51 protein-coding genes and 1 tRNA gene (1 of these 52 running past the window's edge) are annotated in these 57,671 nt (G+C 40.6%); 30 read left to right on the top strand and 22 right to left on the bottom strand.

The window, feature by feature from the left end; all coding sequences use genetic code 11:
• The 3 genes from SAE01_RS21355 to SAE01_RS21345 form a co-directional block, all read right to left on the bottom strand.
• On the bottom strand, nt 1-699 hold the beginning of the coding sequence (locus SAE01_RS21355; protein WP_147205845.1) for a radical SAM protein. 729 nt of this gene lie to the left of the window's left edge; only the first 699 of its 1,428 coding nucleotides appear in the window; its start codon is at nt 697-699; its stop codon lies off the left edge, out of view.
• Nucleotides 700-742: 43 nt separating this feature from the next.
• A complete protein-coding gene (locus SAE01_RS21350; protein ID WP_147205844.1) occupies nt 743-1,549 on the bottom strand; it encodes a prolipoprotein diacylglyceryl transferase in 807 nt (268 codons plus the stop codon).
• A gap of 69 nt (nt 1,550-1,618) precedes the next feature.
• The gene (locus SAE01_RS21345) at nt 1,619-2,266 is read right to left on the bottom strand and encodes an NADPH-dependent F420 reductase (RefSeq protein WP_147205843.1); all 648 of its coding nucleotides are present in this window, start codon (nt 2,264-2,266) and stop codon (nt 1,619-1,621) included.
• A 58-nt stretch (nt 2,267-2,324) separates the two neighbouring features.
• Between SAE01_RS21345 and ruvB the strand changes: the two genes are divergently transcribed.
• The 3 genes from ruvB to SAE01_RS21330 are packed head-to-tail and all read left to right on the top strand — an operon-like array spanning nt 2,325 to nt 3,900.
• Entirely contained in the window at nt 2,325-3,353 is a 1,029-nt protein-coding gene (gene ruvB / locus SAE01_RS21340; RefSeq protein ID WP_147205842.1) for a Holliday junction branch migration DNA helicase RuvB, read from the top strand.
• 39 nt (nt 3,354-3,392) lie between these two features.
• On the top strand, nt 3,393-3,629 hold the full coding sequence (locus tag SAE01_RS21335; RefSeq protein WP_147205841.1) for a hypothetical protein: 237 nt from the start codon (nt 3,393-3,395) through the stop codon (nt 3,627-3,629).
• Nucleotides 3,619-3,900 (top strand): type II toxin-antitoxin system RelE/ParE family toxin, encoded by a 282-nt coding sequence (locus SAE01_RS21330; RefSeq protein ID WP_147205840.1) that lies wholly within the window; start codon nt 3,619-3,621, stop codon nt 3,898-3,900. The genes SAE01_RS21335 and SAE01_RS21330 overlap by 11 nt, the downstream gene beginning before the upstream one ends.
• A gap of 59 nt (nt 3,901-3,959) precedes the next feature.
• Here the strand turns inward: SAE01_RS21330 and SAE01_RS21325 are convergent, their stop codons facing one another.
• Entirely contained in the window at nt 3,960-4,655 is a 696-nt protein-coding gene (locus SAE01_RS21325) for a response regulator transcription factor (RefSeq protein WP_147205839.1), read from the bottom strand.
• Between the two features lie 299 nt (nt 4,656-4,954).
• Here SAE01_RS21325 and SAE01_RS21320 point away from each other — a divergent pair, with 299 nt between their 5' ends.
• On the top strand, nt 4,955-5,326 hold the full coding sequence (locus SAE01_RS21320; RefSeq protein ID WP_147205838.1) for a co-chaperone GroES: 372 nt from the start codon (nt 4,955-4,957) through the stop codon (nt 5,324-5,326).
• Nucleotides 5,327-5,561: 235 nt separating this feature from the next.
• Complete coding sequence (locus SAE01_RS21315; RefSeq protein WP_147205837.1) at nt 5,562-7,115, top strand: helicase HerA-like domain-containing protein; 1,554 nt, start codon at nt 5,562-5,564, stop codon at nt 7,113-7,115.
• Nucleotides 7,116-7,178: 63 nt separating this feature from the next.
• On the opposite strand, the gene SAE01_RS21310 is transcribed toward SAE01_RS21315, so the two are convergent.
• Complete coding sequence (locus SAE01_RS21310) at nt 7,179-9,092, bottom strand: RecQ family ATP-dependent DNA helicase (RefSeq protein WP_246113298.1); 1,914 nt, start codon at nt 9,090-9,092, stop codon at nt 7,179-7,181.
• Nucleotides 9,093-9,254: 162 nt separating this feature from the next.
• Nucleotides 9,255-11,372 (bottom strand): heavy metal translocating P-type ATPase, encoded by a 2,118-nt coding sequence (locus SAE01_RS21305; protein ID WP_147205836.1) that lies wholly within the window; start codon nt 11,370-11,372, stop codon nt 9,255-9,257.
• A gap of 134 nt (nt 11,373-11,506) precedes the next feature.
• Here SAE01_RS21305 and tsaE point away from each other — a divergent pair, with 134 nt between their 5' ends.
• Together tsaE and SAE01_RS21295 are read left to right on the top strand one after the other, a co-directional pair.
• Nucleotides 11,507-11,917, top strand: coding sequence for a tRNA (adenosine(37)-N6)-threonylcarbamoyltransferase complex ATPase subunit type 1 TsaE (tsaE, locus tag SAE01_RS21300; RefSeq protein WP_147205835.1), 411 nt, complete (start codon nt 11,507-11,509; stop codon nt 11,915-11,917).
• 140 nt (nt 11,918-12,057) lie between these two features.
• On the top strand, nt 12,058-13,272 hold the full coding sequence (locus SAE01_RS21295) for an alanine dehydrogenase (RefSeq protein WP_147205834.1): 1,215 nt from the start codon (nt 12,058-12,060) through the stop codon (nt 13,270-13,272).
• Between the two features lie 25 nt (nt 13,273-13,297).
• Here SAE01_RS21295 and gldD read toward each other — a convergent pair whose 3' ends face one another.
• The 4 genes from gldD to SAE01_RS21275 all read right to left on the bottom strand — a co-directional run bounded on the left by gldD (nt 13,298) and on the right by SAE01_RS21275 (nt 17,121).
• Nucleotides 13,298-13,942: a gliding motility lipoprotein GldD gene (gene gldD, locus SAE01_RS21290; protein ID WP_246113297.1), complete on the bottom strand. Its 645-nt coding sequence runs from the start codon at nt 13,940-13,942 to the stop codon at nt 13,298-13,300.
• Nucleotides 13,943-13,974: 32 nt separating this feature from the next.
• Nucleotides 13,975-15,315 (bottom strand): gliding motility-associated protein GldE, encoded by a 1,341-nt coding sequence (gene gldE, locus SAE01_RS21285; protein WP_147205833.1) that lies wholly within the window; start codon nt 15,313-15,315, stop codon nt 13,975-13,977.
• An 80-nt stretch (nt 15,316-15,395) separates the two neighbouring features.
• Nucleotides 15,396-15,833 carry a single-stranded DNA-binding protein gene (locus SAE01_RS21280; RefSeq protein WP_147205832.1) on the bottom strand — a complete coding sequence of 146 codons (438 nt, stop codon included), beginning with the start codon at nt 15,831-15,833 and terminating at the stop codon, nt 15,396-15,398.
• A 199-nt stretch (nt 15,834-16,032) separates the two neighbouring features.
• Nucleotides 16,033-17,121 (bottom strand): A/G-specific adenine glycosylase, encoded by a 1,089-nt coding sequence (locus SAE01_RS21275; protein WP_147205831.1) that lies wholly within the window; start codon nt 17,119-17,121, stop codon nt 16,033-16,035.
• Nucleotides 17,122-17,315: 194 nt separating this feature from the next.
• Here SAE01_RS21275 and SAE01_RS21270 point away from each other — a divergent pair, with 194 nt between their 5' ends.
• The 4 genes from SAE01_RS21270 to SAE01_RS21255 all read left to right on the top strand — a co-directional run bounded on the left by SAE01_RS21270 (nt 17,316) and on the right by SAE01_RS21255 (nt 21,355).
• Nucleotides 17,316-17,618, top strand: coding sequence for an HU family DNA-binding protein (locus SAE01_RS21270; RefSeq protein ID WP_147205830.1), 303 nt, complete (start codon nt 17,316-17,318; stop codon nt 17,616-17,618).
• Between the two features lie 96 nt (nt 17,619-17,714).
• Nucleotides 17,715-18,560, top strand: coding sequence for a tetratricopeptide repeat protein (locus tag SAE01_RS21265; RefSeq protein ID WP_246113296.1), 846 nt, complete (start codon nt 17,715-17,717; stop codon nt 18,558-18,560).
• 343 nt (nt 18,561-18,903) lie between these two features.
• Complete coding sequence (locus tag SAE01_RS21260; protein WP_147205829.1) at nt 18,904-20,457, top strand: Rne/Rng family ribonuclease; 1,554 nt, start codon at nt 18,904-18,906, stop codon at nt 20,455-20,457.
• A gap of 103 nt (nt 20,458-20,560) precedes the next feature.
• Complete coding sequence (locus tag SAE01_RS21255) at nt 20,561-21,355, top strand: sterol desaturase family protein (RefSeq protein WP_246113295.1); 795 nt, start codon at nt 20,561-20,563, stop codon at nt 21,353-21,355.
• A gap of 143 nt (nt 21,356-21,498) precedes the next feature.
• Here the strand turns inward: SAE01_RS21255 and SAE01_RS21250 are convergent, their stop codons facing one another.
• Both SAE01_RS21250 and SAE01_RS21245 read right to left on the bottom strand, forming a co-directional pair.
• Nucleotides 21,499-22,692: a carbamoyl phosphate synthase preATP-grasp domain-containing protein gene (locus SAE01_RS21250; RefSeq protein ID WP_147205828.1), complete on the bottom strand. Its 1,194-nt coding sequence runs from the start codon at nt 22,690-22,692 to the stop codon at nt 21,499-21,501.
• An 82-nt stretch (nt 22,693-22,774) separates the two neighbouring features.
• On the bottom strand, nt 22,775-23,365 hold the full coding sequence (locus SAE01_RS21245) for a TetR/AcrR family transcriptional regulator (RefSeq protein ID WP_147205827.1): 591 nt from the start codon (nt 23,363-23,365) through the stop codon (nt 22,775-22,777).
• Nucleotides 23,366-23,763: 398 nt separating this feature from the next.
• Here SAE01_RS21245 and SAE01_RS21240 point away from each other — a divergent pair, with 398 nt between their 5' ends.
• Nucleotides 23,764-24,687, top strand: a complete 924-nt coding sequence (locus tag SAE01_RS21240; protein WP_147205826.1) for a PfkB family carbohydrate kinase — start codon at nt 23,764-23,766, stop codon at nt 24,685-24,687.
• Nucleotides 24,688-24,704: 17 nt separating this feature from the next.
• On the opposite strand, the gene SAE01_RS21235 is transcribed toward SAE01_RS21240, so the two are convergent.
• Entirely contained in the window at nt 24,705-25,061 is a 357-nt protein-coding gene (locus SAE01_RS21235) for a cupin domain-containing protein (RefSeq protein WP_147205825.1), read from the bottom strand.
• Nucleotides 25,062-25,302: 241 nt separating this feature from the next.
• On the opposite strand from SAE01_RS21235, the gene SAE01_RS21230 reads away from it, so the two are divergent.
• Nucleotides 25,303-26,286: an SMP-30/gluconolactonase/LRE family protein gene (locus tag SAE01_RS21230; RefSeq protein ID WP_147205824.1), complete on the top strand. Its 984-nt coding sequence runs from the start codon at nt 25,303-25,305 to the stop codon at nt 26,284-26,286.
• 125 nt (nt 26,287-26,411) lie between these two features.
• Here SAE01_RS21230 and SAE01_RS21225 read toward each other — a convergent pair whose 3' ends face one another.
• Complete coding sequence (locus SAE01_RS21225) at nt 26,412-27,554, bottom strand: glycosyltransferase family 2 protein (RefSeq protein WP_147205823.1); 1,143 nt, start codon at nt 27,552-27,554, stop codon at nt 26,412-26,414.
• Between the two features lie 289 nt (nt 27,555-27,843).
• Between SAE01_RS21225 and SAE01_RS21220 the strand changes: the two genes are divergently transcribed.
• The 7 genes from SAE01_RS21220 (at nt 27,844) to SAE01_RS21190 (ending at nt 35,538) form a co-directional block, all read left to right on the top strand.
• Nucleotides 27,844-29,061 (top strand): PQQ-dependent sugar dehydrogenase, encoded by a 1,218-nt coding sequence (locus SAE01_RS21220; RefSeq protein ID WP_147205822.1) that lies wholly within the window; start codon nt 27,844-27,846, stop codon nt 29,059-29,061.
• A gap of 47 nt (nt 29,062-29,108) precedes the next feature.
• Nucleotides 29,109-29,336 carry a hypothetical protein gene (locus SAE01_RS21215; protein ID WP_147205821.1) on the top strand — a complete coding sequence of 76 codons (228 nt, stop codon included), beginning with the start codon at nt 29,109-29,111 and terminating at the stop codon, nt 29,334-29,336.
• Between the two features lie 179 nt (nt 29,337-29,515).
• The gene (locus tag SAE01_RS21210; RefSeq protein ID WP_147205820.1) at nt 29,516-30,487 is read left to right on the top strand and encodes a hypothetical protein; all 972 of its coding nucleotides are present in this window, start codon (nt 29,516-29,518) and stop codon (nt 30,485-30,487) included.
• Between the two features lie 93 nt (nt 30,488-30,580).
• Nucleotides 30,581-31,075 carry a biotin/lipoyl-containing protein gene (locus SAE01_RS21205; RefSeq protein ID WP_147205819.1) on the top strand — a complete coding sequence of 165 codons (495 nt, stop codon included), beginning with the start codon at nt 30,581-30,583 and terminating at the stop codon, nt 31,073-31,075.
• Between the two features lie 65 nt (nt 31,076-31,140).
• Nucleotides 31,141-32,613, top strand: coding sequence for an acetyl-CoA carboxylase biotin carboxylase subunit (gene accC, locus SAE01_RS21200; protein ID WP_147205818.1), 1,473 nt, complete (start codon nt 31,141-31,143; stop codon nt 32,611-32,613).
• A 199-nt stretch (nt 32,614-32,812) separates the two neighbouring features.
• Nucleotides 32,813-34,354 carry an acyl-CoA carboxylase subunit beta gene (locus SAE01_RS21195; protein ID WP_147205817.1) on the top strand — a complete coding sequence of 514 codons (1,542 nt, stop codon included), beginning with the start codon at nt 32,813-32,815 and terminating at the stop codon, nt 34,352-34,354.
• A gap of 617 nt (nt 34,355-34,971) precedes the next feature.
• Nucleotides 34,972-35,538: a hypothetical protein gene (locus SAE01_RS21190; protein WP_147205816.1), complete on the top strand. Its 567-nt coding sequence runs from the start codon at nt 34,972-34,974 to the stop codon at nt 35,536-35,538.
• A gap of 65 nt (nt 35,539-35,603) precedes the next feature.
• Here SAE01_RS21190 and SAE01_RS21185 read toward each other — a convergent pair.
• Nucleotides 35,604-35,677: transfer RNA gene (locus SAE01_RS21185), tRNA-Val, on the bottom strand.
• 61 nt (nt 35,678-35,738) lie between these two features.
• Nucleotides 35,739-36,494, bottom strand: a complete 756-nt coding sequence (locus tag SAE01_RS21180; RefSeq protein ID WP_147205815.1) for a PI-PLC domain-containing protein — start codon at nt 36,492-36,494, stop codon at nt 35,739-35,741.
• A gap of 623 nt (nt 36,495-37,117) precedes the next feature.
• Here SAE01_RS21180 and SAE01_RS21175 point away from each other — a divergent pair.
• From SAE01_RS21175 to kdsB, 3 genes are all read left to right on the top strand, one after another.
• On the top strand, nt 37,118-37,477 hold the full coding sequence (locus SAE01_RS21175; RefSeq protein ID WP_147205814.1) for a PadR family transcriptional regulator: 360 nt from the start codon (nt 37,118-37,120) through the stop codon (nt 37,475-37,477).
• Nucleotides 37,478-37,529: 52 nt separating this feature from the next.
• On the top strand, nt 37,530-39,734 hold the full coding sequence (locus tag SAE01_RS21170; RefSeq protein ID WP_147205813.1) for a PspC domain-containing protein: 2,205 nt from the start codon (nt 37,530-37,532) through the stop codon (nt 39,732-39,734).
• Between the two features lie 466 nt (nt 39,735-40,200).
• Nucleotides 40,201-40,965, top strand: coding sequence for a 3-deoxy-manno-octulosonate cytidylyltransferase (gene kdsB, locus SAE01_RS21165; protein ID WP_147205812.1), 765 nt, complete (start codon nt 40,201-40,203; stop codon nt 40,963-40,965).
• Here kdsB and SAE01_RS21160 read toward each other — a convergent pair.
• Nucleotides 40,962-42,410 carry a rhomboid family intramembrane serine protease gene (locus SAE01_RS21160; protein ID WP_147205811.1) on the bottom strand — a complete coding sequence of 483 codons (1,449 nt, stop codon included), beginning with the start codon at nt 42,408-42,410 and terminating at the stop codon, nt 40,962-40,964. The genes kdsB and SAE01_RS21160 overlap by 4 nt on opposite strands.
• 129 nt (nt 42,411-42,539) lie before the next feature.
• Here SAE01_RS21160 and SAE01_RS21155 point away from each other — a divergent pair, with 129 nt between their 5' ends.
• The gene (locus SAE01_RS21155; protein WP_147205810.1) at nt 42,540-43,616 is read left to right on the top strand and encodes an iron-containing alcohol dehydrogenase family protein; all 1,077 of its coding nucleotides are present in this window, start codon (nt 42,540-42,542) and stop codon (nt 43,614-43,616) included.
• A 68-nt stretch (nt 43,617-43,684) separates the two neighbouring features.
• On the opposite strand, the gene SAE01_RS21150 is transcribed toward SAE01_RS21155, so the two are convergent.
• Nucleotides 43,685-45,538, bottom strand: coding sequence for a 2-oxoacid:acceptor oxidoreductase subunit alpha (locus SAE01_RS21150; RefSeq protein WP_147205809.1), 1,854 nt, complete (start codon nt 45,536-45,538; stop codon nt 43,685-43,687).
• A 202-nt stretch (nt 45,539-45,740) separates the two neighbouring features.
• On the opposite strand from SAE01_RS21150, the gene SAE01_RS21145 reads away from it, so the two are divergent.
• The gene (locus SAE01_RS21145) at nt 45,741-46,508 is read left to right on the top strand and encodes a Bax inhibitor-1/YccA family protein (protein ID WP_147205808.1); all 768 of its coding nucleotides are present in this window, start codon (nt 45,741-45,743) and stop codon (nt 46,506-46,508) included.
• Between the two features lie 186 nt (nt 46,509-46,694).
• Here the strand turns inward: SAE01_RS21145 and SAE01_RS21140 are convergent, their stop codons facing one another.
• Nucleotides 46,695-46,973 carry an acylphosphatase gene (locus tag SAE01_RS21140; RefSeq protein ID WP_147205807.1) on the bottom strand — a complete coding sequence of 93 codons (279 nt, stop codon included), beginning with the start codon at nt 46,971-46,973 and terminating at the stop codon, nt 46,695-46,697.
• A gap of 219 nt (nt 46,974-47,192) precedes the next feature.
• Between SAE01_RS21140 and SAE01_RS21135 the strand changes: the two genes are divergently transcribed.
• Nucleotides 47,193-47,780, top strand: coding sequence for a DUF3575 domain-containing protein (locus tag SAE01_RS21135; protein ID WP_170234230.1), 588 nt, complete (start codon nt 47,193-47,195; stop codon nt 47,778-47,780).
• On the opposite strand, the gene SAE01_RS21130 is transcribed toward SAE01_RS21135, so the two are convergent.
• Nucleotides 47,777-48,658 (bottom strand): DUF6089 family protein, encoded by an 882-nt coding sequence (locus SAE01_RS21130; protein ID WP_147205805.1) that lies wholly within the window; start codon nt 48,656-48,658, stop codon nt 47,777-47,779. The two genes, SAE01_RS21135 and SAE01_RS21130, sit on opposite strands and share 4 nt — an antisense overlap.
• Before the next feature lie 378 nt (nt 48,659-49,036).
• Between SAE01_RS21130 and SAE01_RS21125 the strand changes: the two genes are divergently transcribed.
• Both SAE01_RS21125 and SAE01_RS21120 read left to right on the top strand, forming a co-directional pair.
• Complete coding sequence (locus SAE01_RS21125) at nt 49,037-50,722, top strand: S8 family peptidase (RefSeq protein ID WP_147205804.1); 1,686 nt, start codon at nt 49,037-49,039, stop codon at nt 50,720-50,722.
• Nucleotide 50,723: 1 nt separating this feature from the next.
• Entirely contained in the window at nt 50,724-51,233 is a 510-nt protein-coding gene (locus SAE01_RS21120) for a DinB family protein (RefSeq protein ID WP_147205803.1), read from the top strand.
• A gap of 77 nt (nt 51,234-51,310) precedes the next feature.
• Here SAE01_RS21120 and SAE01_RS21115 read toward each other — a convergent pair whose 3' ends face one another.
• Nucleotides 51,311-51,790, bottom strand: a complete 480-nt coding sequence (locus tag SAE01_RS21115; protein WP_170234229.1) for a DUF4920 domain-containing protein — start codon at nt 51,788-51,790, stop codon at nt 51,311-51,313.
• Between the two features lie 184 nt (nt 51,791-51,974).
• Here SAE01_RS21115 and treS point away from each other — a divergent pair, with 184 nt between their 5' ends.
• Together treS and SAE01_RS21105 are read left to right on the top strand one after the other, a co-directional pair.
• A complete protein-coding gene (treS, locus tag SAE01_RS21110; RefSeq protein WP_147205801.1) occupies nt 51,975-55,277 on the top strand; it encodes a maltose alpha-D-glucosyltransferase in 3,303 nt (1,100 codons plus the stop codon).
• 193 nt (nt 55,278-55,470) lie between these two features.
• Complete coding sequence (locus SAE01_RS21105) at nt 55,471-56,952, top strand: hypothetical protein (protein ID WP_147205800.1); 1,482 nt, start codon at nt 55,471-55,473, stop codon at nt 56,950-56,952.
• Between the two features lie 66 nt (nt 56,953-57,018).
• Here the strand turns inward: SAE01_RS21105 and SAE01_RS21100 are convergent.
• Nucleotides 57,019-57,671: YsnF/AvaK domain-containing protein (locus SAE01_RS21100; protein WP_147205799.1), on the bottom strand; the 653-nt coding region annotated here is incomplete at its 5' end.

The raw sequence follows: 57,671 nt of genomic DNA, 5'->3' as shown, positions 1-57,671 counted from the left end.
ATGTTCAAGGGCCTTCATTCTTACGTCCGTCAAATCTTTGCCTCGCAGCGCCATCAATGCTTCGGGTTTAAAAGAATCAAATTGAAGATAGATTTCAAAGTCAGGCATATAAGAGGCAAGCCTTTTAGTAAACTCGAAATCTTTAGCAATGCGGATACCATTCGTGTTTACCATCAAATGTTTGATAGGCTTCTTCTTCGCTATCTTGAGGATTTCAAAAAAGTCAGGATGTATCGTTGGTTCGCCACCGCTGATCTGTACAACGTCCGGCTCACCTTCGTTTGCCACAATTATATCCAACATGCGCTCAACTTCTTCCAACGTGCGATGCCTTCCATAATGCGGTGAGCTCATGGCGTAACAGGTGGGGCAGCTAAGATTACAACGGTCAGTAATTTCAACCACAGTCAGGCAGCTGTGTTGCTCATGATCCTGGCACAATCCACAATCGTAGGGGCAACCGTAATGCGTCTTTGTATTAAACTTCAAAGGCATCTCCGAGGGCTTATTATAGTTGCGGATCTTCTTATAATATTCTATGTCCGTTGCAATTAAAACTTTTGAAAAACCATGTTCACTGCAGTTTTTGAGCATATACACATTGCCATTTTCAAACACAATCTTAGCGTCAATGCGCTTGAGGCAAACAGGGCAAAGACTCAAGGTAAAATCGTAGTAGGTATAAGAACGTTCAGGCATGGTGAATTTTATTTTTGGGTACCAGCATTGTATTCATTGTTGATCATCGTTGCGTTGCAATCCGTTCATCCGAAGTGCTACTATGTATTGTTTCCCACCTGGTTCTTTCCAGTAACTGTCGCGGATGAATAATGTCATAAGCATAGTAAAACAAGCCGAACAAGGAAGCTATTTGAATAGTAGATAGACCGATATTGAAAGTGTAATGCGGTTTAATAAAATCAAGCAACAGCCTGAAAGAGAGATAGGCTATCATAAATATTTTAAACCTTGCCCCATCTGCTAAAATGTATTTCTTCTCCAGTTGAACCAGGCTCATCCAAAGAAAGCCGAGAAAGGCGATTTCATATAAACATACGGGATGACGGCTAAGGCCATCCCCGAGATCCATTCCCCATGGAAATGAAGTTGGTTCTCCGTACGTTTCTTCATATATGCCCATACTAAAGCATCCTATTCTGCCGATAATCAATGCAAGAATAAACGGGTAAGTAATCAGGTCGCCGGAAGAATGTTTTTCTTTTATAATTTTCTTTACCAGCTCCACCACAACCAGCCCGCCCAGCAAACCACCCAACACCGTTTTATTCTGATAGAAGTATTGAGGTTTATTAATGGCAGCCTGAAGACCTGAAATATCTTCCAGTCCACCTAAAAGTCTGCTCCCGGCAAGTGAACCGAATATGCAAGCAATCAATATCCAAATTCTATTGGATGTATTAATAGTGTCACCCTGCTTTTTTCGCAAATACAAAAAATAACGAAAGCCGATAAAATAGCTTGCAGATTCGAGTATTGTGTGTAGCAATATTTCGTAAGACCCTACTTCAAAAGCAATAGGAAAATTCATGCTATTGTTTTACTCATCATTTATTTTGACAATATGGAAGTGTAAGGGCCGATTTTTCCAGTTCTCGATTTAAGCCTTCAAAAGCTTAAAAGCATGCATCCATTCATTTCGTAATAAACCGGGAATGCACCATAAAATGCACAAAGGCTCGATGGCTCTTGCAGCCTCAACAGTTCCCATATCTTCCGCTTCCCAGCCAAAGTCTTTTAAAATGTTTGATACCTGTTGTTTTGCAGCAGCATTATTTCCGCAAATGAACATCGTTGGAATTTGCCCCTTAAGATTGGGTTTATACATCAGTGCGTTTCCTACGCTACTAAATGCCTTAACAACATTTGCTTGAGGTATAAGGGTTTGAATTTTTTCCATCAAGGACTCGTTGATGTCGGTAAAGTATTTCAACACCCCGTTGACAGGAGGTTCCGGTGCTATTGGGTTTGTGGCATCTATAACGGTTTTACCAGCGAAATTTTCTACGCCGGCCAGTGTAATTGCATCTTCTGTTATTGCTCCTCCGGTAGCAAGTACAATCAGTTCTCCGAATGCGGCCGTTTCATCAAAAGTGCCGACCTCTGCTGACGGATTTTGTTCTTTCCATTTTACGACTTCTTCTTTTGATGTGTTGCGTGTTCCGAGCATTACATCGTTTCCTTCTGCCAGGAATGCTTTTGCCAGAACCTGACCTACAATGCCAGATCCAATTATCCCAATTTTCATTAGTTTCTGTTTTTTGCTTACTAGAATAAGTAGTTTTACAACCAAGATAATCATAACAATGGCTAATCCAAACTTAAGCAGTGGGAAAGAAAATGTGTCGGCAGCCGAGGTAGAGTTTGAAAATAATATACGGCCGAAGGAGATCGAAGACTTCGCTGGACAACCGCAGTTAATAGAAAATTTGAGCATATTTATTAAAGCGGCAAAATTGCGCGGAGAGGCTTTAGACCATATTTTATTTCATGGTCCCCCGGGGTTAGGAAAAACGACTCTTAGCCGAATTGTTGCAAACGAGCTGGGCGTAAACATCAAAGAGACTAGCGGACCAGTTATCGAAAAGCCGGGAGATCTCGCCGGGTTACTTACAAACCTTGAAGTAAACGACGTACTGTTTATAGATGAAATTCATCGCTTAAGTAATGTAGTAGAAGAATATCTCTACGCTGCTATGGAGGACTTTCGCCTTGATATCATGATCGACTCTGGTCCCAATGCCAGAAGTATCCAGATAAATTTAAATCCTTTTACTCTGGTAGGTGCAACTACCCGCAGTGGTTTGCTGACTGCTCCACTTTTATCACGATTTGGAATAAAATGCCGACTCGAATATTACAATGCAGATGTACTTAAAAAAATTGTCGAGCGAAGTGCAGGCATTTTAAATACAGACATAACAAGCGAAGCCTCTTATGAAATCGCCCGCCGTAGCCGCGGTACTCCGCGTATTGCAAACGGCTTACTAAGAAGGGTGCGTGACTTTGCCCAGGTGTTAAGCGACGGTAAGATTGAGATAGCTATTGCACAACATGCACTAAAGGCGCTGAACGTAGACCAACACGGATTGGATGAAATGGACAACAGAATTCTGTTGGCTATTATTGAAAAGTTCAAAGGCGGTCCCGTTGGTCTTACCACTATAGCAACCGCTGTTGGAGAAGAGCCGGGAACGCTTGAAGAGGTCTACGAGCCATTCTTAATACAGGAAGGTTTTATGCAACGCACACCACGAGGCCGCGAAGTAACTGTAAAAGCTTACGAGCATTTAGGAAAACGTGTACAGGGCCAAACAGGGGGCATGTTGTTTTAAACAGCGGATTATATCTTACATTTAGATCAAAGATTTTTTATGGAAAGCATAAAAGAAAAGCTGCAGGAATACATCAACACGGGCGACGATAAGCTTCTGAAATTATTGTATGCAGTTGCCAAAGAATACACTCACAACGAAGACGAACTTAGAGACGATCAAATAGCGGAGTTGGACATGAGAAGGGAAAGGTCGTTTAGCGGGGCGAGTAAAGGCTACAACTGGACGGAAGCTAAGAAACTTATAATAGGAGATAAAAAGATTAATGAGTTATAACATCATCGTCCAAACTGAGGCGATACTTGATATTCAAGCAGCTTTTGAGTGGTACGAAGAAGCAAAAGATGGATTAGGTTTTGATTTGATAAATGAAATAGAAACTTGCTATCATAAAATTAGCATTCACCCGCAGCACTACGGTTTTACGACTAGAAACTATCGAAGTATTAGAACGAGACGTTTTCCCTATCAAATTATATTTGAGATAATTGACGATAAAATTTTTGTCTATGGTTTTTTTCACTGTAAGCGAAAAGGGAAAAAGTAAGCCCAAACAAAAAGCCTATGAAGAAGTTCATAGGCTTTTTCAATTAGTTCATCACCTGCTTATGGCGCAACCAATCTAAAACCGTTTCCGTGGATATTTACAATTTCAATATTGGTATCATCCTTTAGATACTTACGCAATTTTGCAATATAAACATCCATACTACGACCGTTAAAGTAGGTATCGCTACCCCAAATTCTTTTCAAAGCTTGCTCACGTGGCAACAAATCATTCTTATGTTCTGCCAGCATTTTCAACAACTCATTTTCTTTTGGAGAAAGTGTTTGCATCACGCCATTGTGACTCAACTCGCGCAATTTTGGGTTGAAGTGAAAACTACCTAAGTCAAATTCAATATTCTCATTAATTCTGTTTTCTTCTTCATTACGCTTCAAAATAGCCTTAATCTTTAACAGCAAAACTTCACTGTCAAAAGGCTTTGTGATGTAATCGTCAGCCCCCAGTTTATAACCGGCAATAATGTCTTCCTTCATTGTTTTTGCACTTAGAAAGAACAAAGGCATGTCAGGGTCAACATCGCGAATTTCTTCTGCAAGGGTAAAACCATCCATGTTCGGCATCATTACATCCAATAGGCAAATGTCAAATTTCTCCCTTTGAAAAGCTGCCAGGCCTAACCGTCCGTCTCTTTCAAGTATTACATCGTAGTCATTCAGCTCAAGATAATTCTTAAGTACCATGCCCAAATTCGTATCGTCTTCACAGAGTAGTACTTTGTATTTTCTGCCTTCCATAATATTGTTTTTTTAATTTAACTAAAGATAAAATTTTAAGGGGAAGCAATACAACTAATTGATTGTTATTTTTTTAGAGCAACGCTTCTGAACTCCTATCACCATTTTTATGAGAAACTATATTTCCTTTTGAATACAACAACAACTACTGTAAAAAAGTTCCGGTCTAAACTTCGACTTCAATTTTTATTTGTAAAAATTATGCCATCTGCCATACTACTAATTGTGCCTTAATGGTTAGCACATCCGTTTGGTCTAATTAAAATTGGTTGGTTAATTTCGCCTTTCATTTTTAGAATATGCTATTGACCCCTGATAATAAGTTGAAGAAAATTGTAGTGATTGGCGACCGGGTATTGATCAGACTGACAAAGACGGGAGAGAGAACTCAATCAGGATTGTATTTGCCACCCGGCGTTCAGGAGAAAGAAAAGGTGCAGCAGGGATATGTAATCAAAACTGGTCCCGGCTATGCTATTCCAATGCCCGTTGAAAGCGAGCCTTGGAAAACCGATGAAGAACAGGTGAAGTACATTCCGTTGCAGGTGCGCGAAGGCGACCTTGCTATCTTTCTTTTGAATGGTGCTACCGAAGTGTTGTACGAGGGCGAGAAATATTATGTCGTTCCGCAAGGAGCCATTCTAATGCTCGAGCGTGATGATGAATTGTAGTGTTTTTGTACTTAGCTTCACGAATACTATGATACATCGTTGTGTCACTCTCTTGTACTTTAAACCTTTATTGGGCATTATTGTATTCTTTTCAAAAGGTGAGTTTGCCAATATGGCCGAGCCGCGATGAGTAGAAATTAAAAGTAGAAGAGTGCGACGCAATGAATGTCGATCGTAGCTTAAATGTTGTTCCAAAAATCTTCCTTAACCCTTATACCACTTAAAAGTCCTTGCAATGGCAGATAAGCAAAAGTTTATAGACGCAATAAAACCAGGTTACACTTTTAAAGGAGAATCTATAAAAATTGGCAGAGCAATTCTTGATGGAGAAGTTGTTCCTGAAGCCGACGTGTATGTTCCTTTGAAAACAATGAACAGGCACGGCCTGATTTCTGGCGCAACCGGAACGGGTAAAACCAAAACTCTTCAGATGATTAGCGAGGCTTTGAGCAACGCAAGCGTTCCGGTTTTGCTTATGGATATTAAGGGGGACCTAACCGGCATAGCCATGCCAGGAATGTCGAACACCAACATTGTCGAACGCTGCGGAAAACTTGGCGAAACCTATACGCCAACTAAATACCCTGTTGAATTGCTGACGCTAAGCGAGCAAAAAGGTGTAAGACTAAGGGCAACGGTAAGCGAATTTGGCCCCGTGTTACTATCTAAAATTTTAGGACTTAACGACACGCAATCGGGCCTGGTGGCAATGATCTTTAAATATTGCGATGACAATAAATTGCCGTTGCTGGATTTAAAGGATTTCATTAAAGTTTTGCAGTACGTAGGTAATGAGGGCAGGGCTGCAATCGAAAAAGATTATGGCAAAATTGCCACTACGACTACAGGTACCATATTAAGAAAGGTCGTTGAATTGCAACAACAAAAAGCAGATGTTTTCTTTGGTGAAAAAAGCTTTGAAGTAGAAGACTTAATGAAAATAAGCGACGACGGGCGCGGAATGATAAATGTGCTGAGAGTAACTGACCTGCAAGACCGACCAAAATTGTTTTCAACATTTATGTTGCAGATGTTGGCAGAGTTGTATGCTGTTAGTCCTGAAGAAGGTGACCTTGATAAACCAAAACTGGTGATGTTTATCGATGAGGCTCACCTGATTTTCCAGGAGGCAAGCCAGGCGTTGATGCAGCAAATTGAGACTGTTATTAAACTAATCAGATCGAAGGGGATTGGAATTTTCTTTGTGACCCAAAATCCTATGGACGTGCCGGCAGGCGTGTTAAGCCAGCTAGGTATGAAAGTACAGCATGCGTTGAGAGCCTTTACCGCGGTGGACAGAAAGGTGATAAAACAAACTGCTGAAAACTACCCTGAAACTACCTTCTACGAAACAAATGAATTAATAACCCAAATGGGTATAGGCGAAGCGCTCGTTACAACCTTAAACGAAAAAGGAATTCCCACCCCACTCGTACATACTATGCTCGCACCTCCCAAAAGCCGGATGGACGTGTTAACTGATGACGAGATGGATACCCTTGTGGGTGAAAGTAAACTAGCCGCTAAGTACAACAAGGCCGTGGATAGCGAAAGCGCCTATGAAATATTAACTGCTAAGCTGGAAGAGGCGGCAGAAAACACCAAAGAACAGGAGGAAGAGAAAGAAGAAGCAAAAGCAGGAAAGCGCAGTACTAAAAAAGAAGAGGGCTTCTTTGACAGCCCCTTAGTAAAAAGCGCGGGAAGAACTGCAGCAAATATTATAACAAGAAGCTTACTTGGTGCACTTGGCTTAGGTGGAAGAAGCAAAAAGAGTAAAAGCTGGTTTTAGTTGATGGTTTGCAGAGATTGAAACTGCAATCTCTGCAAGCCTCATTTTAGCAAACCGTGCTTCTTAGGTTTTTCCTGATCCTGGTTCTAATAATCCTTTCCCGTTTACAATCACTTTTCTTTCTTCCTGCAAGTAATCGAGCACCTTCCAGACTTTATCTTTTTTGATGCCGTTTAATTGTTTTAAAAGATGTTCAACTTCTGTAGCACTATTTACGATTTCTAAAATTTTGTTGCTAATAGTTCCAAACTCTTCGGTTGACAGTTGAAGGCTCTTCTGCTGCAGGCAGACATCGCAAGAGCCGCACTTCTTCATGGTGGTATCACCATAGTATTTTCCAATGTATTGACTTCTACAATCACGTTCCAGCAAAATGTATTTTTCCATCGCGTCAATTCTCAGCTGGTACTGTTGCTTCCGCTTTAAATATGCTTCATGGTGAAAAGTGAGGTGATCGGCAGAAGCACGATTTTGCAGGAGAAATATCTGTGGCGTTTCTTTTTGAGGTTGATAATCGATAATGCCAAAAGCTTTCAATTGTTTCAATTGACCGGCAAGTTCTTCAGCAGAAAGGGTTGTTAACCTGGCTATCAATTTTTCGTTGATTGATACTTCATTATCAAAAATTCCTTCGTAGCTGCGTAGCAGGTATTTAATTATATTTTCCAAATGAGGGTGCGATTTCTCAAAAGCCTGTAACTCTTCTTTGGCGCAGGTGAAAGCGACTTTTGCAGGTATAAAAATCTGCTCGTTAAAAGTAAGAATGCCTTCCTGTTCCAAAGCTTTAATCGCATTGATGACAAGAAAAATATCCAGCTTAAAATTGAGAACAAAGTCGTTCAGATTGAAATCATAATAAAGCCCTTCACCGCCTCCTACAGGTACTTGCAAGTGATTTAGAAGAGCGGTATACACTTTTTTAATTTCCGAAACAGCAGGAAACTTCTGACCAGGCAATTTTTTAAGATCGTCCAGGTCGAGTTGCGTATATAACAAAACGGCGAAAGCCCTTTTGCCATCTCTTCCCGCGCGTCCCGCTTCCTGGTAATAGTTTTCAAGGTTGTCAGGAATATCGAGGTGAACTACCACTTTTACATCAGCCTTGTCTATTCCCATCCCAAAAGCATTGGTCGAAACAATTACTCTTGTTCTGTTTTCAATCCAATCTTCCTGCTTATGACTTCGTTCATTTTGTACCAGGCCTGCATGATAATAATCAGCTGAGATATTATTTAGCCTGAGAAGGTTTGCAAATTCTTTCGTCCTTTTTCTGTTGCGGCAATAAACGATCGCCGTTCCGGGAACTTTTTGTAAAATTTCAAGCAGTTTGTTAAACTTACTTTCTGCTTTGAAAACGCTGAATGAAAGATTTGTCTTTTCGAAAGATTGCCTGAAGATATTTTGCTCTTCGAAATTCAGCTTATCACAAATATCCTCTTGCACTACCGGAGTGGCCGAAGCGGTTAACGCAAGAACAGGCACCGTAGGAAACTCATGGCGAATATTTGCAATTCGCAAATAAGGCGGACGAAAGTCATAACCCCATTGCGAGATGCAATGCGCTTCATCAACGGCAATAAGGTTTAAATTGAATGCAGGCAGATATTCTTTAAAAAGGTTTGTTTCTAATCTCTCAGGCGAAACATATAGAAATTTGTAGGGACCGAACGCTGCATTTTGCAAAGTCTGTTTGACTTCGAAATAGGTCATAGCGCTATGAATGGAAAGCGCCATGATGTTTCGCTTCTTCAGATTTTCAACCTGGTCCTTCATCAGGGCAATTAGCGGGCTAATGACAAGACACAATCCGTCTTTCGCTAAGGCGGGAATTTGAAAGCAAATAGATTTCCCACCGCCTGTCGGGAGCAGCGCTAACACATCTTTGCCATCCATTACCTGGGCTATAATCTCTTCCTGCAAAGGGCGGAAGGAATCGTGTCCCCAGTATTGTTTAAGTATTTCTTTTGGTAAAGGCAAGGATGACAGTTTATGTACTAAGAGAACGCCAACAGGTATTTGAGCATCTTGCAATTTACCTTTTCAATCGTCTTTAGCTCATCAAGGAAACTAGTGGAAAAAAAGCTAAAAATGAATAATTGGCGAGAAAAGGCTTAAACCTGCAACGTTGTATCGCTGACTTTAAAGCACCTTCTTCCATTTAAGCCAAAGTGAATTTGCAGCTAGTACCACGTCGCTTAAACCCATCACAAGTGCACCAGCTGTTGGAGTAAGTAACCCAACGGCAGCTACCGGGATAGCGATAATATTGTAGAGGAAAGCCCAGAACAGGTTACCTTTTATAGTACCGTAAGTATGCTTACCTAATTGTATAGCCATAGGAAGCTTTTTAAGTCCGCTATCCATCAAAATTACTGACGCACTTTGAATGGCTAACTGTGATGCTTTACTTAAAGAAATGCTGATCGTTGCTGATGCAAGGGCAGGAGCATCGTTAATTCCATCACCGACCATTACGGTTGGTTGTTCCCTTACAAGCTGTGCAATCTTTTCTAGTTTTTGTTGCGGCGTTTGTTCGGCAAGCACCTCATCAATTTGGAGTTGAGCTCCTACTTCAGATGTTTTTTTAATAGAATCTCCGCTAAGCAAAATTGTTTTAATACCCTTCTTTTTGCAGAAGTCAATCACCGTTTGTGCTTCGGGTCGAAGTTCGTCGGCAATGTCTATCCACCCAATTATTTGACCGTTTTTTGTAACATACAAATGATGGTCTTCGTCATTAATTGCAGCGTTAATTTTTGACGAACCAATTAGGTAAATGTTGCCTTCTTTGTCTTCTCCTTTCATGCCTACACCTTTTATCTCTTCTACTTTTTTCCATCTTACAGGTGTGCTAACCTTCCATAATCCAGCAATGCTTTTTGCGATTGGATGGTTTGACATTTTTTCTAAGGAAAAAACTATTCTTTTAAATTCCTCCGTATCAATCTCACTCTTGAAATTCGTAACACTAAATTTTCCATTTGTAAGCGTTCCAGTCTTATCAAATACAATCTGTTTGATGTTTCTAAACAACTCCATGCTTTTAGTGTCTGCGAATAAAATGCCCTCTTTAGCAGCTCTGCCCAATCCTACAGCAATGGCAGCCGGCGTTGCCAATCCCATGGCGCATGGACAAGAAATTACCAGCACGGCTATGGCTCTCATCAAACTTTCCTGGAAAGTTTGATGAACAAAAAAGTAGTTAACTACAAGCGTAAGCAGGGCAATAGAAATAACAACAGGAACAAAAATGGCTGCAATTTTATCAACCAACTTCTGCACTGGTGGCTTTTGGTTCTGAGCCTGTTTCATCATCTGTACAATGCTATTCAGCACCGTTTCATTGCCGGTAGCAGTTACATAAGTTCTAACGGTACCATTCGAGATTACGCTTCCACCTATTAGTATATCATTTTGCTTTTTAAAGACGGGAACACTTTCACCTGTTATGATTGCTTCATTTACTTCAGCTTCGCCGCTTAAGATTTTACAATCCATTGGTACTTGTTCGCCGGTTTTAATAAGTAGCAAGTCTCCTACTTTTAAAGCAGTATTTTCTATAGGGAAAACATGCTCGTTGTGCTGCTCATCATAAGCAATCATGTTGGCCATCACCTTTTCGTTTCGGGTAAGTTCTTTAATGGCTTTTTGAGTTTTCTCTATGGAAAGGTCTTCGAGCCAGTTGCCAAAAAAAACAATGTTTATAATGGAGGCTGCAGTCTCAAAAAAGATTCTGGAAGGATCGGCGCTAATTAAACCGATGAGACTATAGATAAAGGCTGCGGAAGCTCCAAGCGCAATTAATACGTTCATGTTTGGAACTCCTGATCGCAAACTGTTTACTGCACTTTTTCCGAAATAACCCATTCCTACTATAAACACCGGCAGACATAAAGCCAGTTGTATTAAAGGATTATGCAACAGGTGCAGGTTAAGTGTTGCGCCCATATGTCCTAACATTAACAACAAAGTGAACGGCAGGCAGAACCAGAATTTCTGCATGTGCGTACTTAGAAATTTCTTGGGTGGTTGAGATACTGTTTCCCGGTCATCTGTCTTAACAGTATACCCAAGTAGTTCAATATTTTTTCTTGCTTTTTCAAGATTTCCATTTGCCGATGCTGTTTCAAATACCACCTCACCGCTGATGGGGTTTACCAAAATTTCGTGCATCCCTTGCTTCTGTAAAACCTTGTTTACGCTTAACGCACAATTACTACATGTCATCCCTTCCACTTTCCAATTCACTTTTTCCATCTTAGTTCAGTTAAAATCGTTGTTCTGTGCAAAGTTACTTTATACCGAACTCCTACCTGTTTTCTTCGCGGCACTATCTTTACTACATCGTTGCATTTAGATCCTATTTTGAATGATTTTACAATCCCTTCACAATGACATTGCTTTTCACATTAGCAGAAATTAAACAAGCGGCAGAAAAGGTATTTGAATCAGCCAAAGAAAAAAAGGTTTGGGCAATTCATGGAGAAATGGGTGCAGGGAAAACAACTTTTATTCATGCAATTTGCGAAAACCTCGAAGTCGTGTCCGCCATTGGAAGTCCTACATATTCTATCATTAACGAGTATAAAAGTGAAAAGGCTGGGCAGATTTATCATATGGATTGGTACCGCCTGAAGGATGAAGAGGAGGCTTTGCAGGCAGGCGTTGAAGACCCTTTATTTAGCGGAAGCCTGTGCATGGTTGAGTGGCCGGAAAGAGCACCGGGCCTTTTGCCAGACGATTGTCTTCATGTAACGATATCAATTGTTGATGCAGAGACAAGGCAACTTTCTTTTGAATAAGGTTGGTCAGTGTGGTTTAGTTGGATTGTAACAGCCTACTTATTGCAAACCCCCATTCTGGTAAAAACAACCTAGCTTTAAATGATAAATTCTAAAGCCCTTATATTGCAAAATTATTCTGTAATTAACTTTGTGCGTACATGGCATCTGTAAAGCCCCTTATAAGTACCTCTTTCTCATACGAAACTTTAGAAGAAACCCTTGATATAAAGGCCCAGGGAAAACAATTATATATAGGCATTCCGAAAGAAACGGCGTTCCAGGAAAATCGAATAGCGCTGACACCGGAAGGTGTAAGCGTGTTAGTGAGCAACGGGCATAAAGTGACAATAGAATCGTTAGCAGGGGAGGGAAGCAAATATTCTGATAGAGATTATAGCGAAGCAGGAGCAGAAATAGAATTTAAACGCGAAGAAGTTTTTAAAGCGCCTTTGTTGGTAAAAAGTGCACCTGTTGTCGAAGAAGATTTGCCACTGTTACAAATGGGTCAGACCATTATTTCCCCAATTCATTTGTCGGCGATGAAAGGTGAATTTCTCCAAAAGATGATGGAGAAGAAAGTGACTGCATTAAGCTTTGAGAATTTAAAAGATCAAAGCGGCACTTACCCTATCGTTAGAAGCATGAGTGAAATTGCGGGCGCTGCTATTATGCTGATTGCTGGACAATACCTGGGTTGTGCAAACGATGGCAAAGGGGTTTTATTGGGAGGTATTAGTGGTATTCCCCCAACAAAAGTTATCATTATAGGAGCCGGGGTAGTAGGCGAGTTTGCCACACGCACCGCTTTAGCTTTGGGCGCTTCCGTAAAAGTGTTTGATAATAATGTATACCGTTTAAAGAGGTTACAGAATAATTTGGGAGTTCGAGTGTGGACAAGCGTAATAGAGCCGAAAATTCTGGCAAAACAGTTAAAAACCTGCGAAGTGGCAGTTGGAGCACTAAGCAGTGAGTTCGGTAGGACACCCATTTTGGTTTCAGAAGAAATGGTGGCGGCTATGAGAACAGGCAGCGTAATCATAGACGTGAGTATTGACAGGGGTGGATGTTTTGAGACGAGTGAGATTACCAGTCATGAACAACCAACTTTTGTAAAGCATGGAATCATCCATTACTGTGTTCCTAATATTCCAAGCGGATTTGCACGAACTGCCAGCCAGGCAATTAGCAACGTTTTAATGCCATTGTTATTAAATGTAAGTGATGAAGGGGGAGTGGAAGAAATGGCATGGCACGACTTCAATCTTCGGAACGGGATCTACATGTATAAAGGGCATCTTACCAATTTCTATTTATCCCAGCGATTTGATTTAAAGTATACCGATCTCAATCTATTGATAGCAAGCCGCCGGTAAGGTTATGAGATTTTATAGAATCAGCTTAATTCCACTTGAAAGTATTAATCAGGTGCTTTACATCCTCGATCAAGAATCGGTTTACGATAGCCAAAGAATCTTCATTGGGAGTAGCATCGAAGTAAAGAGCGCCCCTGAGAAAGTGTTTGGTAGTGTCAGTCAATAGAAACTGGTTTGCAGTCGCAACGTCTCCGCCCAGTTTGAAGAAAATACCATGCACGTTATGAGGATTTGTAATAAGCGAGTCGTCGATACTATAAGCCTTTACAGTATTCTTATTAGTTAATTTGTAAGAGTCACTTATCAACTTATCAAACTTTTCCTTCTTTGGGTCTTTATAGCTCACATAAATGCGACCATTAAATTGAGGGAAGTCGATATTAATCCACCAGGAATTTTCTGTAGCCTCTCCAAAAAAGCTACTGTCTTTTACAACCTCTGCATAAGTTGGGTATTCGAACGAGTATGGATAACCCGGCTGGTTAAAAACCCTGTATTGTTTTTTAGGTAATTCGATCTTAAAATAACCTCTAGGCTTCGGGGTATAGTCGCTGTTGCACGACGTAATTGAGCTGCTAAATAAGACTAACAAGATAGGAAGAATAAAAGCTGTTGCGGAGAGATCTTGAGAAAAAGATCGACAACGGAAAATAGGAAATAATTTTTTCAATGATATTTTTTAAGAAGGCTTCAAATCTACATCTACTCCGGCGCATGAGGTTTTATAGTAACCTTAATTTTTTGCAATCGATTTTTTTCGATTTCTAAAACAGTAAATTCAAAATCACCACTTGACACTACTTCGTTCGCAACCGGTATTTCGCCGGCTAGCTCCAGAACCAGTCCTGCAAGTGATTCGCTTTCACCTCTTACCTCGTCGAATGTTTCCATAGGAAGTTCCATAACACGGCACACGTCATGGATCATTATTTTTCCTTCAAAGATGTAATTGTAGTCGTCAACTTTAGTGTAGGCTACATCTTCTTCATCGAATTCATCCTTTATATCGCCGATAATTTCTTCCATAATGTCTTCGAGCGTTACAATTCCGCTTGTACCACCAAACTCGTCCACTACAACAGCAAAGTGCGTCCTTTTTGCCTGGAATTCCTGTAATAGGTCTTCAATCATTTTTTGCTCGTGAATAAAAAAAGGAGCTCTCATCAAAGGCTGCCATGCAAAATCGTCAGGCTTTCCTAAGTGTGGCAAAAGGTCTTTTGTATGAATTATTCCTACCACTGCATCCAGATCTTCTTTATACACGGGCAACCTGCTGTAATGCAGTTCCTCCACTTTTTTAACCAAATCACCAAACGATGTTGAATGCTCTATTCCACTTACGTCAAGCCTTGCTTTCATTACCTGCTTCGCTGTTATGTTTCCGAACTTGACAATCCCTTTCAAAATATTTTTTTCTTTTTGAGAGGCTTCGCTGTCGGTTGTAATATCAATCGCATGATCCAACTCTTCAAGGCTGTATGAGTTGTTCGATTTTTTTGCAAGCTTCCTTTCAATGAAATCAGATGTACCCACCAATCTCAAACTCAGTCCTTTAAACAGGTAAGAGATTGCTTCTACCAATGCTCCGGCATCTTTTGCAAAACGGATGTTGTTTTGGGTAGCCATTACTTTTGGCATAACCTCCCCAAATAAAACCAGCAAAAAAGTAACTGCTAATACTTTGATTAAGAATTCTACCCACCAAAGTTGTGTATTGTATTCAAACAATCCATCGATAACAAAATTTGAAATAATGATTATTGAAATGTTAACGAAACTGTTCGCGATAAGTAATGAGGCAAGCAAGGTCTTAGGCTCTTCCAACAAGTCAACAATCCGCTTATAAGCAGATTGTTGCTTAGTTTTAAGCATATTAATGTCTTTATAAGAAAGAGAAAAGAAAGCTACTTCGGCCCCGGAAACAAAGAAAGATATTAGCAATAAAATAATAAGAAGAAAAATTAAAATAGTCGAAGCCTGTGTATTTATAGCAGCGGGGGTAACTGCGTTAAGAAAATAATACAAATCCGGGTGATGATCCAAAACAGCAATGGGTTTGGTTAACGATATAAAGGTAGCATGACCCCTTAGGCTATGCGAATATATAAACTAATTAATTTTATTTAAAAAGGCAGGTCTTCCCTAGTTTCTCCGATAGGGGGGATATCTGCATTGCTTATGCCTTCGAGGTTATCATGATGGTTGCCGACACTAAATCCGTGGCCTTCACCTCTTTTATCAAGCATTATAAGGTTATCTCCGACAACTTCCGTAGCAAATTTCTTATTTCCTTCTTTGTCTTCCCAGCTTCGGGTTCTTAGTCTTCCCTCTATATAAACGAGGCTTCCTTTATGTAAATATTTCTGTGCCAGCTCCGCCAGTCCTCTCCACAGTACCACCGTATGCCATTCAGTTTGAGAAACAAGCTTTCCGCTTCTGTCTTTGTATGTTTCAGTAGTTGCTAAACTAAATTTTGCTACTCCAATATTTCCTTCCAGGTATTGTACATCCGGATCCTTCCCAAGATTGCCAATTAGTATTACTCTATTTACGCCTCTCATGATAGTTCGAATTTTAAAGTGACTTCCCTTCTAATTTGTCAGCTCTCTAAAATTACTTTTTTTTATAAAACAATTCAAGCATTGAAAAAAATTTATTCTTCTAATGATGTATTTAGGCAGTTTTTACCAAAAGCGGCAAATGGTCATGTTAGTTTCAGCTAATCGGTGCTTCTAGAACTCTAAAGTGAAATGGTCTTTTTCAAACCAGAATTTTTTCGATTGTACCTCCAAGGAAAGATTGGTCTTGTAGATGCCGGTTTATAAATTTTGGAAAGGGGACAAGGGAAAGCTCATCAGCGTTTAGCTCTAAAAAGTGTTTTAATGATGCTGGCACAATAGGCAGCTTTACTGTAATAAATCTTCCCAGTAAGGTTTGATGAGTTAAGTGCTGAGTATACGGATCAGAAATTTTGATAATTGAAAAATCGTTGATGCCTAATTGCTCATTCAACCACTGTTTGATGTCTTTCTGTTTCCAGTGTAACTCTTTGCTTGATTCAACTAAATAAAATTCGTACAGGTTCTCCCAAATGTCTTTGTCTATCCGTTTTCGAACTAGCACTCCTTCGTCAGTCATGAAGATGAAGTATGTAAAAAACCGCTTTCGTTTTATTAGTCGTTTTTCTTTTACAGGAAGTTCATTAACTAGTCCAGAATTGTAAGCCACGCACTCTTGTTGAAGAACGCAATTAAAACAATCAGGTAATTGCGGCTTACATATCGTTGCACCAAAATCCATAAGTGCCTGGTTATAAGCGGCAGAGTCTTCTTTGAATAACAACCTATTTGCAAGGCCGGTAAAAAGTTCCTTTCCTTTAACTGAGTCAATAGCTATCGCTTCCCCAAAAAATCTCGCTAGCACCCTAAAAACATTCCCATCCACCACTGCATGTGGAAGTCCATACGCAAAAGACGAAATGGCAGCCGCGGTGTAAGGTCCTATACCCTTGAGTTTTAATAGATTTTCGTAGGTTTCCGGAAATTTCCCCTCTAAATCATCTAATATATAACGTGCAGTAAAAAGCAAGTGTTTGCACCTTGAATAATAGCCTAAACCTTCCCAAGCCTTGAAAACCGCTTCGTTTGGTGCTTCAGCAAGACTTTTCAAGTCCGGAAAAACTTCAATAAAATTATTGTAATACGCAAGTCCTTGCGTCACACGTGTTTGTTGAAGAATAATTTCGCTAATCCAAATTTTATAAGGGTCTTTTTCCCCTTTCCATGGCATGATTCTTTTATTTCCCTCTAAGTGCCAATTGATTATGTTCCTGGTGAAATTATTTTCCATGAGTACGTCGAATATAAAGACACAATTATCACTTTATAATTAATTAAAGACAATAAAATTTTATTTAACTTTCTTTAATATTAATTGATTAACAGTAGAGTAAGCCAAAGTAAAAAAGGGTTTTTTAAAAAAGAATACTCAACACGCACGGCGAAAAAAAACAGTTTGAGTAGAAAAGAAAAAATAACTACCCAATGAGAAAGTCAGACTTAATAAATCAAATTTCAGAAAAAACGGGCATACCTAAAGTTGATGTTTTAGTAACATTAGAAACGATGTTCAAGGAAGTGAAGGACAGTCTTTCGCAAGGGGAAAATATTTATATAAGAGGGTTCGGTAGCTTTATAACTAAGAAAAGGGCTGCCAAAATTGGCAGAAATATTAAACGTAATATTGCTGTTGAAATTCCTGAGCATTTCATTCCAGCCTTTAAGCCAGCAAAAGAGTTTGTTAGCGAAGTTAAAAGTAAAAGGAAACATGAAGACGGGGCTGTTTAATGAGTTTTATTTCCACACTGTTTGCCCGCTTCTTTTAACTAAACAACTGACAATACACCCACCATTTAATCTACATTTGCCGGATAATAAATAATCGTGAAGAAACAACAACTTCTATTGGTAGGTGGCGGCGTTATGTTATTTATCCTATTATTCTTCTTTGGTAATACTATACCCCCGGCAAAGCCTGCTGCTGCAGTTGCTGCGAATACTCCTCACGAGCAAAAGAAAATTGAATCTGAGAAATTGCTTACGCATGCTAAAGAGCGATTGACTCCGCAACAGCTGGAAAGAGTTACTTCCCTTGAAAATAGTGTAAAAAGAGGTGACGTTAAAAATCAGCAGCTCCGCGTTTACAAAACGCTAGCTTCCTTCTGGGAAGATAGCGTAAGGTTATTTGAACCATACGCCTATTATACGGCAGAAGCAGCGAAGTTGGAAAATTCTGAAAAAAGCCTCACCTTCGCAGCCCATTTGTTTTTAACCAATCTAAAAACCGAGGCTGATCCTCCAATGCAGAACTGGTTAGCAACAAATGCAAAAGATCTTTTTCAGAGAGCGTTAGAAGTAAATCCGGCTAACGATAGCAGCAAGGTTGGGTTAGGAGCGTGCTACATTTTTGGCAGCATTTCAGATAACCCGATGGAAGGCATATCGTTGATAAGAGAAGTGATACAACGAGATCCTAACAACCTTTTTGCTCATTTAATATTGGGTCTTGGGGGTGTGAGAAGTGGGCAATTTGATAAAGCAATTGAGCACTTTGAAACTATAGTTAAGAAACAGCCGGAAAATCTTGAAGCAGTTTTAAACCTTGCAGAGACTTTTGATCAGAAGGGTGATAAAGAGAATGCTATCAAATGGTACAAAATAGTGAAAGGTAAAATACCAAACCCTGAAGTTCAAAAAGAATTAGAAACACGAATAAAAGCATTACAATAACAGTAATTATAAACTAAAAATTATTATATCATGCCTTGCGGAAAGAAAAGAAAGCGTCATAAGATTGCGACGCACAAGCGTAAAAAGAGATTAAGAAAAAATCGTCATAAAAAGAAGAAGTAGTTCTTCTTCTCATCCTGTCATTATTTGCAATGCCGGAGAGTAGCAGTTATTCTCCGGCATTTTCAACTTTCTACTGGTCTGCCAACCGCCTGTTTTGCAACTTTTACCTTTACCTTATCAATAAAAAGTGGCAGGATAATTTCGTGTTGGTTCAACACGGTGACGAAATGGTGTGCTCTCCTTAGCGGGGAACTTGTGTGAATTTTTAAAAGTTGCAATTTTGAACAAAGAACTTATCATTAACTCTACCCCAAATGGGGTGGAAATAGCCTTATTAGAAGACAAAAAGCTGGTAGAATTACACAACGACAAAACAGACTCTAGTTTTGGTGTTGGTGATCTCTATCTTGGAAAAGTAAAAAAATTAATACCTGGATTAAACGCTGCATTTATTGATGTAGGTTTCGAAAAAGATGCCTTTCTACATTACACAGACCTAAGTCCATTTGCCCGTTCCATTTTAAAATTTACTCAGTTAAGTGTAGCAGACAAATCTGAAGAGGGTTTGGATTTTACAAAGTTCGAGGTAGAGCCTGAAATCTTAAAAACAGGTAAAATAAATGAGGTACTAAGTGGGAAGCCAAATGTTTTAGTTCAGATTCTAAAAGAGCCGATCGCAGCCAAAGGGCCACGGCTTAGTTGTGAAATTTCGCTCCCTGGTCGTTTTGTAGTACTTACTCCTTTCAATGATATTGTTGCAGTTTCCAAAAAAATACATAGTGGTGAGGAACGCAAACGGTTACAGAAAATCGTAGAAGCAATCAAGGAGAAAAACTTTGGAGTAATTGTACGAACCGCCGCTGAAGGGAAAAATACAGCAGAGTTGCACGAAGATCTGACTTCACTAATTAATACATGGAAGGGTATTCAGAGAAACTTAAGAGGGGCTGAAGCGCCGGCAAAAATCTTGAGCGAGCAAACAAAGGCTACAAGTATGTTGAGAGATCTTCTTACAGAAGATTTTAATAAGATTGTCGTAAACGACAATGGCATTTACAACGATACCAAAAACTATATTCAGAAGATTGCGCCTGAAAAAGCGGAGATTGTAGGGATGTATCAAAATGGCGCCTCCATTTTTGATCATTATGGAATAACCAAGCAGGTTAAAAGTGCTTTTGGTAAAACAGTAAATCTTCCTAGTGGTGCTTATTTGATTATTGAACATACAGAAGCCCTCCACGTGATCGACGTAAATAGCGGTTACAAAAGCGTGGGGAACAACCAGGAGGAAAACGCTCTTCAAACAAATATGGAAGCCGCGGAGGAAATCGCGCGCCAATTAAGACTAAGAGATATCGGGGGAATTATTGTCGTTGACTTCATCGATATGAAGCTCCCTGACAATAAAAAGAAGTTGCAGGACGCAATGGATAATTTTATGCGGACCGATCGTGCGAAACATGCAGTGCTTCCAATTTCTAAGTTTGGTCTCATGCAGATCACCCGGCAGAGAATGAGACCCGAAGTAAATATCAATACTTCTGAAGTTTGCCCGAGTTGTAACGGGACCGGTAAAATTACTTCAACCATACTACTAGTTGACGAAATAGAAAAGAAGCTACTCTATCTTGTTACACATCAACATAAGAATCTTACGTTGCATGTGAACCCGATCGTTCATTCTCATTTGACGAAAGGCTGGTTCTTCAATTCGATTAAATATAAGTGGAACAAGAAATTCAAGACCAATATAAACGTGTTACCCAATAACAATTACACGTTAATCGAGTTTCACTTTTACGATCAGAACGAAGAAGAAATAAAAATTTAAATTTAAAACCTGGCTTAGCCGGGTTTTTTTATGAACAAGCGCAGCCTGCAATTGTATTAAATCTGTGAGTTCCCTTTAATTTCATTATTGTAATACTGCCGTGATGCCCGATTTTACAAATCCTCTCGTTTTCCTGCTTGCCACACTTGTAATGTTTCTGGTGGTCGTGGGAAGATACTTTGTGATCGCAGGCTTATTTCAATTCTGGTTTTACCGCTTTAGGGGTAAGCAATGGAACAGCAGAAGCCTGGGTAAAAAAAAAGAAGGCAATACCCAGTTTTACAGGGAGCTGAAGTGGTCAACCATTACTTCTCTCATCTTTGCTTTTGCAGGAACGTTTACAGCCATTCTTTGGCAAAAAGGGTACACTAAGTTGTACCTAAACTTGGAAGACTATCCTTTGTGGTACATGCCGCTTAGCCTCTTAGTTTCTATGCTTATCCACGAAACTTATTACTATTGGTTACACAGGTGGATGCACCGACCGAAGGTTTTTAAATTGTTACACAAAGTTCATCACGATAGCAGCACGACAAGTGCATGGACTGCATTCTCATTCCACCCTTTGGAAGGCATTCTGCAAGCAATTATTTTGCCCCTGACAATTATATTTCTTCCGATGCATGTCTATGTTTTATTGTTTCAATTAACGATCATGACTTTTAGCAGTGTTATCAATCACCTTGAAATTGAAACGTACCCGGCAAATTTTCATCGTCATTTTGTAGGGCGATGGCTGATCGGAGCTACTCATCACTCACTGCACCACAAACAGTTCAAGTACAATTTCGGCCTGTATTTTACTTTCTGGGATAAATGGAAGAAAACGGAAAGTCCAAAGTTTTCTTCTTTGTTTGAAGAAAAAACAAATGGATTTGCTAAAGAGAATAAAAGCTAAAGCTTTAATGCTTTTTAGGGCAAATACTGCAAGAAGCAGAATAGCGATATTTGGATGAACGAAATGCGACGCAACAATGCTGCTTGATAACTAACTGCCGGGTTAATAAAAAAATTACGGCATCGTCTCCCGCAATTCGATTGCTACTTACTCAGATGCATACTTCTTTCTTTGTACAGCATCCTAAAGTAAGGGTCGCGTAAGTCTTTGATAAACCTGATTGCCTCACCTGTGCTTTTCATCTCGGGCCCTAACTCTCTGCTAACGCCGGGGAATTTGTCAAAGCTGAAAACAGGCTCTTTTATAGCAAAACCTTCAAGCTTCTTCTCGAATGTGAAGTCTTTTAATTTGGCAGTATCAAGCATCACCTTAGTAGCGATGTTTAGGTAAGGGATCTGGTAAGCTTTTGCAATAAAAGGCGTGGTACGCGAAGCTCTCGGGTTCGCTTCGATCACATATACCTTGTCATTTTTAATTGCAAACTGTATGTTGATGAGGCCTTTAATATTTAGTGCCCGCGCTATCTTTTCTGAGTAATATTCCATGGTTGTAATAACCAGCGGAGTCAAATTAAAAGCTGGAAGTACTGCGTTACTATCACCACTATGAATTCCGGCAGGCTCAATATGCTCCATCACACCCATTACATGAAAGTCTTCTCCATCAAAAATGGCGTCAACTTCCGCTTCCTGGCAACGGTCCAAAAAATGATCAATCAAAATTTTATTATCAGGGATGTGTTTAAGCAGGCTCACAACGGCGTTTTCAACCTCCTCATCGTTTATTACAATCCGCATTCTTTGCCCGCCTAATACATAACTTGGGCGAACCAACACCGGGTAACCAACCCTGTTTGCAACCTCAATAGCCTCATCCGCTGTATAAGCAGTGCCGTACTCAGGATAAGGGATTTCTAGTTCTTTTAAAAGATCGCTAAATCTTCCGCGATCCTCGGCAATGTCCATATTGTCAAAGGAAGTACCGATAATCCTAATTCCTCTTTGGTGAAGTTTTCTTGCAAGTTTTAATGCTGTCTGCCCGCCAAGCTGTACAATTATGCCATACGGTTGCTCCAGTTCTATAATCTCCCACAGGTGCTCCCAATAAACAGGCTCAAAATATAGCTTGTCGGCAATATCAAAATCGGTACTAACAGTTTCAGGATTACAATTAATCATGATAGCTTCATAGCCCGACTCTTTGATTGCCATCAGGCCATGCACGCAGCAGTAATCGAATTCGATTCCCTGCCCGATACGGTTGGGGCCACTTCCTAAAACAATGATTTTTTTCTTCTGAGAAGGTATAGATTCGTTAGACGATAAAGTGTTGGACATTAAAGCGAAATTTCGCGAAATTAACGATAGGCAGCGAGAAGAAAAGTTATTTTTTGCTCCAAACCTTAAATGAGCATTTGCCCTAATTTCTTATGCCGTCAACGAGAATGGTTATAATATTCTCTTCGAGGTCGTTGCGGTTTACCTTATGTACAATTCGGTGCCATTGATCGACGGCGCCAATTGCATTAATAAAAATCATTACTGCGCTATTAGCATCAACTGCCTTAATTTCTTTGTTGTCTACACCTTGCTGTACCACGGCAGCAAATCGCTTGCGATAATTTCTGCGCATCTCGCGGTACTCCGATAAGTGCGGTTCATCCATGTTTCTCCAATCATGATCAGTTACGTATACTTCCTCGTAGTTGTCCATCATTTCGCGTACATGAAATCTCAGCAGCTTTTCTATTTTATCAATTACCGGCCCGGGCTGGTTTTCAAGGTCGCTTATGTGGGAGGTATACCTATTGGCTACATTCATGCAAATCGCCTCAAGCAAATCGTTTTTAGATTCAATATGATTGTACAAGCTTGCTGCTTCTACACCTACCACAGCTGCTAATTCCCTCATACTTGCAGCCTTATATCCTTTTTCTTTAAAAAGTCTGGCAGCATGCCCTATTATAAATTCCCTCTTACTATTATTTTCAGTCGGTTTGATTTTTCCCATGTGCGCATGCTCGTTAAGATGAAACAAAGATATCAAGTAGCATTTGATGATTAAGATAGGTGTGAGGTTTAATTAACAAACAAAAAGGTTATAAGCTAAGTTTTATATGAGATGTATAAGATATGCTTTCTTACGAGGCCGGCATTGGTGTTTCAATATAACTCCTGTTGTGTCACACCCTTGTACGGCATCTTTTTATGGCGTCGCCTTATTGCCAATTGCTAATATTTCTCTTAAAAACATCAATACCGTAGTCGTTATTAAACAATTGTATTAAGGCGAAAGGCTTCTTTAGGATGCTTTATAAAAATCCTTTAGTTTCGCACCCCAATAGCGATATTGAACGTATTTACGGCTTTGTCTCTACAGCAAGAACAACTATTTAAAAAACTTCATCTATGTCTTTAGTCGTGGTCGGTTCAATGGCCTTTGATGCAATTGAAACTCCTTTTGGTAAATCAGATAAAATTATCGGTGGGGCAGCTACTTATATCGCTTATAGCGCAAGCAATTTTACAAAGCCAATCAAGCAGATTTCAGTAGTAGGTGGAGATTTTCCACAGGCAGAACTGGATGCATTGGCTTCAAGAGGCGTACAGCTTGAAGGTGTGCAAATAAAGAAAGATGAAAAGAGTTTTTTCTGGAGTGGTCGCTACCACATGGACATGAACACACGGGACACATTGGAGACTCAACTAAACGTTCTTGAAAACTTCACCCCCGTTGTTCCTGAGAGTTACCAGGATTGCGAGTTTCTAATGTTGGGTAACCTTGTTCCTGCAGTGCAAAGAAGTGTTATTCAGCAGATGAAAAAGCGTCCGAAATTGGTTGTAATGGATACCATGAACTTCTGGATGGAAATTGCTTTAGACGACCTCAAGGATGTGCTTACTATGGTTGATGTACTAATGGTTAACGACAGCGAAGCAAGAGAGTTGAGCCATGAGTACAGCTTGGTAAAAGCTGCCAATAAAATATTAACGATGGGCCCGAAATACCTGATCATCAAAAAAGGTGAACACGGTGCATTACTGTTTCATGAAAATCATGTGTTCTTTGCTCCCGCTTTACCATTAGAAGATGTGTTCGACCCAACTGGCGCCGGCGATACTTTCGCGGGCGGTTTCATCGGTCACCTTGCAAAAACAAAAGACATTTCTTTTGATAACATGAAGACTGCTATCATTATGGGCAGCGCAATGGCAAGTTTCTGTGTAGAAAAGTTCGGCACTCAAAGACTTACCGAAATCACAAAAAGAGAAATAGACGAGAGACTTGAAGAGTTTGTTGAGTTGGTAAATTTTGACATCGACTTGGTATAACGAACCTTTTTGCAAGACTAATTCATTTTAGGCAAAAAGTCTTCTCGTTGCGGCGTGAAGACATCTACTAAAACACCCGGCTCTAGGCATACTGTACCGTGAAGGATACCAGGATGTACATAGAAGCCGTCACCTGCTTTAATAACTTTCTTTTCATCGCCAATGGTCATTTCAAAAGCCCCGCTTTCAACATATGAAACCTGTGTATGAGGGTGACTATGGGCTTCGCCAATAGCACCTTTTTCAAACTTTACTTTCACCATCATAATCGTTTCATTGTAGCCAAAAAGCTGGCGTTGCATTCCTTTGCCAAGATCTTCCCAAGGTATTTCTCTATTAATTTGAAAAGGGGAGCTATGAAGGTTTTTAGGCATTTTATTAGAATTTATAATAAGACGAAGGTAACAGCTAAACCACTCAATTACGTGACCTAAGCCCCCTTTACTTACAACGTTTTTTAGAGTTCTTTCTTCACTAGCAATAATTTCTAAGAACGCTTTAGATTGCACGAATCGCCTTAATTTTTAAATTGTATATTAAGGTCATTAAATGGCAGCGACTTTCTTTGAACTTAATTTAAAACGCTTACTAACTCTATCGACCAAAACTTTTGCTATGAACAAAATTCTTATTCCCGTATTAATCTTGATTTTTTCTTCTTGTCAACAATCAAAAAATCTTGGTAGCATACAACGGATAGATCCGTCTTTAGACTCTATTGTTTCACCTGATGCAGAAATTGAGATTATAGCAGATGGCTTTAAATGGACGGAAGGACCACTTTGGCTGGAAGATAAAAAGATGCTTCTTTTCTCTGATGTTTTTTCAAACAAAGTGTATAAATGGACAGAGGGAAAAAAGGCCGACGTTTATGTATCGCCTTCGGGATATACCGCTACGACAACGCGAGGCGGAGAGATTGGCTCGAATGGTTTGTTGCTAGACAATGAGGGCAAGCTGGTATTATGTCAACATGGAAATAGACAAGTAGCAAGAATGAATGCTGACCTTAGTAATCCAAAATCTGAATATGTATCTCTGGCATCGGCCTACCAGGATAAGCGATTGAACAGCCCTAACGATGCAACTTTTGATACAAACGGAAATTTATTTTTTACCGATCCCCCTTATGGCTTGGAGAAGAACATGGCTGATCCTGCAAAGGAAATTTCTTTTCAGGGCGTTTACAAAGCCAAGCTAACAGGAGAGTTGATATTGTTGTGTGACACGATAACCCGCCCAAATGGAATAGCTTTTTTTCCTGGCGAAAAAACCTTGCTTGTTGCTAATTCAGATTCTTTAAAACCCTTCTGGTATTCTTTTGATGTTGCCAATGACACTCTCACTAACGCACGCATTTTTTATAATGCCGGTTCACACTTTAACGAAGGCAAGGGGTTGCCAGATGGATTGAAGATTGATAAAAATGGAAACGTGTTTGCTACCGGCCCCGGCGGTGTTTTTATCTTTAGTCGGCAAGGCAAACTATTAGGTAAAATAAAATTACCCGTAGCTCCTTCTAATTGCGCTTTTTCTGCCGATCAAAAGACGCTTTTCATTACGGCCACTAATTATGTTTTGCGGCTAAAAATGCGTTAGTAGCAATTAAGTTTTGGGAATTTGAAATGTACATAAAAGAGATGCTGATGAACGAAATGCGTCGCAAGAATGATCAATCGGAGTTATTTGGCTGGTATCTTAAAATCAATCAAAACTAAAGTCTGCTACTTCTGCTTCTTGAGCTCCCCCAAAGAGTAAAAAGTATCCCGCCAATAAATGCCTCCTTGTTTCAATGTTTTATAGGTAGATTTTACAAGAATGTAAACCGTGATGCAGCCGGCAAAAGGGATCATTAAAGCGTGCCACCACTTTGCCTGTAAACCTTTCTTCAAAACCATTAGAACGATCTGTGATAACAGGATAAAGATTGCGAGAAACAACCCAAGTTTGTCCTGGGTAAGTAATATCGGTATGGGCAAAACAAAGACCACTAACGTCATGACTGCGATAAAAATGACGGTAGGCAGGCGATAATTGGAAACCGCAAAAGTGTTTTTCATCAGGCCTTTGATAAATTCGTTTAGGCTCGTGTACCATTCCAGGGAAATCTCCTTGTTGCCATACATCACATCTTGTTTTAGCCCTGCTTTCTTTATTCGTTCTCCTAACTTTAAATCATCGTCGGGTCGAAGGGAAATTACTGTATGCGTTCCCGCTCTTTCATAAGCGGTGCGTTTAAGAAGGTTAAAAGCTCCAACACCAATAGAAGCATTTGAAGAAGGATCAGAAGCTTTCCAGGGTCGCAGCTTCATTTCAAGCATAAGCGCAAAAGTTGACATAACGCTTTTAAAAAGGGAAGATCGTGAACTGATTTCAGGAAGAGCGGTTAGGTGATCGACGCCGTTTGATAAAACATAGTGCATCGCTTTTTTTAGTGACTGCTTTTCGTACACGATATCTGCATCTGTGAAAAGCAGCCATTCCTCATTGGAAGCACAATACCCCTGGTACAATGCATGGTTTTTTCCTAGCCAGCCAGAAGGGAGATCTTTGATCGTAATAACAGAAAGGGTAGGATGCAGCTTCGACATCTTATCTAAGATCTCAGGAGTGCGGTCAGTAGAACGATCATTAATTACAATGATTTTCAAATTTGTATAATCGAGATTACAAACGCTATTGAGGGCTTGCTCAACCTCTTTCTCTTCATCTTTTACAGCAATAATAATGGCAACAAAAGGTTCGGGAAAATTGGATGTAGGTGATACATCTTTTAGGTAGATAATCCTGGTAGAGTTAATTAACAAGTAGGCGCTCGCTATGATCCAGAAAGCCGTAATAATTATTGCATAAACCGTGATTAGCATCCAACAAAACTACCCTTATCTTTTTTATCTTAATAGGCCATCAACCACCTCTTCTTCGTAGTAGGGAAGGAAATCTTGATGATTTATTGAAGAGTAAATATTTGATGTATTCTCGTACAAAGCCTAAAAAGCTTTAAACTGCTGGAACAATTTTTTTTACCGCTATAGTTCGATTTGCCTAAATCAGAAATGTGCACCAAAAAGACCAATAGTAGGTTAAATGCAAATTTTCTTAGCTTAATTTAAATAATTTCACAGACTCATATTTTTCACCACTTATACTTAGCTCATGAAGTTCAACAAGGTACTTTTTTCGGTCGCTCTAATTCCGCTCTTTTTAACTTGCTATTACGCAAACAAAGAGGGAGACAAGGGGCAAAGTAGTTTAAATACTTCCACTTCAGGTACGTCTTCCGAAGGTGAAAAGTATAAGTTAGCCGAGGCTTTTGCAGGTCTGAGCTTTGAACTTCCTGTAGAATTAGTGAGCCCTGAAGACGGTACAGACAGAATTTTTGTGGTAGAGCAAAAAGGCGTTATAAGAGTGTTTCCAAATAAAGGTGATGTAAAGAACGCGGCGAAGTTTCTCGACATAGAGCAAAAAGTTGAAAGCGGTGGCGAAAAGGGTTTATTAGGACTCGCGTTCCATCCTAATTATAAAAGTAACGGATACATCTATGTTAACTACACCAGGGGCAAGCCGTTGGAGTCAGTGATCTCAAGGTTTAAGGTAAGTGCTACAAATCCAAACGTAGCTGATCCTCAAAGCGAACAAATATTGCTGACCTATTTGCAACCATACTCGAACCACAACGGTGGTAAAGTTGCTTTTGGAAATGATGGTTTTCTTTACATCGCAGTTGGCGACGGCGGTAGCGGGGGAGATCCCGGGAACAGGGCCCAAAATAAGAAAGAGTTGCTAGGCAAGATTTTGCGTATCGATGTGAATAATCCTTCAGGAAACTTAAAATATACCATACCTGCCGACAACCCTTTCAAAAATAATAAGGAAGGTTTCAGGGAAGAAATCTATGCATATGGCATGCGCAATCCATGGAGATTTAGTTTTGATAGGGCAACAGGAATGCTTTGGGCCGGAGACGTTGGTCAGAATAAGATCGAGGAAATAGATATTATAGAAAATGGTGGAAATTATGGTTGGCGTGTTATGGAAGCGGATGAATGTTTCCAATCGAGCGATTGCAATAAGGCGGGACTAGTTTCGCCCATCACCAGCTACAAACAGGGAAGCAGCACGGGCAATTCGGTAACTGGTGGGTACGTTTGCTACGACAAAAGTTTACCGGAACTTAACGGAAAATATATTTACGGCGATTTTGTATCTGGCAACATTTGGGCTTTGACATACAGCGATAAGAAGGCTGTTAACAATGAGCTCATTGGTAAGCTTTCAGGCGGTTTATCTTCTTTTGGAGAAGATAGCAAGCACAATTTATTTCTACTTGCGTATGGCACTGGTAAGGTCTATAAATTGAGTTCCGCTCTTTAAATGCATGTTTTGGTTTTTGACCAAAATCCAAATTAATACTTCAAAACATGAATAGCTTACTCGTTGTTTTTATAGTAGTCTACTGCACAACAATAACCCTGGTTCTTTTAATGCCGAAAAGACGAATTAATAGCGTTATGCGACGCGTTGATAAAGATTTTGATCTTGAGTTTACTACGATAAACTCAAAGTATGTGTATTACAAGTTCTTGATTTTTTGGGCAGGGGTTACTGGTGGTATTATTACCCTGATAATAAAACTGCTCTTCTATTAGTTTTCTTTCCGTTCTGACAAGGATATAATCATCAATTTTTATTACTGACGGTCCAGAGATAGTTGCATTGATTACAACAGTCGAACGTAATGCGTCGCAACGATGAACCATCGAAGTTGGATAGCCGGTAACATAATAATATCTCAACAACACTTGTAGTTTTTTAATCTCTCTAAAACATGAAGCGATACTTATTTTGGTTGATGTGCTCCTTCTTCATGTCAACTTTGACTTTTGATTGCCCCGCGCAAACCACCAGCGGAAAACAGGTTGTGTACAAGACGCGTAAAATGCTGCTACGCGATGAAGGATTGTCTCAACTAAGTTTTATTGATATTGCCAATCCTACTGCAAATTGGTTTGTATCTGTGCCTGCCGGCCGCGACATCCAGCTGGTAGGAGACAACCGCGTTTTAATAGGTACGGGGAAGGGCTACGAGGAGCGACAGACCTCCACCGGCAGCAAAGTATATGAAGATACTTCCTTTGCCGGCACCATTACAGCGCGACGACTTCGAAATGGTAATACACTGCTTGGAGGGCTGAACTGGCAAGGAAAACAAGGGATTGTATTGATTGAAATTAACCGCACCGGTAAAACACTGCGAACCATCGTTTATCCAGGCTTTGATTACCTGCGACTTGTTCGCGAAACTGCCTCAGGCACTTTTATGGTCACCTCTAATAATGTTGTTTTTGAGGGAAATGACAAAGGCGAAATTATCTGGAAGGCCGCTGTTACAGGTCTGCCTCAACCGCATGCTTGGCAAGCTGTAAGACTAAGCAACGGGCAAACAGTTGTCAGCAGCGGTTATGCAAAAAACTTTCAAATTGTTGGAAAGGATGGAAAATTGCTTGATACTATCACCGGGCCTGCTGAGGTTCATCCTCATTTTTATGCAGGATTTCAAATTCTTGCAAATGGTAATTATGTGGTAGCGAACTGGCAAGGGCACGGGGTAAAACAGGGAGGCAGTGGCACCCAAATTCTGGAATACACACCCAAAGGCAAACTGGTCTGGTCGTGGAAACAGGATCCAGCAAAATTTTCTTCCATACAAGGAGTGATTGTGTTAGATGAGCTAGATCTATCACGATTGTATGTAGAAGATGCAAACGGAAAACTTGCTCCAACCAGGCTTAAACAATAGCATCAGCTAAAAAGAAACAGACGTTAGTGTTAGCCTTATCGTTTGTATCTTGAAATCTTTCCCGTCAGATAAATTACCATTACTTCTCAGCTTATGACAGATAAAAGCTCTTTGGTCTATAACATAAAGGTCAACGAATTTGAATTTTCTTTTACAGAAGAACAGCTTGCTGCAATAGACCTGGTACAAAAGTCTCCAACAGTTTTTAACCTTCTTACAAATCACCAATCGGTAAATGCTACTTTGATTAAAGCAGACGACTCTGCGAAAAAGCAAACTCTAGAAATAGAGGGCGAAATCTTTGACATACTGATCAAAGATGAACTGGACGTAATGCTGGATAAAATGGGATTTAGTGCAGTTGCCGGCAAACAAATAAAAGAGATTAAAGCACCCATGCCGGGGCTGGTACTTGAAATTGCGGTTACTGAAGGTCAGCAAGTGCAGCAAGGTGATAAATTATTAATACTGGTCGCAATGAAAATGGAAAATAGTATTGCGATACCAACGGCAGCAACTATTAAGCGCATTGTTGTAAGTGCAGGCGAGGCGGTTGAGAAAGGGCAGGTGTTGGTGGAATTGGAATAGGAGATAATGAATAATGAGAAATGAATAATGAATAATAGAAGGGTTTTCATAATTACCATTTACTAATGAAAAAGATCTTAGTTGCTAATAGGGGAGAAATTGCACTGCGCATTATGCGAACCATTCGCAAGATGGGGATTCAATCTGTGGCAGTTTTTTCAGAAGCGGACAGAAATTCTCCGCATGTTTTATTTGCAGATGAGGCAGTGTGTTTAGGTGCAGCGCCTTCCACTGACTCATATTTAAATGCTGATAAGATCATTGCTTTTAGTAAAGAATTGGATGTTGAAGGTATTCATCCAGGTTACGGCTTTTTAAGCGAGAATGCAGAATTTGCCCAAAAGGTGCAGGAGGCTGGAATAACATTCATTGGTCCGGGTGCTGAGGCAATGCGTGTAATGGGTTCTAAGCTGGCAGCAAAAGAATGTGTAAAAGGTTATAACATTCCAATGGTGCCCGGTATTGATAAAGCAATAGGCGACATTACAGTGGCAAAAGAAACCGCAAACGAAATAGGATATCCCATTCTTATCAAAGCCTCTGCAGGAGGTGGTGGAAAAGGAATGCGCGTGGTTGAGAAGGAAGCAGATTTTGAAGAACAAATGCAACGCGCCATTAGCGAAGCCGAAGCATCTTTTGGAGATGGATCTGTGTTTATTGAAAAATATGTGACTTCACCCCGGCACATCGAAATACAAGTACTGGCCGATAATTATGGAAACACGGTTCACCTATTTGAACGCGAGTGCAGCATCCAACGCCGTCATCAAAAAGTAGTTGAAGAATCTCCTTCAGTTATACTAACTCCTGAAATAAGGAAGAAAATGGGTGAAGCTGCGGTGATGGTAGCAAAAGCGTGTAACTATACAAGTACCGGTACCGTCGAGTTTCTAATGGATGACCAACTAAACTTCTATTTCCTTGAGATGAACACAAGGTTGCAGGTAGAACATCCTGTAACAGAAATGATCACAGGCATCGACCTTGTAGAAGAACAAATAAAAATTGCCCGAGGTGAGCCATTAGGATTTACGCAAGAGGATCTTACTATCAACGGTCACTCAGTAGAGCTGAGAGTCTATGCAGAAGATCCGCTCAATAATTTCCTGCCGTCTATCGGCACTCTTTCTACTTATAGAAAACCTCAGGGAGACGGCGTGCGTGTAGACGACGGGTACGAAGAAGGCATGGCTATTCCCATCTACTACGACCCTATGATCGCGAAGCTTGTCACTCACGGAAAGGATCGTACCGAAGCTATTCAGAAGATGAAAGCCGCGATAAAAGATTTTAAAATACAAGGCTTGTCAACAACCCTTCCCTTTGGCACTTTTGTTTTTGAACACGATGCTTTTCTTTCGGGCAAGTTTGATACCCATTTTGTAAAAAGTTATTACACACCCGACCTGCTAAAAGCAAAGCAAAAAGCAAGTGCCGAAGCGGCCGCACGGATCGCTCTGAAGTATTGGTTAGATCAGCAGAAGATCATAAAAGCAGTAGAGCATAAGACAACCAATTGGAAAAGAAGATTAGCTTAAAAAAAAAAATGTACAATAATTGTCCAAACTGTAGCGCTACCATTAACGTCGTTGCGTCGCACTCTTGTACAGGCTTTTCTCCATTTGGCAAATCGAATAATTATGCTCAAAAGGTTTAAAACAAAAAATTAGTGTGCCGCATATACCCATCCTGCTCCTAAGGACGAAGGACTGAGGAGCAGGTCAAAACTTACTACCAATGAAATCGAAGACAGAAATATTAAAGGAAAAAATCGAAAAAGGTAAGCTTGGCGGCGGCAAAGCTCGGATTGATACGCAGCATAAGAAAGGAAAACTGACAGCAAGAGAGCGGATTAACTTATTGATGGATCCCGGTTCGTTTGAAGAAATTGGCGCTTTGGTTTTACACCGCACCAAAGATTTTGGTATGGAAAAACAGCAGTACTACGGCGACGGGGTTATCACCGGTTATGGTACTGTCAACGGTAGGCTCATCTATGTTTTTGCTCAAGATTTTACCGTGTTTGGCGGAGCACTTTCTGAAACGCATGCCGAAAAGATTTGTAAGATTATGGACATGGCTGTGAAAGGAGGAGCGCCCATGATTGGCCTAAATGATTCCGGCGGTGCAAGAATCCAGGAAGGCGTGCGTTCGCTTGGTGGATACGCTGATATTTTTTATCGCAATGTTCAGTCGTCGGGAGTTATTCCTCAAATCTCCGCTATCATGGGACCTTGTGCCGGCGGCGCCGTTTATTCTCCTGCCATGACCGATTTTACCATCATGGTCGAACATACCAGCTACATGTTTGTAACTGGGCCGAATGTGGTAAAAACAGTCACACACGAAACGGTAAGTTCTGAAGAGCTTGGGGGAGCCTCGACTCATTCAACCAAATCAGGTGTCACTCATCTAACCGCTCTAAACGACATGGATTGTATAGCACAGCTAAAAAAGCTGTTGAGCTATATGCCCCAGAACTGTGAAGATCCAACTTTAAAAATTCCCTATACGTTGGGCGATGAGACAAGGGAAGTATTAGAGACAATCATTCCTGAAAGCACTAACCAACCGTACGATATAAAAGAAGTCATTTCCGGTATTTGTGATGCAGACTCATTTTTTGAAATTCATGGTTCTTATGCTGAAAACATAGTGGTAGGTTTTGCCCGCCTTGCGGGAAGAAGTATTGGCATTGTTGCCAATCAACCTATGCGCCTGGCAGGGGTGCTCGACATTGACAGCTCAAAAAAAGGCGCCCGTTTTACCCGCTTCTGCGACTGTTTTAATATACCCCTGCTTGTATTGGTTGATGTACCAGGTTTCCTACCGGGAACCGACCAGGAATGGAATGGAATTATCACCAACGGGGCTAAGCTGCTGTATGCATTAAGCGAAGCTACCGTACCAAGAATAACGGTAATCACACGCAAAGCATACGGCGGAGCCTACGATGTAATGAATTCAAAACACATCGGAGCCGATATGAACTATGCCTGGCCGACAGCAGAAATTGCAGTGATGGGTGCTAAAGGTGCCAGTGAAATTATTTTCAAAAAAGAAATCTCCGAGGCAGAAGATCCCGCACAAAAATTATTGGAAAAAGAAGCAGAGTACGCTGAAAAATTTGCTACCCCATATCTTGCTGCAGAGCGCGGATTTATCGATGAGGTAATCGAACCAAAAGATACCCGCAAGAAACTAATTAAAGCATTCGCCATGCTTGAGAATAAAGTCGTGAAACGGCAAAGAAAAAAACACGGCAATATTCCCTTATAGGTATTAATTCTTCTTAAGTGTCTGATCAGACGTACAGCTTTGCTTTTTCCTCGTCTTGGGAAATACATTTTTAAGGAGAAAAGACGAAAATTGCGAGAGCCCGAAAATATTGCCCGTTTTTTCAGTACCTAATTATGAGGTACGATTAAGATAATTTTAAGAATTACCGCTTATACTTTCCACTCCACATATCGTCTAATTTCTAAAGGGGGAAAAGAACAAATTAAGCCGTTGAAAGTTTCTGGACACAAATTTCAAAAAGCTTCAATAGTTGTAAATCTCCCCGGACGTGCCACCCTCATTTCAAGGTAAATTGATAGTAGAAAAAGTACAAGAATAAATTCAAGTAAAACACCGAAAGGCAGTTAGTGTTATTGCTTAAAAGAGAAAAAGGAGGATTATTTTCTGTACAACTATTCGAACACTAATGTTAACAATGAGGCTTTAAATATTATTTATCAACATGATTGGTTTGATGCATCGAAAACAGCAAAAGAAGCATCTTCATATATAGCTTTTAATGTTTCTGAAAACCCTGGTGTCGCTCATGGAATTAAAATTTTCCTGACCGATTTAGGGTAGTCAAAACGTCTAGCCCGAACTCTTTAATCTAATGAATGAAAACACCTTTACTCAAACACTTGAATAACCATTATTCCCATTTCTCAGTATCAGAAGGTCTTGAATTACCAGAAAGTATCAGACAATGCGTCGAAGAAACGATCGCAGCCAATCCTTCAAACTGTTTAGATCCCATAAAAGCCAAAGGTCATTGCTTAAGAATAAGTGATCTTTTGATGTTGAATTTAGCAGAACAAGGAAAAAAGCCTTTTGTAGATTGTAAAATAATTCATACGAAAAAACCTTACCCTCATTTTTGGATATATGTCGATGGTTGGCACATAGACTTAACGGCAAGGCAGTTCGATCCAAATGCGCCATGCCCCAAAATCTGGAAGGACGAAGATTGCAATCTAAGCAGCCTCTACTCAGTTGAAAGAGGAAGAGGTACCGTTCTTTTTAAATTGGTTCCTTTCATGCGAAAAAGTGCTCCTGCTTATTCGATTTCTTTTATCAGCCGAATTGCAAAGCGAGGTTTGAGAAACCAATATTATGATTTGAAGAGTTTCCTCATGGATTTCTTAGGAACCCGGCGCAAACAAGAAGACTCTATTTTTAGCTGATTAAAATTGATTGCACCTTAGCTAAGAGAGTTTTTAGTACAGTGTTGAACTGCACTAGAAACTTGTAGACCCGACCGGACTCGAACCGGTGACCTCTTCCATGTCAAGGAAGCACTCTAACCAACTGAGCTACGGATCTGTAGAACGGGCACAATAGTACTTGAATTTGCTTTGAAAAAAAAGTTCAAGTTGTTGCGAGGCTAAAATATTTTGCTGTTCCTCTCGGCTAGTTGTACTTCTTCATTATCGCGAATGATCTTGAGCGCACTGCTGACCGGGCGCGAGAAAATGCTGTTTAGACCTACTATTACTCCATCCACCTTATCCTCCTCAATGTACTTGCGTAAAGCTTCGGAACGGTGAACCGACCAGGTGTAAATTTTTGAAAAAGGTCCTGTAGTGTCCCTAATTGGTGCTGCCTTCTGCATCGACTCGTGAAATTCTTCGTTTAACGGTATCAAAGTAATGCCGTTGCCATACCAGCATTGTGTTGCACCTATTTTTTTAAAGAATGCTGCAACCTCTGCGGGGTCGTCTTCCTCATCAATCGCGATTCCTTCACATTCGTTTAATAGCGGAACGATCTCAGCGAAAATATGAGCCTTATCAATTTTAGCCGTAGAATATATACGCGGTAAATCCTTTGGAAGGGTACTGTTAATGATATCACGAACGCCTTTGAATGGCTCCGACGTTTTTACATCAAAAATGATGATCGACAATTGCCTCTTATACTTCTTTTCTGCCCGTGGTATATAGTTCAGCCATTCCAGCAAATCTGTCTTAGTAAGACCTTCGTGGCTGATCCACCATTTTTTGTCGTCGTCTGCCCACAAGTCACATTCAATTCCATTCACTTTTTGCTTGAGGGCCTTATTGATCTTTTCAATGTCGTTACAGCCGTGGCCAATCAGGTAAAAGTTTCGGGATACCGTAGGCGGAGTTGTTGAATCCAATAGTATGATTGTTTTTAAGGTGAAAAATCAAAACAACGATAATTATGATGTTTAACGTTCTTACTTAAAAAACAGTTCCATCCCTACTTGTTACTTCAAAAGCACCCTACTTCCTTCAAAAAAGGAACCTCTTTATGTTTAAATACTCCAAACTGTTTTTTCATCCCTTTATTTTGCCGTTCATCACTTTGCGTAATTTTTCCGTTTGAGGCTTTTTCTTCTAAAAACCTTGCTAGTATTGACTTTCGTGCTATAACTACTAATGCCGGATGCCTGCTACTAAAAAAAATTAGGTACTTTATATTGCATAGTACTAGAAAAAGCTGCATCTTTGTATAGTTGATGGAGAAATTGAGAGCGGAAGGGAAGTGAGGAAAAAGAATCGGAAGTCGGAAATCGAAAGTCGCGAGTAGAATTGGAGTGTTAAATCGCGATTAAGTATGACCACAACTAGCGATTGACGATTAACGACTAGCGGCGAAAGCAGGAGCAGAACCAACAGATACAAGTACAACTGAGTGACACAACGATGATCAACAAAGAGAAATAGTAGAACCAGAAAAAATTTAATAATAAAAAGACTTGCCCTAAGACTAAAAGGGAAGTCGCAAAAAACTCCGGTTATGAATATTGATAACACACAGAGCCAGATGCGGAAGGGGGTATTGGAGTTTTGCATTCTGTCCATCATTCGCCAGGGGGAAGCTTACCCTAGTGATATCGTGGAGAAGATGAAAGCTGCCAACCTAAACATTTTGGAAGGAACACTTTACCCATTACTAACAAGACTTAAAAACGCAGATTTCCTTATGTATAGGTGGGTAGAAAGCAACAGTGGTCCTCCCCGCAAATATTTTAGCATGACAGAAAAAGGTCTTGCTTTTTATCGGGAGCTCGAAGACACCTGGAACGAATTGGCCAACGCTGTAAACACGTTGACCGCAAGAGTTGAAAAATCAAATATTTCTGAAAACCAACTTTAACCAACCACGCTAACTACAACGCATCCGCATTGTAACGCACAAAAATAGAATTATGAAAAAGGTAATTAACATAAACTTTCAAGGCAGGGTAATACCAATTGAGGAGACTGCCTATGATATGCTCACGAGGTATGTCGAAAGCCTCCGGTTGTTTTTTGCTAACGAGGAGGGCAAAGACGAAATTATAAATGATATCGAGGGACGTATAGCGGAGCTTTTTGGCGAAACCTTGAAAAAAGGTAGTATTTGCATAACTGACGCTGACGTAAATACCATTATCAATAGCATGGGCCGCCCTGAAGATTTTGAGGCTGACGAAGAGAAAGTACATACTAAACTAGGTGCGGAAAGTCGTGGCAACTATTCTTACGGTCAAAGCGGAACTACCGGTAGGGGCAGATTGTATCGCGACGAAAACCATAAAGTATTAGGCGGCGTGTGTAGCGGTATCGCTAACTACTTTTCGATAGATCCGATTGTTATCAGAATATTATTCATAGTATTTATCGGCATCACATTTATTCCGTACCTGATATTATGGGTAGCAGTACCAAGCAGCTCTTCTTTACAGATCGGTTCTCAAAGAAAGCGCTTGTTTAGAGACACAGAAACAAAAATAATTGCCGGTGTATGTAGCGGCCTTGCACAATACTTCAATGTGCAGTTGTGGGTACCTCGTGTATTGTTTCTGATACCCTTCTTTTCTTTTGTTTTTCGTTGGGGCCATTGGGGATGGTGGGATTTTCCTCACTTTCTAAGCTTTTCTTTCAGCCCAGGGTCAATATTCGTTTACATCATTTTGTGGCTGATTTTGCCAGAGGCTAAAACTGCGGCAGACAAACTGGAAATGAAAGGCGAGAAAGTTGATTTGAACAACATAAAAAGTACTATACAGGGAGACCTGGAAGGTTTTAAAGATCGGGCTCAGCAGTTTGGTAGCGAATTGAAGGACCGCGCTCAATCGATGGGAGAAGAGTTGAGTAGCGCAGGTAGAAAGTTCGGAGCAGAGGCCAGCGCTGTAGGAAGAAGAACAGGCGGTGGAGTTGGTCATGTAATAAAAGTGATCATCAAGATTTTCGTCTACTTCTTTGTGGGTTGTTTTCTTCTTGCCATCGTAGGTAGCTTGTTTGGGTTGGGCGTTGTTTTAACCGGTCTCTTACCAGCGTATTCGTACGTCCTTGACAGCAATTACCAGGAAGTATTAGCGTGGTGCTCACTTATTTTCTTCATCTGGGTACCTGTTATTGCAATTGTAACCTGGATTATTAGAAAGCTTACCGGTAAAAAAGGTAACAGTGGTATCATCAGGTTAACCTTTCTTTCATTTTGGATCTTAGGCGTCATCTGTTTTGTAAACCTGGTAATTTCAATTAGCAGCGAATTCAGATACAGGAACTATCCTACAGAACAAAGAGTCGCTTTACCTAATCCTAACGTCAACAAGCTCGAAATAAAGGCGGCGGCATTTGGCAAGTACTATAGCCAGAACTGGCTAAGACTAGAACCTTTTGCATCTGTTGATGATGACACTGTATATGTGAGAAACGTGAGGTTAAGAATTATCAAATCGACTTCAGACAGTTTCCAGGTGTTTATGGTCAAGATGGCAAACGGAAGCAGTAAAGACGAGGCTGAAAAAACAGTATCCCGTATCAACTATAATGTCGCTCAGAAAGACAGTTTCCTTTTATTAGACAAAGGTTTGCCAATTACCAAGCAAGGCAAATTTAGAAACCAACAGGTGATTGTAACTGTGGCTGTTCCGGTGGGTAAAAGAATATACGTGAATGATAATGTAGGATGGGGTAACGATGTTAGGGTGAATATGGGACGTGACAATGATTTCTGGGATTGGGAAAATAATATGGAATCTGTTTCATTGCGTTGGGATCACAATGTTGAATATGTGATGACAGCTAAAGGATTGGAAAGAGTTGACAAGAGCAGGGGTGAAGATGAGGATAACAATGACAATGAAAACGACAACGACAACAGCAACGAAACGATAGAGCAGTTCAGAAAAAGCAAAGAGCAAATGGAGCGTGAGAAAGAGCAAAAGCTTAAAGAATTGCAGGAGATAGATAGGGAGTTGCAAAAAACCGATAGCACCTTTAGCGACAGTACAAGGTATCGTTATAGAAGGTCAACACCAGAAGCTCCGACAACTCCTCAAACAAAAAAGCCAAAACGGACTGATATAGCAAGCACAGATGTTGCGGAACCAAGCGACATGCTGATGATAAAGTTCGCACTATAAAATAGGTTGAAGTTGGGAAAAAGGGCTCAGCCGCACGTATTGGGCAGAGCCCTCCCTCTTTTAAAACTTCCTGCTTTTCAGGAAGTTTTTTTGTTTACCGCACATGAGCTTCTCCTGGCAGTGTTGTGTTACTTACTTGTACTTATGTTTTTTAATTAGCAGTCTTTTACTTAAGTATCATAGGGGTTGTCTTTCTTAAATAAAGACAGCTAGCCTGCCAACTTTTACTTTGAGGGTTTTTAAAACAATTTTTGTTGTTTCGTAAAGTTGCCTTGAATCTTCCTTAATTGTCGACTGTAAGCTTGCCTATATTCTTAATGCGAATTGAAGACTTGATTGGTGACAAAAGAAAAGGCAGTTGAAGTGAGTGACACAACGATGTCGAGGAAGTTTATACTGTGGCGGCAAATAATAGTTCTTTTTTAAAACCTAGTTTTGCGCAAGAAAGAATTAAAACACAATTTTTATGTTGCAGGAAAAATCATCGAAAAATGCTTTAAAGCCGGGTTCTGTAGTGGCTCTGATACCTGCCAGGTATGCAGCTACCAGGTTTCCTGGCAAGTTGATGCAGCAATTGGGAGATAAAACTGTTATCCTGCATACACATGATAATACTGTTGCAACTGGTTTGTTTGATGAAGTGATTGTTGCTACCGACAGCGACATTATTTATAAAGAGATCACGGGAAATGGTGGCAAGGCTGTGATGAGCAGAAAAACGCATGAAAGCGGCAGCGACCGGATTGCTGAAGCTGTAGCCGAACTTGACATTGATATAGTTGTGAACGTTCAAGGCGATGAGCCGTTCGTGCAAAAAGAACCGTTGGAAAAGTTGCTGAACGTTTTTAAGGGTAAAGAAGGTGAAAGCGTTCAAGTCGCTTCGTTGATGCAGGAACTAAAGGATCAAAAATTAATCGAAGACCCGAATTACGTAAAGGTTGCAGTAGACCTAAATATGAATGCGATCTTCTTTAGTAGATCGGTGATTCCTTATCCTCGGGATAAGCAGGCCGCGATGACGTATTATGAACATATCGGAGTATATGCTTTTAGAAAACAGGCCTTGATAAGTTTTACCAATTGGCCGATGACACCTTTGGAGCAGGCTGAAAGAATTGAATGCCTGAGATACCTTGAACATGGAGTGCCGTTAAAAATGATTGTAACAGAATATATGGGCGTTGAAATCGACACTCCGGAAGATTTGATAAAGGCCTCGCAACTTCTCTAGTCTCCTAATTGATCTATTATTTTTTCTATCCTGTCAGACACGCTGTCTATTTCACCATTGTATTTGTCGGTACCCTCAGCTATCGATTTATACATTAGTTCTGTTTGTCGTACCCGAAGTCCTGCGTATTCATTCAACAGCTTTCTTTTTCGTTTGTATTCGCTGCTCAAACTATAAGCACCCGTTTTTGAAATCTCTTCCTGGAAGTGCTTCCATTGAGGCAAGGCACTATCCCGAATAACCGATACCGCATCATTGTTTGATTGAGCAGACTGCAAGTGCTGCATTTGCGCCATTGCCTTTACTTCAATCTGGTTAAGCTTCATCACCTCACGCTCAAATCTAAGCGAGTCGTTTCTTCCATGAACTCGCAGATAAAAATAAACGATTAGTGTGGTTAGCAGTAAGACTTCTATCGAGATCCTTGTGCCGCCGGCTCTGGCGAGCTCCCTGTTGAAATGGAAGAAATAGAACAGGTAGCCGGTAATCAAGCCTGCAACAAATCCACCAATCAAAGAAGCATTGTCGTTACCGCCGCGGAAGGATACGACGATGTTGAAAACAACGTATGCTACGGCTCCAACTAGCCATAGGGGTGAGAATTTTTTGTTAACGTAGGGTGTAGTTACAAAAGCGATCAAAACGCCGTACATTCCGAAAATAGCGCCTGTTGCCCCCGCAGCAACTCCTTCAGGCGTCCAAATAATACTGATTAAACTTGCCAGTACACCGACCGTAAGATAAGCAATCAGGTATTTTAATTTACCCAGGATTGACTCGACCATCAAACCAATGAAGTAGAGGCCAACCAGGTTTACCAGCAGGGGCAGAATGCCGATGTGCACAAAAATGTTTGTTATCAGTCGCCACCATTCTCCGCCCGTAACATTGAACTTAACGTTTCCGCCCCACTTAATAATATCGGTGGCTGCGGGCTCTACAAGGTTTACACCTCGTATAGCCATCCCAATAAAAACCAGCACGTTCACAGCAATTAAAAAGAAGGTCATGCCGTGATCCTTTGTTCCAAAAGTCACCTTCTCACCTGTAACCCGGTTCCCCGATTTCAGTTGCTTTAAAGTTTCTTCACGTAGCGTATTTGCGGCCCGCTGTAGTTGGTCGCTTTTCCAGTTAGCCTTAATTTTTCTAAATTTTGGCAGCAGCAGCTCTTCTATATTTTTTTGATTGCGCCCGGCCTCATACAGCTCGAGGCTTTCACTGCGGCTTCTGAAGATAATCTCGTTATTTTCTATTGATATTTTTATGATCTCTTCGCTAAGTGTCCAGTGTGTAGGTGTGGTAGCGGTAAATTTGTTTTCGTCAACAACAAGGTATTCCCATTCAAGTTCTTTGCAAGCTTGTTGTACAATGCTAAAAATCTCCCAGTTATTCAATCCTTCAGCAGGTACCCTTTTCTCAAACTGTGTTTTCCATCCAAAAGCCATATCTCTTAAAATTTTCTATCAGAAGTAAAAATCTGCTAATGCCCGTCAAAGTATTTAAATAGTGGATAAGTAACAAGCCTAAAGCCTCTATTAACAAAGATGTAATTTCGTGCCACTAAAATTTAAAACATGAGTAAGTTTCGAAATTTTAAAATGGTCGATTACGTTATATATGGCAGAGGCAGTTTTAACCAGTTAGATGAAATTTTGGCTTCAAATCGTAAGGCTGGTGCTCCAATGATTTTCCTGGTTGACCATTTTTTTGAGGGTAAACCTTTAGCAGGCAGAATTCCGGTACAAGGTAATGATAAAGTAATATTTACTGATGTAACATACGAGCCAAAAACAACTTACGTTGATAAAATAGCAGGTGATCTGAAACAAGAGTTTGGAGTCGTAAGTGGAATTATTGGAATAGGTGGTGGATCAACGATGGACCTTGCAAAGGCTCTCAGCCTAATGATGACTAACCCGGGTTCATCAGCAGATTACCAGGGATGGGACCTTGTAAAGTTTCCCGGTGTTTACAAAGCGGGCATACCGACACTAAGCGGAACAGGTGCAGAGGTTTCAAGAACTACGGTATTGACGGGCCCTACTCGAAAATTAGGAATGAACAGCGACTTCACTCCTTTCAACCAAATTGTACTAGATCCTGAATTGATAGCAAATGCTCCCAATAACCAGCGCTTTTACACAGGGATGGATTGTTATATCCATTGTATCGAAAGTTTGCAGGGAACTTACCTAAATGAGTTTAGCAAAAGCTATGGTGAAAAAGCTTTACAGCTTTGCCAGGAGATATTTCTTGAGAAAGATACTTGGGATAATGAAAGCGACGATAAGCTGATGATGGCTAGCTACGCCGGTGGAATGAGTATCGCGTATAGCCAGGTTGGTGTGGCACATGCAGTAAGTTATGGCCTTTCTTTTTTGCTGGGAACAAAGCATGGCGTAGGAAATTGCATCGTGATGAGTCATCTCGAAGAATATTACCCTGAAGGAACTGCAGAATTTAAAAAAATGGTGGAGAAAAGTAACGTAGAGATACCTGAAGGCATTTGCAAAGGGCTAACAGACGAGCAATTTGATGCCATGATAAATGTAAGCATGGGCATGAAGCCACTTTGGGAAAACGCGCTTGGAAGAGATTGGGAAAAAATAATGACAAGAGAAAAACTAAGAGGCTTATACGAAAAGCTCTAGTTGCAAAACGGCTCCAAAAACATTAAAAGCCACGTTCCAGTGGCTTTTGATGTTTTTATGAGAAAAAATTATTCTTCCTCAATTATCTTTTTCACCTCATCTATGATCTCACCTTTGGTAATGGGTATTCCCATTATCTTGTTATAACCTTTGGCATCTATCAAGAACTTGTCCCTGATAATTTTAATTAACTGGCCGTTGTTTATTTCGGGGATTAATACGTGTTCATAGTTCTTCAAAATGTCTCCAAGGTTTTTTGGAAAAGGCCGCACATAACGTAAGTGTGCATGAGCAACTTCGTATCCTTCAGCGAGCAATTCATTCACGGCACTTTTGATAGCGCCATACGTACTTCCCCAACCTAAGATTAGCACCTTGCCTTTTTCCAGTCCGTTGTCTAACTTCTGTTCAGGAATGAACTGAGCTATTTTCTCAACTTTCTCTTCTCTTATTTTCACCATCAGTTGGTGGTTGTCGGGATCGTAGCTGACATTACCCGTTATATTTTGCTTTTCAATACCACCCACCCGATGTTCCAAACCGGCAGTTCCGGGAATAGCCCAGGGACGAACTAGTTTCTCGTCGCGCAGGTAGGGCTGAAATTTTTCTTCATGGTCCCCAAGCTCTGTCTTAAACTTCACCTCAATCTTGTGCAAATCATCACTCTTTGGAAACTTCCACGGTTCAGAACCATTTGCAATAAAACCATCGCTTAGCAAAATAACAGGCGTCATATGTTGAACTGCAATTCTTACCGCTTCGTACACAGCGCCGAAACAGTCACTCGGCGTAGACGCTGAAATAACAGGCATCGGACTTTCCCCATTTCTGCCGTAGTATGCCTGTAGCAAATCACTTTGTTCGGTTTTTGTTGGCAGGCCGGTAGACGGTCCACCCCTTTGAACGTTTATGATCAATAAAGGAATTTCGAGCATAATTGCTAGTCCCATGGCTTCAGCCTTCAAGGCCATGCCCGGTCCTGATGTGGTGGTCACACCTAAAGAGCCTCCATAACTCGCTCCAATTGCTGACGTAATCGCAGCGATCTCATCCTCCGCCTGGAAAGTTTTAATTCCAAACGCCTTATGCTTGCTTAATTCATGCAAAATGTCGGAAGCGGGGGTAATAGGGTATGAACCTAAAAATAGTTGCAAACCACTTTTTTGGCTGGCCGCAATTAATCCATAGCTCAACGCCTGGTTACCCATGATGTTGCGGTAGTTACCCTTCACCATCCTGGCTTTCTCAACACTAAAACGGGTTGTGAAAGTTTCGGTAGTATCAGCGTAATTATAGCCAGCTTGAAGTGCCTTAATGTTACTCTGCAAAATGGTGTCTTTCTTGCCAAACTTCTCTGTTAAAAAGTTGATGGTGTTGTCCATGTTGCGGTTATACATCCAGTACAAAAAGCCGAGTACGAACATGTTCTTTGCACGGTCTTTTTCTTTCGTACCCATTTCGAAATCTTTCAGTGCTTCACGGGTAAGTTTAGTCACATCTATTTTTATGACTTCATAATTGGTCAGGCTTTCATCTTCAAGTGGGTTTATCCCGTCAGGATAGTTGGCAAGTCTCAAATTTCTTGCATCAAAACCATCGGTATTGACTATTATTTTCCCGCCCTTTTTTAGGTTTTTTACATTTACTTTCAAAGCCGCCGCATTCATTGCCACCAGTACATCACAATCATCGCCCGGCGTAAAAATTCTGTTGCTGCTAAAGTGTAATTGAAAGCCACTCACACCCGGTAGAGTACCTATTGGCGCACGTATCTCAGCAGGGAAATCGGGAAAGGTGGCAAGATCAATACCGAGCATCGCGGTGTTGTTGGTAAACTGGCTTCCAGTCAACTGCATTCCATCTCCGCTATCGCCTGCAAACTTTATAACTACGTCCTGTAAAACTTCTTCTGTAGTAATCATTTTTAAAACTTATTGTCGTACAATTTAAGCAATTTTACAAAAGTACTACAACTAAGAGTAGCATTAAAAGTGATTTTAAACGGCCCTCAAAAGTGGGTTTGACTAGCTGAAAAAGAGCCTAAACACGCTAACTTTTTCAATACGATAACAAGGACTTATTTATATTTGTTATTGAATTTTACTAAAACAAAAATCAATAGAAATGGCACTTTTTAAATCAGGAAATCCGACGTTATCAGCGAAGATTTTTAATACAACGGTCTCAGATCAGCAACAAGGTGTGATGACTGCGCGGGGAGCAATGAACAAGTTTGGTTTTCTTTTTTTAATGGTTATTGCCGGCGCCGCTTTTACATGGCACTTATACTACCAGGGCAAGGCTCAAACCATGATGCCCCTAATGATGGTGGGCGTTTTTGGAGGCTTAATTACCGCTCTTGTTATTAGCTTTAAGCAAACGTGGGCACCTTACCTGGCGCCACTATACGGCTTGCTCGAAGGTCTTTTTATCGGGGCTATTTCCGCAATAGTAAACGAAATGTTTGCGAAGAAGTACCCGGGAATTGTGATTCAGTCTGTAGGGCTAACACTTGGGGTGGCTGTAGCAATGTTCTTGTTGTACAACTTCCGCATCATCAGGCCAACTCAAAGGTTTAAATCTATTCTTTTGACGGCAACTGCGGGTATCGCTATTTTTTACCTCATCACGTGGATTGTAAGTATGTTCGGAGTTCGCATGGACTTCATGATGATGGGCAACGGAAGCATGCTTGGAATAGGTATCAGCCTGTTTGTGGTGGCCATTGCAGCCTTAAACCTGATCATAGATTTTGACATGATAGAACAAGGTGCAGAAATGGGCGCTCCTAAATACATGGAATGGTATTGCGCGTTTGCACTGATGGTTACTATCGTATGGTTGTATGTCGAGATGCTTAAGTTGTTAAGCAGACTTGGTAGCAGAGACTAGTATCGAAAAAAATTAAAAGTTTTTATAGCCGGACCTGTTAAAGGTTCGGCTTTTCTTTTATTTGGATTCAAGCACTAGTGTATATTTTCTGCTTTTGTTGCGTCGCACCCTTGTACTTTTAATGATTCTATTAGGCTTTCTGAAAAAGCGGAAAAGTTCTGCTAGCAATATTTTAGGCGAAACCGGTCAAACTCTTTGCCTTATAACGGAGAAATCTTTAAACTTTTCTTCTTTCACTTCTTCGGAAATTACTTCTGATACATTTGCTCTTTCCGGACCAGTTCTGCACCAAGTGGCAAACGCTTGCAATTGATCTTGGCTTCCTGTTACAACGGCTTCCACATCACCTTCATTTGTGTTTTTTATCCATCCCGTTATACCTAGTTCGTTGGCGATTTCTTTTGCTGTAGCCCTGTAAAAGACGCCCTGCACTTTTCCTTTTATTAGCAGATGTAGTGTTGGCATAATCGTGTTTTAAAATAATATTTATCTTATCCCTCCACAACTCAAATTTAAAAAATAAAAGAGGTTGGTACTGTTACTTGTTCCATTTCTTTTATCGGTATTCTTTCGTTTAGACAGTTGACCATTTCAAGCAAGCAACTGTAAATACTTTCTAACGTCTATGTTGATAGATCTTACTAGTTCTATTCATCATTATCGCTCTTCAAAATGCTGAACCTCATGCCCTATCAAAAAATTTTAGGCCTTCTTATTCTGGGTTTAATTGTCTTGCTTTCATCCCAGGCACAAAGCACAAGGCCGCTAACAAAGAGGGTTATGGTTAAGACAAATCTCTTAAACGCTTTTTTCAAAAGGCCGACACTTTCTATAGAGAAAGCGCTAACCAGCACTGTTACACTAGAAGGATCTTTTGTACAAGGAACTTTTGAGAATTTTATACTTGCTGACCACTACGACTTCAATGGATTTCTGCTAAGGACGAAAAAATATTTTACTGAACTACAATACCGTGAGGTGAACCGATACGCCGGCGTTTATCTAGGCACGTTAAAAAGAAACATAGTAAATCAAGGGACCGTAAATAACACTGGTTTTTTCGGCATTTCCTCGAGAGACTTTCATGCCAATTCGATTAGGGGAGGAGGCTCTGTAGGCTTCGCATACTTCACAAAAAGCAACATAGTTATAGACGTGCAAGGTAGCCTCGGGTATGGACGGTATATACATCCAAAACGATTGAACCCATATGACGATGCTAAGGGTTACATAGATGTGCAGGTTTGGCTTTCTGTTGGCTACTGTTTCTAATACCGTGCTTTTCTTCTTAGCACCAATCCTACTTTAAAGGAGATCGACATATAAGCATCATTGTTTCCGGGATTACCTCTCCTTGCCGGAACCAAGCCATCTAAACTCCTGTTATATAATTGTTGGGCGTTACCTGCGTTAGCGACATCGAGATATTGTCTAAAGATTTCTGCGTCGACAAAACCGGGGCTATGAGCATCGTCGAGATAATCAGTAAAGAGAATACGGTGACTAAACTCAAGCCTAAGATTGACAGCGTCAGAAGCCTCGTATCTAAGGCCAATACCTACAGGAATATTAAACTGTGTGGTCGAATATGGCTTCGAGTCTCTGTATTCAAAAAACCCCTGGCCTTCCGTACAGAGCGGCGGCAAGTCAATATAGTCGTTGTGTAATAGAGCTTGCGGTTTGAATGAAAAAATGCCGACTCCCGCAATAACGTATGGAGACCATAAAGGCGGATATTTATAGTCAAACAATAAAAGCGGGTGGAATTCGGCAAGCAGGCTAACCTCGGAAATCTTACTTCTAAAACTAAGATTTCTTACCGTCTTCGACTTCGCGTTTACTGACGTTCCATCAATGTCGCGATCTGCCGATTGAACTGCTCCCCAAGTGCCTTCTAATCTTAGTCCAAGTAGATTTTGATACATCGCTCCTGCAGAAATACTGAAGGAGGGCTTTGTGTTCTTCAACCTGATTTCGTTGACATAATAAGTCTTGTCGCTATTTGATCCTCCAATGTCTGTAATACAATTCATGGCTCCCACGCCTATTGCAAACTCGTAAGAAAAGAGGTTGTTGTAATACTGCCCTGAAGACAATTTACTAAAACACAAAAACAGTAGCGAAAACATAGAAACCAGACAATATTTCATATCAAGATTGTTAAGGGTGCCTTAGTAAGATTGTTTCGGTAAACTTTGCGTGAGACTCTGATTGTTGAACTTGAGATGTTCTTTGAAGGATAGTATTCGAAATATAATGAATAGTTTAAATGAATCAAATCATTTGGAGTTAATCAGGGGAATTAAAAAATGCAGGTGAAGTTTAATTTCTACTAAAACCTTTTTGGAACCGCCAGAGAGATTTAAAAAAAGTACAATTGAAAAGATAGCGATGAACGGAGCGCCGCAAGTGAAGCCACATCGATGACACCAACGCTTGCCTAATAATTAATTCCTAAAATTAAAATACCCCTCTTTTTGATTAAAACTTTGCAGAGATTTGTATATTCCTAAATACGATCGTTTAATATGCATAGTGTGAAAAAAGTTTTTCTGTTAGGGTTCATATCTATTTCTTCTATTGTTTACGGACAAGATCCCCTCAAGGGCTGGCATTTAAAGGATGCTACCTCCGATAGCTTTCATGGAATTAGTATAAATAAAACATACGATTTTTTAAAGGGCAGAAAGAGCAAGCCGGTAATTGTTGCTGTAATTGATAGTGGCGTTGATACAACTAACGAAGACCTTAAGAATATACTTTGGAGAAATCCCAAGGAGATTCCCGGAAATGGCAAAGACGAGGACGGTAACGGTTATGTGGATGACGTATACGGTTGGAACTTTTTAGGTGGCAAAGATGGTCGGAATGTAAAAACTGAATCAGCTGAAGCAACACGCATTTACCATCGATACAAAAGCAAGTTCGACAATAAGACTCTCGACATGGCTAGCCTGTCAGGCGACGACAAAGAGGAATATGAGCTTTGGAAACAAGCATCTAAAATAGTGATCGGTAAACCTGAAGAGCAGATGGAACTGATGTTTCTTGAGATGGCCTACAAAGCTGTTAAGAAGCATGAAAAGGTGCTACGGGATGAAATGAAAAAGGACACTTTTACTGTTGCTGACCTGGAAAAATTTACTGCGGCTACTCCGGCTGCTCAAAGAGCGAAATTGGGGTACATCAACTTTATAAAACTGACGGGTATAGATAGCGAGGATACAAATACTACCGTTTTTAAGGAGTTGGAGGAATATATTGAGGAAAAGAAGAGAGCCCAGGACGCCAAAGAAAAAGCACCAGAAAATTATCGCGCCGAGATAGTAAAAGACAACTATAAAAACATCAACGACCGCTTCTACGGTAACAGCGATGTGATGGGTCCTTCGCCTATGCACGGTACTCACGTGGCGGGAATTATCGGCGCTCAGCGAGACAACGGAATTGGTGCTGATGGGGTTGCGCAGAATGTAAAGGTTATGATGATCAGGGCGGTTCCTGATGGTGATGAATACGATAAAGACATAGCGCTGGCAATTAAATATGCAGTTGATAACGGCGCGAAAGTGATCAACATGAGTTTTGGCAAGGGCTTGTCACCAGAGAAAAATTGGGTGGACGATGCAGTTAGGTATGCTGAGTTGAAAGACGTCTTAATTATTCATGCAGCAGGAAACGATGGAGAAAACACTGATACCACCGGCAATTTCCCTAATCCCGAATTGAAGGTTTTGCATAGAAAAGCATCAAACTTCATCACAGTAGGCGCGAGCAGCGATCCGAAAGTAAGTGGCGATTATGTGGCTGATTTCAGCAACTATGGCAAGTCTACCGTCGATGTTTTTGCACCCGGCGTAAAAATATATTCTACCCTACCAGGTAAAAGCACATATGGATTTTTGAAGGGGACAAGTATGGCTTCTCCCGTTGTTGCAGGAGTGGCTGCAGTTATCCGGTCTTATTTTCCTGATCTTTCTGCAAGCCAGGTTAAGTACGTGATTGAAAAATCTGCTATCGTGGATTCTGCCCTTAAAGTAACCCGGCCCGGAACAAAAGAGACTGTTCCATTTAATGAATTAAGCACATCAGGAGGCTTGATCAATGCTTTAGCTGCGGTTAAAATAGCGACGACTTTACAGCCTGACAAAAAGGAAATTAAAAAAGAGATACTACCAAAACCTACCTTCAAAAACCTTCCGGTAAAAAAATAATATGCCTGATCTAGCTGCAGGAACCTATCCTCCTTATTTCGCGAATTATATTAACCTCGTTCATGCTGAAACAGTGGATGCAGCAGTTGAAAGGTATAGCAAAGAGATTCTCAATTTTTTCAAAAATATTCCTGCCGGGAAGGTTGATTATAAGTATGCAGAAGGAAAATGGAGCATTAAAGAAATGCTGCAACATATTATAGATACAGAAAGAATTTTCGGCTATCGCGCTCTTAGAATTTCAAGACATGATAAGACGCCGCTTCCTGGTTTTGATGAAAGCGCTTATGCCTTAGCAAGTAATGCTTCGGCGAGAAGCTGGCAAAGTTTATTAGAGGAATTTGAGGCTGTAAGAAAATCTACCGATCTTTTGTTGAAAAGCTTCACCCCCGGCCACCTCCAACAATCGGGGATAACGAATGACCATGCTAACACGACGGTTGCGATCTGCTTTGTTGTTTTTGGTCACATCCTTCACCACATAAATATTCTAAAGGAGCGGTATTTGTAGTTTTAGTTGCCGGCCATCGTCGCCCCATTCGACATCGTTGTGTCACTCACTTGTACTTTTTTATTTTTGCTCAGGGCCTATAAAACAAGTACTCCCTTCGCATCAATTACGATTTCTTTTTTTGCCTCTTTTATAGCAGCTATCTCTTCTTTGCTTTTACCTGCGTCCATCGCAAAATGCTTCAGTTGCTCAACTGATGTAATCTTCTCTTCTGCTTCCCCCGCTATCACTACGGTTTTTCCATTCAGCGCCACAGGAACTGCAAATTGGTGATCTTTCATTTTCACCATCATCTTTCCATCAGGAGACTGCACTTTTATCCAGCAACCTTCCATCGTACAAACATCGGTAACAACACCCTTTATTTTTACGTCAGCCTTCCTGCTACCTTCATTTTTACTGAGCAAAAGACTTTGTAACTGGTCAATGGTTATAGCCTTGTCAGCAGTAACTTTTTCACCGAAAGAACTTCCGGCCGTTGCGGGAACTGAAGGCGGCTGCGCAATCGAAAGTACATATGTAAGAAGGGCAACGGATACCGTGAATATTTTTTTCATAAGTGAGAATTTGTAGAATAAAGAAAGTAGCGTTTTACTGCCCAAATCTATCGATAATTTCTCTAACAGCATTTCCACTTGTTTGCTTTCATCACCGCAACCGTTGAAAGGGCCTTCCCCGTAGGGCCAACATCAGTGGCACGCAAATTATGCTGGTACAAGATCTAATAATAACAAGATACGTATGGCCAATAATTCAACAGATGATAAATTACTGTGGTATAAAGACGCAATTATTTATGAGCTTCACATTAAAGCATTTAGCGATGCCAACGGCGATGGCATAGGAGATTTCCAGGGGTTAATGACAAAGCTGGATTACCTGCAAGACCTTGGCGTAACTGCCATTTGGGTACTTCCATTTTATCCATCTCCGCTAAAAGACGACGGATACGATATCGCCGATTATTACAACATCAATCCGCGCTATGGAAATATAAAGCAGTTTAAAGAGTTTATGGCTGAAGCCCATAAACGAAACCTTAAGGTAATTACAGAATTAGTAATCAATCACACTTCCGATCAGCATCCCTGGTTTCAAAGAGCGCGAACAGCCCCAAAAGGTTCTCCTGAAAGAGACTTTTATGTTTGGACCGATGATCCGAACCAATGGAAAGACGTCCGGATTATTTTTACAGATTATGAAGCCAGTAACTGGACGTGGGATCCGGTTGCACAACAATATTACTGGCACCGCTTTTTCCACCACCAGCCCGACCTAAATTATGATAGCCCGCTCGTGCAGGAAGAGGTCTTGAAAATCTTAGATTTCTGGTGCGATATGGGAGTGGACGGCTTTCGACTCGATGCGGTTCCCTACTTATTTGAGCGTGAAGGAACTAACGGGGAGAACTTACCCGAAACACACGCATACCTAAAAAAGCTGCGCGCTCATGTCGACGAGAAATACCCGGGAACAGTATTTCTTGCCGAAGCGAATATGTGGCCCGAGGACTCAGCGGCATATTTTGGAGACGGAGATGAATGTCATATGAACTACCACTTTCCTGTAATGCCGCGCATGTTTATGGCTTTACAAATGGAAGACCGCTATCCTATTACTGATATTTTTGAACAGACTCCTGCCATACCCGAAAATTGCCAATGGGCTATGTTCCTTCGCAATCACGACGAGCTCACGCTTGAGATGGTGACTGATGAAGAGCGCGATTACATGTACAAGGTGTACGCAAAAGATCCTAAAGCAAAAATTAATCTTGGCATCCGGCACCGGTTAGCACCTTTAATGGATAACAACAGAAGAAGGATTGAATTAATGAATTGCCTCCTGTTTTCAATGCCTGGTACTCCTGTTATTTATTATGGAGATGAAATAGGCATGGGCGACAATTTTTACCTCGGAGATAGAGACGGCGTTCGTACGCCCATGCAGTGGTCGCCCGACAGGAATGCAGGTTTTTCTGCATCAAATCCTCAAAAGCTATATCTGCCCGTCATCCTTGATCCCGGCTATAACTATGAGTCGGTGAATGTAGAGATGCAGCGATCCAATACCTCGTCGTTGTTCTGGTTTATGAAGCGCATGATAAGCATGCGAAAAAAGTTCAAAGGCTTTGGACGAGGCGATCTCAAATTTATAAATGTTGCCAATCCAAAAGTGCTTGCATTCACGCGTACCTACCGCGATGAGACCTTGTTCATCATTGTAAATCTTTCCAAGTATTCGCAAGCGGCAGAAGTTGATCTTTCTGCATTTAAAGGCTTTATACCTATCGAGGTATTTAGTAAGAATAAGTTTCCAATCATCAAAGAAGATACCCCTTATTTTTTCACCCTTGGATCGCATGCCTACGAATGGTTCATCCTTCACAAAACCGCTGCAGAAGGAATTGACGCGGATTCACTTCCAACAATGGAGATAAGCTCGTGGAGCGAATTAACCAATCCAAGGAACCTGGAGGAGCTTCAAAATAATGTGTTAGCTAATTATATTACCAAGACAGATTGGTTTACAGGCAAGGGCAAGGCAATCAACAATATGTCTATAACCAACTATGCTTCTATCCCCGTAGAAGGTGGTGATACATTATTGGTATTAATCGAGGTGCGCTACGAAAGTGGTCTGCCTGAGTCCTATCAATTGCCTTTGACTTTTGCAAAGGAGAAGTTGGCTCAAAGGCTGGGCACGAATTGCCCGCAAGCCATCATCGCTCATTTAAAAGTGGGAGATGATGAAGGCGTTCTTGTCGATGCATTATTTACTCCCGAGCTTCAGCATTTGCTTATAGAAAGAATGGGCAGCCACCAGGGAATTGAATTACCCAATAGTGTGATTGAGTTTGCAAGCAACGACGAATTGAAAAATCAACTGGAACAGTTGCCGGATTTAAAATCAAAAATTTATACAGATGATGGTTTTACAGCTATCAATTACGATAATGGCTTTTCGCTAAAAATGTATAGAAAGATTGATCCTACGACTAATCCTGACCTTGAGATTACCCGCTATTTATCGGAGAAGGCGAAGTTCGAATACGTGCCAAAGTTTGCAGGTTCTATCGAATGGAAGTTTGAAAATGACACCATAGCCCTGGGCATGTTGCAAGTATTAATAGAGAACCATGGCGATGCGCATAATTTCATGTTGAGCCGGGTAAACAATTTTATTGAAAGAATCCTCTCAAGTGATAAAGATCAACTCGCATCCATTCAATCTCTTGGCGCCTTAACCAATCCACTTGGATATGATGAACTACCGCAGGAACTACAGGTTTTATTGGGCGGCAATGCCAGCGAGCAAGCTCGTTTAATTGGAATACGAACAGGGCATATGCATCTTGCTCTTTCAGCCAACACAACCCTTAAAGACTTTGCTCCGGAAGACTTCTCACTGCATTATCAACGTTCATTGTTTTCCTCGATGCAATCACTTGTACGCGAGGTCTATGAAAACAAGCCAGACGCAAACAGTTACCCGGATTTAGTTAAGCAAGATCTATTGGATCTTTTTAACAGGAAAGAAGATATCCTGCAAACGCTAAAGAGGATCTACGCTAAAAAGCTGGACGTAATAAAGATTAGAATCCATGGAAACTTCCACCTTGGCCAGGTGCTGTCCACAGGAAAAGACGTAGTCATTGCAGACTTCGGTGGTGATCCTATCAGAAGCTTTAGCGACAGAAGATTAAAACGTTCACCGCTACGAGACGTTGCAGGAATGATACGTTCAATCAGGAATGTGGCCTATGAAGGATTTCTAAAAACAACTCACGTGGAGAAGGAAAATATAAATGACTTGCTTCCTTTTGCTCGCTTATGGGCTCACTATATGGTTGGCTTCTTTATGAAAGCTTATCTCGAAACGGTTAAAAACAGTTCCTTTATTCCAACAGACAAACATGATTTTGAAATGATGGTTGAGACTTATATGCTTGAAAAAGCATTGTACGATCTGAACTACGAATTAAAGAACAGGCCCGACTGGGTGATCATTCCTGTAAGAACCATTAAGTCCATCATAGGATAATCAAAGCCAACAACGCAAACAGCCATAGTGATTTTTACTATGGCTGTTTTTGTGTCTATAATTGAGTTTTTGGATAATTAAGGTTGCAGTTAGATCGACTCTCCCGCTTTGTTTTAACTTGCCAGGCTTTCTAATTTGAAATTTTTAAAGGCTTGCTAGAAACCATAGCAGAATTTATTACAACCGATATAGCATGGATCATTTTCAAGGATCGTTTAGAGGATACCTGTCATTAAAAGAAAATAGACCGTGGCTTTTTTCTGCCTTAGTAATAAGCATTGTTTATTTTATTGTCCTTCGTTTGGTCTACCCTGTTCCAAGTTACTATGCCGACTCTTATACGTGGGTAGGCGGTGCAACCACCGGTCAACCTATAACCTTCCGACCAATAGGATATAGTAAAGCCCTGATCTTTTTCAGATTTTTTTCAACCTCAGATATTGCTTTAATAGCCGGCCAGTTTTTTAGCAACATGTTGGTAAACCTGTTTTTATTTTTTACATCTTGTTATCTTTTTCAGTTCAAAAAGGCTTTTAAATATCTCTTGTTCGCATTGCTTGTTATTAATCCTTTTTATCTTTTTTATAGCAATTATGTTTCTTCTGATCCTTACTTTAATTGCTTAACGGTCTTATGGTTTACCCTGCTTATCTGGATGTTACATAAGCCCGCATGGTGGCTAACAGTTGCACAACTTGTCGTTCTCTTCTGTTTATTCGAACTAAGGTATAACGCTATATTTTTTCCGGCTATTTCTACTATTGCAATATTGCTGTCGAAACAAGCTGTACTTAAAAAAGCCATAAGTATAGCTGCCAGTTTTGTTTTGATTGGAGCTATTATATATGCGACTACTATTGTTACAAAAAAATTTACAGGCACTAAAACCTTTTCAGCTTTCAGCGGGTGGCAGCTGGCAAATGATGCACTTCATGTAATGCAACATGATCAGGTAGATACAAACAAAATAAAAGATAAAGAAGTTAAAGATTTTATTCGTTTCACGATGCATTTGTTCGACACAACAAAGCAGACCTTTCCAGACTCAGGAGCTACCGCTGTTTTTATGTGGCATATAAACAGTCCGCTGAAAAAGTATATGACCGTTTACCCCCGAAGGAGTAATTATTATTTTAAAACATGGAATGCTGTTGGGCCCATTTATAACAATTTTGGAAAGGCTGTTATTTTGCAAAATCCGGGGAGTTACGTTAAGCATTTCGTAGTTCCTAACTTGAAGGCTTACTTGTTTCCACCTCTCGAAATGTACGAGACTTATATGGAAGATCATGACACGATTGCGGCAGTAGCGCAGCGTTATTATCACTACAAATCCAACAAGAGTCCGAAGCATCATCCTATTTTGTATGCAGTAGCGTTTGAGCCAATGCGCTATATTTCTATTATTATAAATTTGGTTTTTATTCTTTGTTACATCGGTTATTTCGTTTCGGATAAGTATAAAAAGGAACCGCGATTGTATAATCAAGCGCTTCTTTGCTTTACTGCTTTTTATATTGGTAATTTTTTCTTTATCGTCCTCCTTGCACCTTCAGTCATGAGGTACAACATATTTATAACAACACTGTCATTTCCAATCCTACTCTACCTAATACAACAAGCGAGTAGCCTTGCCAATAAGAGAAGTATTAATGAAATAATCGCGGCGGCTTGAGGTAATGGCTATAAAACAAAAGAGACTGCGTTAAAGCAGTCTCTTTTAATATCGCCACCCAATCTTCTAAAAATCGCTATTTGATCTATTTTTTAAATCGTCTTTATCCAGGTCTGTAACATCTACTTCTGTTTTGCGAACGGTGTCGCTTACAGTTTCATTTCTTTCGCTAACTTCCTTATTTAAACTTACTTCTTCTACTACACGTGCTTGTTTGTTAACAACAGGTACTTCAGTGCGCTCAACCATTTCAATATCCTTTTCATCAAAAGCATTGAAGTCGGCTTCTGTAGCAGGCCTGTCTACCCTGTTTCTCTCTACATTAACGCGCTCTTCTCTCAAACGTACTGACTCTTCTACTGGCCGCTCTACTATACGGCTACGAAGTCTAACTCCTCCTGATCTGACTTCACGTTTTCCTACTTCAAGATTTTCTTCTATTATTGGAATTTTTGAAGTTTCGTCGTTGGAAGTCCTGTCAGTTCCTAAGAAACCTGTTCCGGTACTGCTGTCGCTACTGGTGCCGGTTGTACCAGAAAAATTGTTGCCTGTACCTGAAGTGAAGGTATTATCTGTACTTCCGGTAAGGTCACTGCCAGTGCTACCGCTAAAACTTCCAGGTGTACTTGCAGCGCCGGTTAAGCCACCAGAAGTCCCCGTGTCAAAGGCGCCAACTGTATTACTTCTGTCGCCGAAAGTGTCAGACGAACCAGTAAGGC

The sequence above is a fragment of the Segetibacter aerophilus genome, from assembly GCF_007991655.1.
Lineage (GTDB): Bacteria > Bacteroidota > Bacteroidia > Chitinophagales > Chitinophagaceae > Segetibacter > Segetibacter aerophilus.
Note: the sequence above shows the minus strand (reverse complement) of the source record. Positions and strands in the feature narration are given on the sequence as shown.

Bases quoted from the DNA above. Each gene is read 5' to 3' on its own strand.
- SAE01_RS21345 (WP_147205843.1), bottom strand. From the start codon at position 2,266: ATGAAAATTGGGATAATTGGATCTGGCATTGTAGGTCAGGTTCTGGCA.
- SAE01_RS21245 (WP_147205827.1), bottom strand. From the start codon at position 23,365: ATGGGAAAAATCAAACCGACTGAAAATAATAGTAAGAGGGAATTTATA.
- SAE01_RS21145 (WP_147205808.1), top strand. From the start codon at position 45,741: ATGGCACTTTTTAAATCAGGAAATCCGACGTTATCAGCGAAGATTTTT.
- SAE01_RS21275 (WP_147205831.1), bottom strand. From the start codon at position 17,121: ATGGAAAATAATTTCACCAGGAACATAATCAATTGGCACTTAGAGGGA.
- SAE01_RS21295 (WP_147205834.1), top strand. From the start codon at position 12,058: ATGGCATCTGTAAAGCCCCTTATAAGTACCTCTTTCTCATACGAAACT.
- SAE01_RS21155 (WP_147205810.1), top strand. From the start codon at position 42,540: ATGAGTAAGTTTCGAAATTTTAAAATGGTCGATTACGTTATATATGGC.
- kdsB (WP_147205812.1), top strand. From the start codon at position 40,201: ATGTTGCAGGAAAAATCATCGAAAAATGCTTTAAAGCCGGGTTCTGTA.
- SAE01_RS21125 (WP_147205804.1), top strand. From the start codon at position 49,037: ATGCATAGTGTGAAAAAAGTTTTTCTGTTAGGGTTCATATCTATTTCT.
- SAE01_RS21160 (WP_147205811.1), bottom strand. From the start codon at position 42,410: ATGGCTTTTGGATGGAAAACACAGTTTGAGAAAAGGGTACCTGCTGAA.
- treS (WP_147205801.1), top strand. From the start codon at position 51,975: ATGGCCAATAATTCAACAGATGATAAATTACTGTGGTATAAAGACGCA.
- SAE01_RS21350 (WP_147205844.1), bottom strand. From the start codon at position 1,549: ATGAATTTTCCTATTGCTTTTGAAGTAGGGTCTTACGAAATATTGCTA.
- SAE01_RS21190 (WP_147205816.1), top strand. From the start codon at position 34,972: ATGAAAACACCTTTACTCAAACACTTGAATAACCATTATTCCCATTTC.
- SAE01_RS21240 (WP_147205826.1), top strand. From the start codon at position 23,764: ATGTCTTTAGTCGTGGTCGGTTCAATGGCCTTTGATGCAATTGAAACT.
- SAE01_RS21105 (WP_147205800.1), top strand. From the start codon at position 55,471: ATGGATCATTTTCAAGGATCGTTTAGAGGATACCTGTCATTAAAAGAA.
- SAE01_RS21215 (WP_147205821.1), top strand. From the start codon at position 29,109: ATGAATAGCTTACTCGTTGTTTTTATAGTAGTCTACTGCACAACAATA.
- SAE01_RS21330 (WP_147205840.1), top strand. From the start codon at position 3,619: ATGAGTTATAACATCATCGTCCAAACTGAGGCGATACTTGATATTCAA.
- SAE01_RS21120 (WP_147205803.1), top strand. From the start codon at position 50,724: ATGCCTGATCTAGCTGCAGGAACCTATCCTCCTTATTTCGCGAATTAT.
- accC (WP_147205818.1), top strand. From the start codon at position 31,141: ATGAAAAAGATCTTAGTTGCTAATAGGGGAGAAATTGCACTGCGCATT.
- SAE01_RS21280 (WP_147205832.1), bottom strand. From the start codon at position 15,833: ATGAGAGGCGTAAATAGAGTAATACTAATTGGCAATCTTGGGAAGGAT.
- SAE01_RS21175 (WP_147205814.1), top strand. From the start codon at position 37,118: ATGAATATTGATAACACACAGAGCCAGATGCGGAAGGGGGTATTGGAG.
- SAE01_RS21115 (WP_170234229.1), bottom strand. From the start codon at position 51,790: ATGAAAAAAATATTCACGGTATCCGTTGCCCTTCTTACATATGTACTT.
- SAE01_RS21320 (WP_147205838.1), top strand. From the start codon at position 4,955: ATGCTATTGACCCCTGATAATAAGTTGAAGAAAATTGTAGTGATTGGC.
- SAE01_RS21210 (WP_147205820.1), top strand. From the start codon at position 29,516: ATGAAGCGATACTTATTTTGGTTGATGTGCTCCTTCTTCATGTCAACT.
- SAE01_RS21170 (WP_147205813.1), top strand. From the start codon at position 37,530: ATGAAAAAGGTAATTAACATAAACTTTCAAGGCAGGGTAATACCAATT.
- SAE01_RS21130 (WP_147205805.1), bottom strand. From the start codon at position 48,658: ATGAAATATTGTCTGGTTTCTATGTTTTCGCTACTGTTTTTGTGTTTT.
- ruvB (WP_147205842.1), top strand. From the start codon at position 2,325: ATGGCTAATCCAAACTTAAGCAGTGGGAAAGAAAATGTGTCGGCAGCC.
- SAE01_RS21270 (WP_147205830.1), top strand. From the start codon at position 17,316: ATGAGAAAGTCAGACTTAATAAATCAAATTTCAGAAAAAACGGGCATA.
- SAE01_RS21220 (WP_147205822.1), top strand. From the start codon at position 27,844: ATGAAGTTCAACAAGGTACTTTTTTCGGTCGCTCTAATTCCGCTCTTT.
- SAE01_RS21315 (WP_147205837.1), top strand. From the start codon at position 5,562: ATGGCAGATAAGCAAAAGTTTATAGACGCAATAAAACCAGGTTACACT.
- SAE01_RS21135 (WP_170234230.1), top strand. From the start codon at position 47,193: ATGCCCTATCAAAAAATTTTAGGCCTTCTTATTCTGGGTTTAATTGTC.
- SAE01_RS21255 (WP_246113295.1), top strand. From the start codon at position 20,561: ATGCCCGATTTTACAAATCCTCTCGTTTTCCTGCTTGCCACACTTGTA.
- SAE01_RS21305 (WP_147205836.1), bottom strand. From the start codon at position 11,372: ATGGAAAAAGTGAATTGGAAAGTGGAAGGGATGACATGTAGTAATTGT.
- tsaE (WP_147205835.1), top strand. From the start codon at position 11,507: ATGACATTGCTTTTCACATTAGCAGAAATTAAACAAGCGGCAGAAAAG.
- SAE01_RS21325 (WP_147205839.1), bottom strand. From the start codon at position 4,655: ATGGAAGGCAGAAAATACAAAGTACTACTCTGTGAAGACGATACGAAT.
- SAE01_RS21140 (WP_147205807.1), bottom strand. From the start codon at position 46,973: ATGCCAACACTACATCTGCTAATAAAAGGAAAAGTGCAGGGCGTCTTT.
- SAE01_RS21205 (WP_147205819.1), top strand. From the start codon at position 30,581: ATGACAGATAAAAGCTCTTTGGTCTATAACATAAAGGTCAACGAATTT.
- SAE01_RS21150 (WP_147205809.1), bottom strand. From the start codon at position 45,538: ATGATTACTACAGAAGAAGTTTTACAGGACGTAGTTATAAAGTTTGCA.
- SAE01_RS21230 (WP_147205824.1), top strand. From the start codon at position 25,303: ATGAACAAAATTCTTATTCCCGTATTAATCTTGATTTTTTCTTCTTGT.
- SAE01_RS21195 (WP_147205817.1), top strand. From the start codon at position 32,813: ATGAAATCGAAGACAGAAATATTAAAGGAAAAAATCGAAAAAGGTAAG.
- SAE01_RS21250 (WP_147205828.1), bottom strand. From the start codon at position 22,692: ATGTCCAACACTTTATCGTCTAACGAATCTATACCTTCTCAGAAGAAA.
- SAE01_RS21335 (WP_147205841.1), top strand. From the start codon at position 3,393: ATGGAAAGCATAAAAGAAAAGCTGCAGGAATACATCAACACGGGCGAC.
- SAE01_RS21225 (WP_147205823.1), bottom strand. From the start codon at position 27,554: ATGCTAATCACGGTTTATGCAATAATTATTACGGCTTTCTGGATCATA.
- SAE01_RS21235 (WP_147205825.1), bottom strand. From the start codon at position 25,061: ATGCCTAAAAACCTTCATAGCTCCCCTTTTCAAATTAATAGAGAAATA.